62 protein-coding genes, 1 tRNA gene and 1 pseudogene (1 of these 64 running past the window's edge) are annotated in these 56801 nt (G+C 41.9%); 28 read left to right on the plus strand and 36 right to left on the minus strand.

Annotation, left to right across the window (positions count from 1 at the left end; all coding sequences use genetic code 11):
• Positions 1 to 405: 405 nt before the first annotated feature.
• Genes ACFSVN_RS11010 through ACFSVN_RS11030 form a run of 5 tightly spaced genes read right to left on the minus strand, consistent with a single transcriptional unit; the run spans position 406 to position 2372 of the window.
• Positions 406 to 792, minus strand: coding sequence for a DUF302 domain-containing protein (locus ACFSVN_RS11010; RefSeq protein WP_390302475.1), 387 nt, complete (start codon positions 790 to 792; stop codon positions 406 to 408).
• Between the two features lie 50 nt (positions 793 to 842).
• On the minus strand, positions 843 to 1322 hold the full coding sequence (locus ACFSVN_RS11015; protein WP_390302477.1) for a Dps family protein: 480 nt from the start codon (positions 1320 to 1322) through the stop codon (positions 843 to 845).
• Between the two features lie 13 nt (positions 1323 to 1335).
• A complete protein-coding gene (locus ACFSVN_RS11020) occupies positions 1336 to 1788 on the minus strand; it encodes an OsmC family protein (protein ID WP_390302480.1) in 453 nt (150 codons plus the stop codon).
• Positions 1776 to 2111, minus strand: coding sequence for a thioredoxin (gene trxA, locus ACFSVN_RS11025; protein ID WP_390302483.1), 336 nt, complete (start codon positions 2109 to 2111; stop codon positions 1776 to 1778). The genes ACFSVN_RS11020 and trxA overlap by 13 nt, the downstream gene beginning before the upstream one ends.
• A gap of 6 nt (positions 2112 to 2117) precedes the next feature.
• On the minus strand, positions 2118 to 2372 hold the full coding sequence (locus ACFSVN_RS11030) for a hypothetical protein (protein WP_390302485.1): 255 nt from the start codon (positions 2370 to 2372) through the stop codon (positions 2118 to 2120).
• 431 nt (positions 2373 to 2803) lie between these two features.
• Between ACFSVN_RS11030 and ACFSVN_RS11035 the strand changes: the two genes are divergently transcribed.
• A complete protein-coding gene (locus tag ACFSVN_RS11035; RefSeq protein WP_390302488.1) occupies positions 2804 to 3199 on the plus strand; it encodes an endonuclease domain-containing protein in 396 nt (131 codons plus the stop codon).
• 647 nt (positions 3200 to 3846) lie between these two features.
• Here ACFSVN_RS11035 and ACFSVN_RS11040 read toward each other — a convergent pair.
• The 7 genes from ACFSVN_RS11040 to ACFSVN_RS11070 form a co-directional block, all read right to left on the minus strand.
• On the minus strand, positions 3847 to 6063 hold the full coding sequence (locus tag ACFSVN_RS11040) for a TonB-dependent receptor domain-containing protein (RefSeq protein ID WP_390302491.1): 2217 nt from the start codon (positions 6061 to 6063) through the stop codon (positions 3847 to 3849).
• A gap of 134 nt (positions 6064 to 6197) precedes the next feature.
• Complete coding sequence (locus ACFSVN_RS11045) at positions 6198 to 7004, minus strand: FixH family protein (protein ID WP_390302494.1); 807 nt, start codon at positions 7002 to 7004, stop codon at positions 6198 to 6200.
• A 76-nt stretch (positions 7005 to 7080) separates the two neighbouring features.
• Positions 7081 to 7524, minus strand: a complete 444-nt coding sequence (locus ACFSVN_RS11050) for a hypothetical protein (protein ID WP_390302497.1) — start codon at positions 7522 to 7524, stop codon at positions 7081 to 7083.
• Positions 7525 to 8713: 1189 nt separating this feature from the next.
• Positions 8714 to 9718: a lipoate--protein ligase gene (locus ACFSVN_RS11055; RefSeq protein WP_390302500.1), complete on the minus strand. Its 1005-nt coding sequence runs from the start codon at positions 9716 to 9718 to the stop codon at positions 8714 to 8716.
• A 106-nt stretch (positions 9719 to 9824) separates the two neighbouring features.
• A complete protein-coding gene (locus tag ACFSVN_RS11060) occupies positions 9825 to 10304 on the minus strand; it encodes a hypothetical protein (RefSeq protein WP_390302503.1) in 480 nt (159 codons plus the stop codon).
• A gap of 39 nt (positions 10305 to 10343) precedes the next feature.
• Positions 10344 to 10532, minus strand: a complete 189-nt coding sequence (locus ACFSVN_RS11065; protein ID WP_390302506.1) for a DUF3565 domain-containing protein — start codon at positions 10530 to 10532, stop codon at positions 10344 to 10346.
• Between the two features lie 108 nt (positions 10533 to 10640).
• Positions 10641 to 10883 (minus strand): hypothetical protein, encoded by a 243-nt coding sequence (locus tag ACFSVN_RS11070; RefSeq protein WP_390302509.1) that lies wholly within the window; start codon positions 10881 to 10883, stop codon positions 10641 to 10643.
• Positions 10884 to 10976: 93 nt separating this feature from the next.
• Here ACFSVN_RS11070 and ACFSVN_RS11075 point away from each other — a divergent pair, with 93 nt between their 5' ends.
• The 6 genes from ACFSVN_RS11075 (at position 10977) to ACFSVN_RS11100 (ending at position 16252) form a co-directional block, all read left to right on the plus strand.
• Positions 10977 to 12773 (plus strand): hypothetical protein, encoded by a 1797-nt coding sequence (locus tag ACFSVN_RS11075; protein WP_390302512.1) that lies wholly within the window; start codon positions 10977 to 10979, stop codon positions 12771 to 12773.
• Positions 12774 to 13004: 231 nt separating this feature from the next.
• Positions 13005 to 13235: a hypothetical protein gene (locus ACFSVN_RS11080; protein ID WP_390302515.1), complete on the plus strand. Its 231-nt coding sequence runs from the start codon at positions 13005 to 13007 to the stop codon at positions 13233 to 13235.
• A 27-nt stretch (positions 13236 to 13262) separates the two neighbouring features.
• Positions 13263 to 14138 carry a multicopper oxidase domain-containing protein gene (locus tag ACFSVN_RS11085; RefSeq protein WP_390303831.1) on the plus strand — a complete coding sequence of 292 codons (876 nt, stop codon included), beginning with the start codon at positions 13263 to 13265 and terminating at the stop codon, positions 14136 to 14138.
• A 122-nt stretch (positions 14139 to 14260) separates the two neighbouring features.
• Complete coding sequence (locus ACFSVN_RS11090; protein ID WP_390302517.1) at positions 14261 to 15076, plus strand: formylglycine-generating enzyme family protein; 816 nt, start codon at positions 14261 to 14263, stop codon at positions 15074 to 15076.
• The gene (locus tag ACFSVN_RS11095; RefSeq protein WP_390302520.1) at positions 15073 to 15687 is read left to right on the plus strand and encodes an SCO family protein; all 615 of its coding nucleotides are present in this window, start codon (positions 15073 to 15075) and stop codon (positions 15685 to 15687) included. The genes ACFSVN_RS11090 and ACFSVN_RS11095 overlap by 4 nt, the downstream gene beginning before the upstream one ends.
• A 100-nt stretch (positions 15688 to 15787) precedes the next feature.
• Positions 15788 to 16252: a cupredoxin domain-containing protein gene (locus ACFSVN_RS11100; RefSeq protein WP_390302523.1), complete on the plus strand. Its 465-nt coding sequence runs from the start codon at positions 15788 to 15790 to the stop codon at positions 16250 to 16252.
• Positions 16253 to 16496: 244 nt separating this feature from the next.
• Here the strand turns inward: ACFSVN_RS11100 and ACFSVN_RS11105 are convergent, their stop codons facing one another.
• The 3 genes from ACFSVN_RS11105 to ACFSVN_RS11115 are packed head-to-tail and all read right to left on the minus strand — an operon-like array spanning position 16497 to position 17495.
• Positions 16497 to 16850, minus strand: a complete 354-nt coding sequence (locus ACFSVN_RS11105) for a DUF488 domain-containing protein (protein ID WP_390302526.1) — start codon at positions 16848 to 16850, stop codon at positions 16497 to 16499.
• Positions 16843 to 17259 carry a type II toxin-antitoxin system VapC family toxin gene (locus ACFSVN_RS11110; RefSeq protein ID WP_390302529.1) on the minus strand — a complete coding sequence of 139 codons (417 nt, stop codon included), beginning with the start codon at positions 17257 to 17259 and terminating at the stop codon, positions 16843 to 16845. The genes ACFSVN_RS11105 and ACFSVN_RS11110 overlap by 8 nt, the downstream gene beginning before the upstream one ends.
• Positions 17256 to 17495 (minus strand): DUF6364 family protein, encoded by a 240-nt coding sequence (locus ACFSVN_RS11115; RefSeq protein WP_390302532.1) that lies wholly within the window; start codon positions 17493 to 17495, stop codon positions 17256 to 17258. Before ACFSVN_RS11115 ends, ACFSVN_RS11110 begins: the two co-directional genes overlap by 4 nt.
• 177 nt (positions 17496 to 17672) lie before the next feature.
• On the opposite strand from ACFSVN_RS11115, the gene ACFSVN_RS11120 reads away from it, so the two are divergent.
• Positions 17673 to 18704, plus strand: a complete 1032-nt coding sequence (locus ACFSVN_RS11120) for an Atu2307/SP_0267 family LLM class monooxygenase (protein ID WP_390302535.1) — start codon at positions 17673 to 17675, stop codon at positions 18702 to 18704.
• 52 nt (positions 18705 to 18756) lie between these two features.
• Here ACFSVN_RS11120 and ACFSVN_RS11125 read toward each other — a convergent pair.
• The 4 genes and pseudogenes from ACFSVN_RS11125 to ACFSVN_RS11140 form a co-directional block, all read right to left on the minus strand.
• Positions 18757 to 19923 (minus strand): annotated as a pseudogene (locus ACFSVN_RS11125) (DUF3095 domain-containing protein).
• Positions 19924 to 20061: 138 nt separating this feature from the next.
• Positions 20062 to 20337, minus strand: coding sequence for a hypothetical protein (locus ACFSVN_RS11130; RefSeq protein ID WP_390302538.1), 276 nt, complete (start codon positions 20335 to 20337; stop codon positions 20062 to 20064).
• A complete protein-coding gene (locus ACFSVN_RS11135) occupies positions 20288 to 20902 on the minus strand; it encodes a DUF4382 domain-containing protein (protein ID WP_390302541.1) in 615 nt (204 codons plus the stop codon). The genes ACFSVN_RS11130 and ACFSVN_RS11135 overlap by 50 nt, the downstream gene beginning before the upstream one ends.
• Positions 20903 to 21026: 124 nt before the next feature.
• Entirely contained in the window at positions 21027 to 22805 is a 1779-nt protein-coding gene (locus tag ACFSVN_RS11140) for a DUF2207 family protein (RefSeq protein WP_390302544.1), read from the minus strand.
• 108 nt (positions 22806 to 22913) lie between these two features.
• Between ACFSVN_RS11140 and ACFSVN_RS11145 the strand changes: the two genes are divergently transcribed.
• The 3 genes from ACFSVN_RS11145 to ACFSVN_RS11155 all read left to right on the plus strand — a co-directional run bounded on the left by ACFSVN_RS11145 (position 22914) and on the right by ACFSVN_RS11155 (position 25585).
• A complete protein-coding gene (locus ACFSVN_RS11145; RefSeq protein WP_390302547.1) occupies positions 22914 to 23069 on the plus strand; it encodes a hypothetical protein in 156 nt (51 codons plus the stop codon).
• A gap of 73 nt (positions 23070 to 23142) precedes the next feature.
• Positions 23143 to 23523 carry a type II toxin-antitoxin system VapC family toxin gene (locus ACFSVN_RS11150; RefSeq protein WP_390302550.1) on the plus strand — a complete coding sequence of 127 codons (381 nt, stop codon included), beginning with the start codon at positions 23143 to 23145 and terminating at the stop codon, positions 23521 to 23523.
• 466 nt (positions 23524 to 23989) lie between these two features.
• Positions 23990 to 25585: a S10 family peptidase gene (locus ACFSVN_RS11155; RefSeq protein ID WP_390302553.1), complete on the plus strand. Its 1596-nt coding sequence runs from the start codon at positions 23990 to 23992 to the stop codon at positions 25583 to 25585.
• A 112-nt stretch (positions 25586 to 25697) separates the two neighbouring features.
• On the opposite strand, the gene ACFSVN_RS11160 is transcribed toward ACFSVN_RS11155, so the two are convergent.
• Positions 25698 to 26000, minus strand: a complete 303-nt coding sequence (locus tag ACFSVN_RS11160) for a ferredoxin family protein (RefSeq protein WP_390302555.1) — start codon at positions 25998 to 26000, stop codon at positions 25698 to 25700.
• A 114-nt stretch (positions 26001 to 26114) separates the two neighbouring features.
• Between ACFSVN_RS11160 and ACFSVN_RS11165 the strand changes: the two genes are divergently transcribed.
• Positions 26115 to 26459 carry a four helix bundle protein gene (locus ACFSVN_RS11165; protein ID WP_390302558.1) on the plus strand — a complete coding sequence of 115 codons (345 nt, stop codon included), beginning with the start codon at positions 26115 to 26117 and terminating at the stop codon, positions 26457 to 26459.
• Positions 26460 to 26483: 24 nt separating this feature from the next.
• Here the strand turns inward: ACFSVN_RS11165 and ACFSVN_RS11170 are convergent, their stop codons facing one another.
• From ACFSVN_RS11170 to porD, 5 genes are all read right to left on the minus strand, one after another.
• Positions 26484 to 27809: an FAD-dependent oxidoreductase gene (locus ACFSVN_RS11170; RefSeq protein WP_390302561.1), complete on the minus strand. Its 1326-nt coding sequence runs from the start codon at positions 27807 to 27809 to the stop codon at positions 26484 to 26486.
• A 77-nt stretch (positions 27810 to 27886) separates the two neighbouring features.
• Entirely contained in the window at positions 27887 to 28861 is a 975-nt protein-coding gene (locus tag ACFSVN_RS11175; protein ID WP_390302564.1) for an electron transfer flavoprotein subunit alpha/FixB family protein, read from the minus strand.
• 113 nt (positions 28862 to 28974) lie between these two features.
• Entirely contained in the window at positions 28975 to 29745 is a 771-nt protein-coding gene (locus tag ACFSVN_RS11180) for an electron transfer flavoprotein subunit beta/FixA family protein (protein ID WP_390302567.1), read from the minus strand.
• 158 nt (positions 29746 to 29903) lie between these two features.
• Positions 29904 to 30089, minus strand: a complete 186-nt coding sequence (locus ACFSVN_RS11185) for a hypothetical protein (protein ID WP_390302570.1) — start codon at positions 30087 to 30089, stop codon at positions 29904 to 29906.
• Between the two features lie 6 nt (positions 30090 to 30095).
• The gene (porD, locus tag ACFSVN_RS11190) at positions 30096 to 31022 is read right to left on the minus strand and encodes a type IX secretion system protein PorD (RefSeq protein WP_390302573.1); all 927 of its coding nucleotides are present in this window, start codon (positions 31020 to 31022) and stop codon (positions 30096 to 30098) included.
• A gap of 23 nt (positions 31023 to 31045) precedes the next feature.
• Between porD and ACFSVN_RS11195 the strand changes: the two genes are divergently transcribed.
• Entirely contained in the window at positions 31046 to 31870 is an 825-nt protein-coding gene (locus ACFSVN_RS11195) for a hypothetical protein (protein WP_390302576.1), read from the plus strand.
• Positions 31870 to 33933, plus strand: coding sequence for a helix-hairpin-helix domain-containing protein (locus tag ACFSVN_RS11200; protein WP_390302579.1), 2064 nt, complete (start codon positions 31870 to 31872; stop codon positions 33931 to 33933). Before ACFSVN_RS11195 ends, ACFSVN_RS11200 begins: the two co-directional genes overlap by 1 nt.
• A gap of 74 nt (positions 33934 to 34007) precedes the next feature.
• Here the strand turns inward: ACFSVN_RS11200 and ACFSVN_RS11205 are convergent, their stop codons facing one another.
• Complete coding sequence (locus ACFSVN_RS11205; RefSeq protein WP_390302582.1) at positions 34008 to 35174, minus strand: hypothetical protein; 1167 nt, start codon at positions 35172 to 35174, stop codon at positions 34008 to 34010.
• Positions 35175 to 35471: 297 nt separating this feature from the next.
• On the opposite strand from ACFSVN_RS11205, the gene ACFSVN_RS11210 reads away from it, so the two are divergent.
• Positions 35472 to 37124, plus strand: a complete 1653-nt coding sequence (locus ACFSVN_RS11210; protein ID WP_390302585.1) for a M1 family metallopeptidase — start codon at positions 35472 to 35474, stop codon at positions 37122 to 37124.
• A 138-nt stretch (positions 37125 to 37262) separates the two neighbouring features.
• Here the strand turns inward: ACFSVN_RS11210 and ACFSVN_RS11215 are convergent, their stop codons facing one another.
• The 8 genes from ACFSVN_RS11215 to ACFSVN_RS11250 form a co-directional block, all read right to left on the minus strand.
• Complete coding sequence (locus tag ACFSVN_RS11215; protein WP_390302588.1) at positions 37263 to 38162, minus strand: c-type cytochrome; 900 nt, start codon at positions 38160 to 38162, stop codon at positions 37263 to 37265.
• 133 nt (positions 38163 to 38295) lie between these two features.
• The gene (locus ACFSVN_RS11220) at positions 38296 to 38928 is read right to left on the minus strand and encodes a class I SAM-dependent methyltransferase (RefSeq protein WP_390302591.1); all 633 of its coding nucleotides are present in this window, start codon (positions 38926 to 38928) and stop codon (positions 38296 to 38298) included.
• Between the two features lie 50 nt (positions 38929 to 38978).
• A complete protein-coding gene (locus tag ACFSVN_RS11225; protein ID WP_390302593.1) occupies positions 38979 to 39725 on the minus strand; it encodes an MBL fold metallo-hydrolase in 747 nt (248 codons plus the stop codon).
• A gap of 62 nt (positions 39726 to 39787) precedes the next feature.
• Positions 39788 to 40225: a CBS domain-containing protein gene (locus tag ACFSVN_RS11230; RefSeq protein ID WP_390302597.1), complete on the minus strand. Its 438-nt coding sequence runs from the start codon at positions 40223 to 40225 to the stop codon at positions 39788 to 39790.
• 97 nt (positions 40226 to 40322) lie between these two features.
• On the minus strand, positions 40323 to 40646 hold the full coding sequence (locus ACFSVN_RS11235; RefSeq protein WP_390302599.1) for an alpha/beta hydrolase: 324 nt from the start codon (positions 40644 to 40646) through the stop codon (positions 40323 to 40325).
• 27 nt (positions 40647 to 40673) lie between these two features.
• Positions 40674 to 41240, minus strand: a complete 567-nt coding sequence (locus ACFSVN_RS11240; RefSeq protein WP_390302602.1) for an alpha/beta hydrolase — start codon at positions 41238 to 41240, stop codon at positions 40674 to 40676.
• A complete protein-coding gene (locus ACFSVN_RS11245; RefSeq protein ID WP_390302605.1) occupies positions 41237 to 41428 on the minus strand; it encodes a YwbE family protein in 192 nt (63 codons plus the stop codon). The genes ACFSVN_RS11240 and ACFSVN_RS11245 overlap by 4 nt, the downstream gene beginning before the upstream one ends.
• Entirely contained in the window at positions 41428 to 41850 is a 423-nt protein-coding gene (locus ACFSVN_RS11250; protein WP_390302608.1) for a DUF1801 domain-containing protein, read from the minus strand. Before ACFSVN_RS11250 ends, ACFSVN_RS11245 begins: the two co-directional genes overlap by 1 nt.
• Before the next feature lie 69 nt (positions 41851 to 41919).
• On the opposite strand from ACFSVN_RS11250, the gene ACFSVN_RS11255 reads away from it, so the two are divergent.
• The 5 genes from ACFSVN_RS11255 (at position 41920) to ACFSVN_RS11275 (ending at position 47246) form a co-directional block, all read left to right on the plus strand.
• Entirely contained in the window at positions 41920 to 43155 is a 1236-nt protein-coding gene (locus ACFSVN_RS11255; RefSeq protein WP_390302611.1) for an NRAMP family divalent metal transporter, read from the plus strand.
• Positions 43156 to 43157: 2 nt separating this feature from the next.
• A complete protein-coding gene (locus ACFSVN_RS11260) occupies positions 43158 to 43913 on the plus strand; it encodes a LamB/YcsF family protein (RefSeq protein WP_390302614.1) in 756 nt (251 codons plus the stop codon).
• Positions 43888 to 44595: a 5-oxoprolinase subunit PxpB gene (pxpB, locus tag ACFSVN_RS11265; RefSeq protein WP_390302617.1), complete on the plus strand. Its 708-nt coding sequence runs from the start codon at positions 43888 to 43890 to the stop codon at positions 44593 to 44595. Before ACFSVN_RS11260 ends, pxpB begins: the two co-directional genes overlap by 26 nt.
• The gene (locus ACFSVN_RS11270) at positions 44592 to 45527 is read left to right on the plus strand and encodes a 5-oxoprolinase subunit C family protein (protein WP_390302620.1); all 936 of its coding nucleotides are present in this window, start codon (positions 44592 to 44594) and stop codon (positions 45525 to 45527) included. The genes pxpB and ACFSVN_RS11270 overlap by 4 nt, the downstream gene beginning before the upstream one ends.
• Before the next feature lie 66 nt (positions 45528 to 45593).
• Positions 45594 to 47246 carry a T9SS type A sorting domain-containing protein gene (locus ACFSVN_RS11275; protein ID WP_390302623.1) on the plus strand — a complete coding sequence of 551 codons (1653 nt, stop codon included), beginning with the start codon at positions 45594 to 45596 and terminating at the stop codon, positions 47244 to 47246.
• A gap of 227 nt (positions 47247 to 47473) precedes the next feature.
• Here ACFSVN_RS11275 and ACFSVN_RS11280 read toward each other — a convergent pair.
• A tRNA-Leu gene (locus ACFSVN_RS11280) sits at positions 47474 to 47555 on the minus strand.
• A gap of 84 nt (positions 47556 to 47639) precedes the next feature.
• Positions 47640 to 48446 carry a dienelactone hydrolase family protein gene (locus ACFSVN_RS11285; protein WP_390302626.1) on the minus strand — a complete coding sequence of 269 codons (807 nt, stop codon included), beginning with the start codon at positions 48444 to 48446 and terminating at the stop codon, positions 47640 to 47642.
• Positions 48447 to 48674: 228 nt separating this feature from the next.
• On the opposite strand from ACFSVN_RS11285, the gene gatB reads away from it, so the two are divergent.
• From gatB to ACFSVN_RS11325, 8 genes are all read left to right on the plus strand, one after another.
• Entirely contained in the window at positions 48675 to 50123 is a 1449-nt protein-coding gene (gene gatB, locus ACFSVN_RS11290) for an Asp-tRNA(Asn)/Glu-tRNA(Gln) amidotransferase subunit GatB (RefSeq protein WP_390302629.1), read from the plus strand.
• Between the two features lie 18 nt (positions 50124 to 50141).
• Positions 50142 to 51506: a TlpA family protein disulfide reductase gene (locus ACFSVN_RS11295; RefSeq protein WP_390302632.1), complete on the plus strand. Its 1365-nt coding sequence runs from the start codon at positions 50142 to 50144 to the stop codon at positions 51504 to 51506.
• A gap of 27 nt (positions 51507 to 51533) precedes the next feature.
• Positions 51534 to 52301 (plus strand): triose-phosphate isomerase, encoded by a 768-nt coding sequence (gene tpiA / locus ACFSVN_RS11300; RefSeq protein ID WP_390302634.1) that lies wholly within the window; start codon positions 51534 to 51536, stop codon positions 52299 to 52301.
• A 3-nt stretch (positions 52302 to 52304) separates the two neighbouring features.
• Positions 52305 to 53582 carry a phosphoribosylamine--glycine ligase gene (purD, locus tag ACFSVN_RS11305; RefSeq protein ID WP_390302637.1) on the plus strand — a complete coding sequence of 426 codons (1278 nt, stop codon included), beginning with the start codon at positions 52305 to 52307 and terminating at the stop codon, positions 53580 to 53582.
• Between the two features lie 289 nt (positions 53583 to 53871).
• Positions 53872 to 54558, plus strand: coding sequence for an NHL repeat-containing protein (locus ACFSVN_RS11310; protein ID WP_390302640.1), 687 nt, complete (start codon positions 53872 to 53874; stop codon positions 54556 to 54558).
• A complete protein-coding gene (locus tag ACFSVN_RS11315; protein WP_390302643.1) occupies positions 54555 to 55550 on the plus strand; it encodes a LuxE/PaaK family acyltransferase in 996 nt (331 codons plus the stop codon). Before ACFSVN_RS11310 ends, ACFSVN_RS11315 begins: the two co-directional genes overlap by 4 nt.
• Positions 55551 to 55669: 119 nt before the next feature.
• Complete coding sequence (locus ACFSVN_RS11320; protein ID WP_390302645.1) at positions 55670 to 55942, plus strand: hypothetical protein; 273 nt, start codon at positions 55670 to 55672, stop codon at positions 55940 to 55942.
• Positions 55908 to 56801, plus strand: partial view of an NHL repeat-containing protein gene (locus ACFSVN_RS11325; RefSeq protein WP_390302648.1) — the 5' portion only. It continues 162 nt past the right edge of the window; only the first 894 of its 1056 coding nucleotides appear in the window; it begins with the start codon at positions 55908 to 55910; its stop codon lies beyond the right edge, outside the window. Before ACFSVN_RS11320 ends, ACFSVN_RS11325 begins: the two co-directional genes overlap by 35 nt.

Genomic DNA, 56801 nt, shown 5'->3' on the forward strand with positions numbered 1-56801 from the left:
TCCGCGGATAGATACCCTCCTTGGATATTCATTATTCCGTGTTGGATATTGAATATTGAACACCCCACCTTAGGTCGTCATCCTGAACACTTGAAGGATCTTGCATAGCCCGAATCCACAACCCCACCCGACGGCTGACCTCCGGTCCTCCCCGCAAGCAACAGCTGAAGCTGCTCTTGCTGTCCCTCCAAAGGGACACAGGTACTTGGCATTAGCTATTAAGCAGCCAAGATTTATGTTTATTGATCAAGCAAGAACGTATCCCTCTTTGGAGAGGGAAAGCGAAATGAGCTTGCTCATAAAGCGAGGGAGAGGGCCCTTTGGGGCAACCAAGCCGAATCAACACTAAAAAAGCTAAAGCCCCAAAACCTGCCGACTAACACCTTACACCTAAAAAATAACCCCTTACAACCGGTCGATCACCTTCTTAAGCATATTTCGAACATCTTTTGCCACCTGTCCGAGTCCTTCATTGTCGATAGCTTGCATGGAAGCAACGGGATCAACAGCAGAGACTTCCACTGTGCCGCCTTCATGTTCCTGAACGATCACATTGCATGGAAGCATCAACCCAATATGTCCCTCAGCTTGTAAAGCTTTATATGCATTAGGCGGGTTACAAGCTCCCAAAATTCGATAATTTCTAAAATTAACATCCAGCTTTTTCTTCAGCGTTTCTTTGATATCAATTTCGGTGAGAACACCAAAACCTTCTTCCTTCAGGATGTCAGTTGTTTGTTGAATAGCTTCATCAAAACTAAGATCTACGGTTTTACTAAAATGGTAAGACATAGGATTATTGATTTAAAATGGATGATATTTTGATTTACTCAAGACCAATTTTACTGCTTGTGAGCATAGGATGAATACATCCAGACTAGTTTTTCTTGCTCGCTGATATAGTCACTCATCATAGCGTTTGTACCTTCGTCTCCGGCATCGTCAGACAGATCAAGAATTTCACGTTGTAGTGAGATCAGTGCTTTGAAGGCATTCAGAATTTCATCAACGGCTTTTTCTCCATCCGTAACTTTTACGCTTTCTTCAATCAACGATTTTGAAACGTATTCTGAGTACCGATGTTCAGGTGTAAACCCAAGGGTGAGTATGCGTTCAGCTACGTCATCAATTTTAACGAAGAGGTCGTTATATAACTCTTCAAATTTAATGTGGAGCTCAAAAAAGCTTTTTCCCTTAATGTTCCAGTGATATCCTCTTGTATTTTGATAAAAAACAGTGTAGCTGGCCAATAGTTCTCCAAGCTTTTTTGATAGTTTTTCTGATTTTTCTTTATCAAGACCAATATTGTTCAAGTTACTCATAATTTTCTCTCCGCTATTTTATTGCTGCTATGGCAACGATAGGTTCCAGTTTTACTTCTGTTTTGATAGACCGCGTAATGAGACAGGCTTCTTCAGCTTTCTGTAAGATCCGTAGCGCCTTGTCTTTTTGACCCTCATCCATAATAACCAATTCCGGTCGTAAGATAATTTCAGTTATCACAAACTTTCCGGATTCGTTGCTCATAGTTCCGGTCGCAGGAACGCTAAGTTCTTCATAATTCAGCTTCGAATATTCTGCAATGGCTGTGAAGGTGGTCATAAAACAACTGCTCACCGAAGCCACAAACAAATGCTCGGGGCTCCATACCCCTTCCACTCCTCCCGGAAATTCAGGGGGTGTTGCCACTTCAATGGTTTCATCAAGTGTATCTGAGCTCAGTGTTCCCTGACGGCCTTCATTCCAGTTCAGGTCAACATCGTAGGTATGTTTGACTAATTCTCCCATGACTGCTCCAGTTTTTGTTCGATCATCTGCTTGAGCTGTGGCATTTGTACCACACCGGCCTGTTGCCAGATCAAATTTCCCTTATGGAAAAGGATCAGATTTGGAATACCCCGAACCTGGTATTTGATAGCTACATCCGGGTTCCGCTCGGTATCAATTTTAATGATGTTGAGTTTATCACCCATCTCACTTTTCAATTGTTGCAGGATGGGGGTCATCATTTTACAGGGGGCGCACCAGTCGGCATAGAAATCTACCAAAACCGGTGTTTCATCGTTAATTAGTTCGTTGAATGATCTTTTTTTGATTTCTGTACTTTCCATGATCTTCTATTTAACCTCAGTGTAATTTATTTCAGGATCAGTGTCGGGTTGTATCTCATTTCGCTCAGGTATTCCACATGACTGAGCCACCATACATCCGGTATTGGTTACGGCCTGAAATACGAAAAACGCACTCAGTAAACCCGTCAAAATATCCTGATACCACACAGCCATTACCGCAAGGAATATCCCAATGGATAATGCCACCCGGCGCATGGTGTGCCAGTTTGTAAACAGTTTTGCTTTAATGGATGAATTCATAACTATTATATACTCTTTTATTGTGAAGACTATGTTAACAGTATTTACACGATTCGTATTAGTTGTTATAACAGGTTATTACAGCATGGTCAGCCACGGTCCTCCCCGCAAGCAACATGCAAGCTGTTCTTCCTGTCCCTCCAAAGGGACACAGGTACTTGGCGTTAGCTATTAAACAGCCAAGGTTTAAGTTTATTAATCAAGCAAGGAACGTGTCCCTCTTTGGAGAGGGAAAGCGAAATGAGCTTGCTCATACAGCGAGGGAGAGGACCGTTTGGGGCAACCGGATCAGTATTACCTCGACTGCTTGTATTAATCCATCCCGTCGTCATCTCAAGTCAAGAGAGATAGGGCCGTGGCTTACTAATACACAAAATGTTTGAATTGGAAATACACCTTCATTTTTTCTACTATCAAAAAAGGGGGCAAACATGAAAAAAAACATTTCAAACAAACATTACAATAAGCAGTTAAAGCCGGTAGCTAGAGAGCTGAGAAAAAATATGACAAAAGCCGAGGCTGCTCTTTGGAAATATGGGTTAAGAAAGAAAGAACGCCGAGGTTATACTTTTAATCGTCAACGTCCGGTTCTTAATTATGTGGCCGACTTTATGTGTAAAGAACTTGGATTGATTATAGAATTAGATGGAGGTAGTCATGATCATCCCAAAGCGAAGAAGAAGGATGAAGGCCGCCAACTTAATTTGGAAAAAGCAGGATTCAAAATACTTCGTTTTACGAATGAGGATGTGTTAAAAAATATGGAGTCAGTTTGCAGGAAGATTGATGAAGAAATTATTCTTTTGGAATCAACGAAGCAGAAGTAGCCACGGTCCTCCCCGCAAGCAACGAACAAGTTCGTTTTTGCTGTCCCTCCAAAGGGACACAGGTACTTGGCGTTAGCTATTAAACAGCCAAGGTTTAAGTTTATTAATCAAGCAAGAACGTGTCCCTCTTTGGAGAGGGAATGTCCCGAATTTATTCGGGACGAGGGAGAGGAGAGTATGGGGCAACCGACTACGAAAAAGCAAGACTGCTTGTATTAGAAAAAGTCTCCCCTTGCGCTGGCGTCCCGACCATCGGGGAGGGGAGATCAAAAAATTCGGCTGTTCCCGAATTTTTTTCGTGGGGTGTGGTCACCAGGGGATACCGGGGTTAATTACAATTTCATTGCCCTTGGTGACCACACCCTCCGCCTCCCATTCGGTCGGCACCTCCCTCAAGGGAGGACTCTCCGGGGTTGCATTAAAGTATTGATACTTGATCAGCAACTATCTTGTATTGACTAACGAGAAGTCCTCTCCAGGGAGAGGAAGACGATGTAGCGGTATTGGGAATAAGAAAGCTCCCTTACCCTGCGGCGCAACCAAAGCCTGGGAAGTAAGGGAAGCATGCCGGAGGGCAAGGGCGGGGGGATTGGGTCTTATAAGCAGGAACTGAGGAACGAGTTCAAATGGGGGCACCCAAAACGTCATCAAAAATTATAACTCAGTGATAGCATGACGTTTCGTCCGGCTTCGGGAATGTTGCCGATGCTGTTATGGGTATGATAATAGTCATCGAGGATGTTGTTGGCACTGAGAATGGATGAGAGTGTACCATCCATCCAATTCCGTTCCCATGTAGCATTTAAGATGGCATACGGGTCGGTTTTGTCTTCATTGGAAGTACGTTCTGCGATCCTGTTTTGAGATGCAGCCCATTCAACTTCAGCCATCCACTTGTTATCCCGGTGATGGATATGCAACATACTGTTTCCCTTCAATGGAGGGATAAGCGGTAATGGTTCGTTTAAAGTCCGGTTTTGCGCATAAAGATATGAAATGCGATTCTCCAGACTGACCATATGTGAGAAAGAATTCAACATACGAAATTCCCCGCCGGTGATGGTAGCATCACCCACATTGGCATAGCGTTTGAACTGAAAGTCTATATCACTAACATCCTCAACAAGTACACCATCGATGTAGTTAAAGTACTGCTTGTGAAACAAAGACAGTGTGAATGAATGATCACCTGTTTCCCACGTGGAGTTGATATCAGCATTCAAAGAGCGCTCGGTCTCCAGCCAGGGATTCCCGTCGTAGAAATAACCATCCGTATAGTTGTAAATGTAATGCCCGAAAAGCTCCATGTGATTGCCCATCCGTTCGGAATATACCAGGTTCCCGGTCAGGCTTAGCTTCTCATTTAGCATCCATAACGTACTTAATGAGCCGGAAAGAAGTAGTTTTTGCTGAGTCTCAACTTCACGTCCGTAAGTACCTTCAAAAAAGGAAGCATATTGCTCGCTGCCCGTTCCCAGAGTTTTAAAGCTGATACTTTCTTCTGCTTTAAAGAGGACATCTTCTGATAATCTAAACTGATGTTTCAGCCCAATATATACATTTCGGGTATTCACATCATCCAGATTGTAGATAAACATATCTTCGATGGTAGGATCGAGGCTTTGCATGAGCATGTCTCCATAGGCTTCAGAGCTAAAGCTGTGTAGGAACCAGTCAAAAGAATGAGTCAGGAGTTCTGCCTTACCGTTGATACGTATTCCAAAGGTAGTTGTAGTTCCATACATCGGCATATGCATCCCTCGCATTACCGGCCGGTTTGCCACATCCCGGTCGTCATCGTCCATCCAGTGACGTACGGTATTGGCATAAAGTTGAATTTTTTGTAACTGGAAATCCTGATCAGGGGGCGCAAAATTGAATTGCACCTGGCCAATATCGGCAAGGGCTTTAGTAGCATCCATAAGCAGGGCAGGATAGCCGATATCATATGCTTTATCGGTTATATAATTTGCTTCAATTGAGTGCTCAGATTCAAATATGTGCTTGTAGCTCAGGTTCAAATTTAGCTTTTCATACTGTGTGTTATTGATAAGCTGATCATCACCGGCAGTAAAATCATCGGCTTTTTTATAGCTACCTGAAAACCGAACTGCATTACGTTGAGAACGGTCAGAAGTATTTCCGGTCAGGCTGAGTGTTCGGTAATTATCGGGATAACGATAGGATGAATTAACTTCCATTGAAAGAGGAGAAGATTCGGCCCGCTGAGTGATCAAGTTAACCGAGCTGCTACCCGACCCACTTTCGGCTACTCCGGTACCGCTTTTATCAAGGTGTAATTTGGAAAGGTTATTGGTTTCTACATAAGATGTAATGGGATCCATTTTATCTACACAAGCTTTGAAGACCTCCATTCCGTCAATGGTCAGGTTCATCCTTTGATCACTTTGTCCGCGTATAACCGGTTCCCATGCAAAAGCACCGCGTTTATTGGTAGAAAGTCCGTCGATGTTATCCAGGAATTGATCCATACTCTGAGTTGAGGCTGCTTGCTGATACGAATGTACATTTTGCTCACCTTCCTGATTGGCAACTATCATCAACTCAGTCTTATCATGGAAAACCCGTGGGTTTAAATAAATGATCTCTGTTTTCAGATCCAGGTGTACTTCTTTTGATGAAAATCCCACAGCAGAAATGGTTATATGTGGGTGCATTTTCGGGTTGATGGTAAAATAGCCTTCCGGATCAGTGACAGTGATCACTTTATCAGAATGAGTTTTGACATGTGCCTGAACCACGGGTTGCAGTGAAGATCGATCCAAAACCTGAATAGAAACTTCCTGTGCCAGGATCGGTTTAGCCCAAATAAAAAGAAAAATGAAATAGATTAATTTCTTCATAGTCTCAATTTCTTAAAGTAGCAACCTCGCAGCGTCTTTAGACCTGCGAGCGTTGCGAAATTTTATATCAGTAATTAAACAACGAACGCTGGGAGGTCTTTTGAGACGCTTGCAGGTTCTTGTGATTGATATTATTACTCAGCTTGAACGCTGTATTCAAACACTACTTCAGGGAGTGTGTCATTTTCTACGATCAGTTCCACTGAGGTGGTCCATGTACCGCTCATGCTGTAATTGATATCACCGTTATAAAAACCATCTCCGGCCGTCACAGGATTGGTGAAATTCGTTGAATGGCCGCTTCCACCTCCCATATCCATGTACGGATATACTTCCATTTCGAGGTTTTCAACAACCGGGAAATTCATCATCGACTCTCGGGTATGAACCAAAAAAGTGAGATCGTTATTTCCAACCACCGGCTTTTGAGGAGCATACCAGGTGATAAAATAGACGTTATCATTATCATCCTGAACGCTGGTCAGTTTCCAGGAAGAGGCTACATCGATCGGCATTTCTCCTGAGATCACTTCATCGGTTTGAGTCATGATCTCGAAGTTGATGGTCCAGCTTCCCATCATCCCGCCGGGCATAATGAATACCGCCATGTTCTTGAAATAGCGGTCGTCTTCTTCTGCAGTTTCGGGTTGAGTGTATGGAGTGGAATGCATCATATCGCCCATATCCATCATTGGGTTGACAGTGATAGATTGTGGGGTGATGATCTTCCCATCTTGTTCAACTTTCCAGTACAAGTAGTTAGCTCCGGTCTCGATCTCTTTTTCTACTTCAAGCGATACGGTGTAGCCATCCACTGTTACAGAGTTAACAGGAATGAGTTCTAATTCAGGTTCAGAGTTATCGGTGGTGTTACAAGAAATGGCAGCAAATACCAAAGCTACCATGGCCGTAATACGGCCAAATGGTTTTAGTATATTCATGATAATACTTAATTTAGTTTTGTTTATTAGTTAGCAATTGAAGTCTGCACAGCAGACTTCCGGCGGGGAAACAAAACTAAACGCGGGGAGGGCGTAGGAGATCGGGAATTGTTCCCGATAAAAGATGTGCTTGTTGTTCTGCTTGAAATTCGTGGTTATCTAAAGGAATGCTAAGGTTCTCGGAATTCAAATGGAGTGCATTGAATTTAGAAACTACAATCAGTGCTTGAGTTGAGCTGGTATTTGAATCGTGAGGAAGACTAAAATAACACTCTTCGTGTTGATCATGAGTATCAGAGTGTTTGTCTTGAGTTTGCATTTCTTGATGATGGCAGGTGCAAACATCACCGGCTTCTTCAACTTCACAGGTGCAAAAAGTAATCTCACAATAATTCCCATCATGATGTGTGTGTGCATGATTCAGTACAAAACCAAATCCTAACCAACCCACAATATTCCATAGCAATACCATTAAGGTGGCAAAGCCGGTAATTCTGTGATATGTACTATTCAGACTCATTACTTTTTTAAAATTACTTCATTTTTATGAAGAATTCTTGAAAACTAAATTAATCAATTTGTTTTGAGTTATTAGTTTTTTTTACAACAATTAATGCGTCACTTCACTGGAATTTCATGCTATTTTATTATTTAAAAAGAAATTCGATAACAAATGAAGGTAACTACTATGCCATAGATGGTGGATGTCTGGCAAAGTAAGGAAATGATTCTATTGGCTTTTTACTGACTATCTTCCCCGCAAGCAACGAACAAGTTCGTTTTTGCTGTCCCTCCAAAGGGACACAGGTACTTGGCGTTAGCTATTAAACAGCCAAGGTTTATGTTTATTAATCAAGCAAGAACCTGTCCCTCTTTGGAGAGGGAATGTTCCGAACGTGTTCGGGACGAGGGAGAGGACCTTTTGTGGCAACGAAGTTTGATTACAATTTCACTGTCCTTGGACACCCTCCGCATCCCATACGGTCGGCACCTCCCTCAAGGGAGTCCTCCCTGAATATTGAACAGAGGAATATTCAATACCGAATACAGAAGTGATCAACCCACTTCGATATTCTGCAGTCTCCCCTTGAGGGGAGATCAATACAAGCAGCTGTTCCTGCTTGTATTGCGAGGGGTGTGGTCACCAGGGGCTATAGAGTTTGATCCCAACCCCGCAACCATTTGCACCCACCCTCACCTTTGTTTCCTCTCCAGGGAGAGGAAGACGATGTAGCGGTATTGGGAATAAGAAAGCTCCCTTACCCTGCGTTGCCACCAAGGCCCCGGAAGTAAGGGAAGCATGCCGGAGGGCAAGGGCGGGGGGATTGGGTCCTATAAGCAGGAACTTAGGAACGAGTTCAAGATAGAAAAGGAAAATCAAGAGCATCCCTCAATCCCATAGGCCAAGGTTCAGAAGGAAAAAGAATGCGAAAGCTGCCAAGCCCTGAATAGGAGGCAGAGCCTCCGATTGTCATTACACAGCAGAGCGGCGTAACGAGAACAAGACGCTTTGGTGATTTGGGAGATAGTTTTAAAGAAATTACCAGTAGCTGCAATCCCTATTCGACACAACAACCACCTCTAAGAGCTTCCCCGCTTGGGCGGGGATTGAGGGGTGGGTCCAAAGTAGCCAAGGCTTATATAGGTTTTTGGAGTATAACACAATCCCAAAAACGATGGGAACAAATTCAGCTCCGGTAAGTGAGCCATTACTCATCCTCCCCATACACCAAATTCAGAAACTCTTCCCTTTCAATATTCCCGAAATAATCCGTTACATCCACTTTTTCCATGGACGCCGCAATGTCTTCCGGCTCATATCGAATACCCTTCAGCAGCTCTTCCACTTCCTGAACCGATTCCTTGCCAAAGAAATCACCGTAGATCTTTAGGCTTTTAATATGGCCTTTTTGAACATCCAGCCGCAGGTCGATCTCTCCAACAGGGAATCGCTTGGTCCGCTGGATATTGAATTTAGGGGATTTCCCGAAGTTCCAGTCCCAGTTACCGTATTTTTCTTCCTTTAGTTCGTGAACTGATCTCCACTCGTCTTCAGTAAGCTTATAGGTTTCAAAATTTTCACGATCCTGATATAGACCATCCAGAATGCGTTGTTTGAAATCAGCCATTTTCATGTCCTTTTCATCAACGAACTCAATGATATTGGAGACCCTGCTGCGCACTGATTTGTGCCCCTTGGACTGTATCTTACTCATTTTCACATTCAGGGCATTGGCTACTTCCCCCAGATCACTGTTGAAAAGGAGGGTGCCGTGAGAGAACATCCGTTTGCCGGTGGAAAATTGTGCATTCCCGGAAATCTTCTTTTCATTAGCGAGGATGTCATTTCGTCCGCTCATCTCAGCCGGAACGCCCATTTCTTTCAGGATCCGAATAACCGGCTCGTTGAACTTAAGGAAGTTGTTAAGGTTTTCTTGTTTGTATTTGGTGATGAAGCTGAAATTCAGATTCCCATGGTCATGATAGACGGCCCCGCCTCCCGACATTCGTCGTACAATATGAATGCCGTTCTCCCTTACATATTCATCATTGATCTCTTCCAGCGTATTTTGATTTCGCCCGATGATGATAGATGGCTCATTGATGTAGAAGAGCAGGTAATCCTCTGATTCCCCAAAATTACGAAGTGCATATTCCTCCAGCGCCAGGTTGATCTGTGGTTTTGTGATTCCTTCGTTGTCGATAAAGATCATGATGAATATAAATTATGGATTAGGAGAAACATCTTGCCATGTAATGTAGGGACACAAGATTTTGTGTCCCTACTTATGGGGCACAGAAAAGAACAGAAAACAAAAATCAACCATTCACCCCGTCAACGCCGGCAACCTTCAAAGACTGGGTCAGCGCAAGGCCATAAACGACATGCATGAGCAATCCGGCAAAGATCAGTTTACCGGGAACCCAGGTATCCGAATAAAAAATTCCAAACGATTCGCCTGCCGCTATTGAAACTACGGGAGAAACCACCAAACCCGCGATCAATGAAATGATCACCCCGTAAAGAAGACCCTGAACCAGCCAATTACCGGGAATTCGCTTTTGGAGATAAACTACCCAGATCATTGCTAACCCAATGCCAATGATATTGAACGCCAGATTCCCAAAAATGATATGATAGGGCTCAGAATCATAGGCGTGATTAAAACTTTCGGTGAGGATGTGGCCGACATCAATAACTGGCAGTCCAAAAGCTCCTTGTAAAAAGGCGGTCATTGCCATTACAAATGTAGCGATGAACCCACAGATAACGGTTCGTAAGAAAACAGAAGAGCTCATAATACTATCGTTTTGATTAGTGTTTGTGTAGTAATTTACTCAATTTTCGTCACATTTCTTGCAGTTCAACTCCATGCCCAACTTAGATTTACGGCCCTCTTCAGTGATTACCCAGGGGCGTAATTTCCAGGGTGGATCGTGCCGGACATGCTGTGTGTGTCCACATTCAAGGTCAGCCACCCAGTAGCCAACTTCATCTTTATGAAATCCAATAATCGGCTGCTTCATTTTTCTTTAGTGAATGTATCATGGAACACGGATGAAGCTGATTGAGCGGATAGTCGCAGAAATAAATTTAAATCCGTGATGACCTGCCTAATCCGTGTCATCCGCGTTCTATTCCATTATTTCTATAAGCTGTTCAATATCCAGGGATTGCATCGCACTGATGGCGGCCTCCATTGCACCTTCTGTACAAAGTCCACTCATAGATGCGTCCAAAAACCCTTCACGTGCCGCTTTGATACAGGCTTTTCTGATGTGTTCGGCAAGTTCTTTATCGTCCATAATCACCATCTTTAGTCCACACGTTGTTTTGATAGTATAATAATCAGTACTCAATCCAAAGAATAGTTTCATTCGGTCCGATCAAATTTAAAACTTCACATAGTATTCATAAATAAAGACAATTTTATCTTAAATAGGAATAATCTGCTTAAGCATCCAACTCTTATGAATCCAACTCTACACACCTTTTCTATTCCGGTAATGGGAACCGGGCATTCTATCGATTCCCCGATCCGTGTTGCTCCTTTTGGTATTAATTCTGTGATCTCCGTTGTGGATGATCTCCTGGTGGAGAAGATCCGTAAATATTACTGCCAGCAGTTCGGTCTTCCTTATAATAATATTCCCCGTTCTGCTGAAGATGGTCGCGCAAAACGCATTACTGCCTATCTTGATCTGGTGAATGATATTGTCCAAAGGAAGTTTAAGGAAGTGAGGTCACAATCATTTTTTGAGGATAACGAAAAGGCCAAATATTTTCGAATGCTTCCGGATCAAAGCCCGCTTAAAAACACTTATCAAAAAATGTTGGCTGCTGCTGAGAATGAGAAAAGATCACTGGCAATAAAATTGAATGATCTGATGCAGCCGGGCTCCATTGACGTAAACATCATGGCGAAAGTGGATAAGCTCAATTTAACTAAATCCGGCAAGCCCATGAGCGCAGAATTCAGTGACGGGAGTGCCGCTCTTCGTGGATATGCAAATAGTAAACTTTCCTCCAGCCTGATCTTATCTGCAGGCTTCAATCCCAGATTATATAATTACCTGTCTGAATTCAAGGACTTTTACCGGGATGCATCCGGCAATATCAAAAAGAAGATCATTCTTAAAGTGAGTGATTTCCGTTCAGCATTGATACAAGGTAAATATCTTGCAAAAAAAGGATTGGAGGTATTTGAGTATAGAATTGAATCCGGATTGAATTGTGGTGGACATGCATTTGCCACGGATGGTTTGTTACTCCCTGTACTGTTGAAAGAATTCAAAGAGAAGAGGGAGATGTTGAGCTCTGCCATACGTCCGCTTATAGAGAAGTTTTATGAGGATGAACGCGATGGTTTTTCACCGGAGTGGCAGGCAGTGGAGCCTCGAATTACTGTACAAGGTGGAATAGGAACTCATGGAGAAATGCAGCGTTTGCTAAAAGAATATGATATGGATTCAACCGGCTGGGGCAGTCCCTTTTTGTTGGTTCCCGAAGCAACTACTGTAGATCAAACCACAAGAACTTTATTGGAAAATGCGGGAGAAGAGGATCTGTATTTAAGTGGGGTTTCACCGCTGGGTGTCCCATTTAACAACGTCCGGCAGACCGGCTCCCGGCTTTGGCATGAGGGGCGGATCGAGAAAGGGAAGCCCGGTTCTCAATGTCCGAAGGGATTCCTGGAATCAAACACAGAGTTCACTGAGAACCCTATATGTACGGCTTCAACCCAGTATCAGCTGTTGAAGATCGATCAGATCAATCACAGTGAATATACAGATGACAAAAAAGAACGATTGAAAACCAAGGTATTGGATAAGGCTTGCTTGTGCGATCACCTCGGAAACGGTGCACTCATTCAGTTGGGTATCCAGAAGGAAAGCCGGTCGCCACAGGCAATTTGTCCGGGCCCGAATATCGCGTATTTCAATGGTGAGTATTCACTGGAAGAAATGTTGGATCATATCTACGGAAGGGGTGAACCGCTGGTGGATAGCGATCGCCCGCATATGTTCGCCAAAGAAATGAACATGTATGTTGATTATCTGCAAGACCTGATCGATGGATCTGATCTGGATCCGGGCGAAGATCGGAAGCTCAACAGGTTTCGAAATAACCTGGAAGAGGGAATGGATTACTGTCGGGATATCGCAGCATCCGATGGATTCGAAGGCGAGAATCTGGAATCTATAAAGGCTGCCGTTACAGAACAAAAAGCCCGATTAGAGCGCATGTTTTCTGTGGTTGTAGTTTGAGTATGTACTGTATAATTCATTCTCACTGACTGAATCCTAATTTCAGGGAGCACTTCTGCTTGATTTATAAAAGGCTGCCGAATGGTGGCTTTTTCTTTTGAGATCATTTAAGACATCTTCATCTTAAATTCACATTATGGGCATATCATAGAATAGAAAGCAAATCAAACGCTTTAATCTTATTTAAGATAAAATAGTCTTAAAACTAATAACTAACTAAATCACAATAACATGAAACGCGCAATCTCAAAAATCACTTTACTAGTTGGAATGATTTTCTTTGGCATGAGTTCGATATTGACGGCTCAAACAAAAGAATACAAATTGGACGGTATGACTTTCGGCATGCCTGAAGCTCAGGTTTACACCGAAGATTACAACGGTTCCCCTGTAGTAGGTGAATATATCACCCAACTTCCAAATTTGGCTAAGTTAGACTACGAAGGTAACAAACATCACTAAGTACGCATCGATATCATCGTACAGGAAATAGAAGTTGCTGAAGGTGTTCGCTACCAGGCATGGACTTTCGGCGGAACTGTTCCGGGTCCGGTGCTTCACGTAAGAGAAGGTGATAGAATTACCTTTGTTATGAAGAACCGTTCGGACGAAGAGGTAACCATCACCGATCCTGCCAAAGGCGGATCTCCATTCATGAATCAGGTGGCTGAAAATCCATATCAGAAGAACTCCTCAGCCATCATGCCGATGCCTCACTCTATGGACTTCCATGCCGGAACGGTAGCCAAAGATGACAAATGGCGAACTATTGGTCCGGGCGAAACCATCAAATTTGACTGGATAGCAAACTATGCCGGTACTTATATCTATCACTGCGGAACCCCAAGTGTATTGATGCACACAGCAATGGGTCAGCATGGAGTGGTAGTGGTGTCTCCAAAAGACGGATACCCTACTGACTATGAAGTAGATCGTGAGTACGTGATCGCACAGAGTGAGTACTACCTTACCAAAGGAGCCGGAGATCTTTATACCTACGACTTTGAAGCTGCTTCGAATAATAATCCTTCACACGTAGTATTTAATGGACACCAAACAATCCTGCATGACCAACCGCTGAAAGCAAATGCCGGTGAGAGAGTTCGTTTTCACTTTAGCAACAACGGACCAAGCGGAACTTCCAGTTTCCACGTAATTGGCGGGATCTTTGACAGAGTGTGGTTAGAAGGACACCCATTCAACGAAATGCGAGGAATGCAGACCGTACTTGTTGGGGCATCAGGTTCAGCTACTCTGGATATGATCGTTCCTGAAGAAGGCAAGTACATCCTTATCGACCACGAGTTTGTGGATGCAGAGAAAGGTGCTACAGGTACACTGAAAGCAGGCCCTCGTAAAAACTAATGAATAGAACACGGATGCCGCAAATATTGCAGATATCCATTGATTTGAAAATCTGAATAGAAAAAATACCGTAGGGGCGAATCGTATTCGCCCTGAAGGTTTTAAGAAACAATAAAGAAACGATGAGATCCCAAACGAACATATCAACTTTTGCCATTACCATGATGGTTGTGATAGCAGCCTTCATGCCTGAGATTGCGTCTTCACAAACGGCAAGAGTACTTGTTCCGGCGGGATCTTTTCATTCTGTTCTGCCGGAGATTCCGGGTGAACCGGTTCCCGTTGATTCCTTTTATATGGACAACACGGCCGTAACGAATGAGGAATTTGTTGAATTTTTGAAGAACAACCCTGAATGGAAACGTTCAGAGATCCCACCTGTTTTTACCAATGACGGTTACTTAAGAGAGTGGAGATCAGACCTTGATCCGGGCTATGAAAGTCTTGGTATGAACAGACCGGTAACCCGGGTTTCCTGGTATGCAGCTAACGCCTATTGTGCAGCTAAGGATGGGCGCCTGCCAACACTTAATGAATGGGAATATTCGGCTCAATTAATGGAATTCAATTCCGAAGAGGAGATGAATAGGTTCAGCAGCGAATTAATAAACTGGTACTCGGGAATCGATGTAAAAAATCTGTCTGAGGTAGGTTCAAGCGGCATCGAAAATACGGAAGGAATTAAAGACCAATTCGGATTGGTGATGGAGTGGGTAGAAGATTTTAAGCCTATCATTGCCGATGAACTTTCATTGGATTGCGGGACTGTTGGACGTATGAATACGCTTGGAAGTATTTATAGCTATGCGGCTTCCATCCGTTACATCACAAGGATGAGTTTTAATCCAAAAATAACGACCGGGATGGTAGGTTTTCGTTGTGCATATGACACGCCGGCGCCATCAAACCAAACTAATAGTAATGGAGAAACATTATGAAAACGTTGATCACATTTTTAGTGGCTTTTACAGCGATGGTGTCATTTGAAGCTATGGCACAACACAACCATCATGGAAATGCTAAAGAAGCATTGAAAGCCGGTGAAGTTCATGCCGATCATTCATTGTATCATTTGGATTCTAAGTTTCTCGATCACCGAAATGAAGAGGTGCAACTCAGTGACTTTAAAGGTCAGCCGGTGATCGTAGTCCTTTTCTATGGGAACTGTACACAAGTTTGTCCGATCCTGATTCAGGATACATGGCGATTGTTCAAGTTGTTGGATGAGACAACCAAAGCAAAAACAAAAGTGCTCGCGGTTTCTTTCGATACGGAAAATGATACTCCTGAAGTACTCAAAGAATATGCGAAATACGAGCAACTGGATCTTCCCGAATGGCATTTTATCACCGGAAAACATACAGATATTAAAATGCTGGCTACCATGCTTGGAGTAAAATATCAAAAAACCGGCGACGGACATTTTGCACACTCCAATCTGGTTACCGTCCTGGATACCGAAGGCAATATAGCCAAACGCGTGGAGGGCCTGAATCAACCAATGGATGAAGCCGCAGCAGTGATCGAAGCCATGTTAAAGAATTTGTAATTGCTGTAGGGGCGAATCGCATTCGCCCTGGTTAACAACGGAATAGAACTCGGATGACACAGATGTTGCGAATCATCGCTGATTTGGGGTAATTGAAGAAATGAATATTCGATTCTACATATCGTTGGCCGTTCTGATGGGAATTTCAATGCTTGCCACAGCCACACCATCAGACACCCTCACCGTGAAAGTCTTGGGAACGGCTGAAGATGCAAGATTCGAGCCTGTCGTCTTGCAGGTTGAACCGGGTGACGTGATCCGTTTCAAAGTGATTGAGGGACTGCACACAGTGACAGCTTATCACCCAAATAATCGCCGTCCACAACGAATTCCTGATAAAGCAACATCCTTTGATTCCGGAATGCTTACTGCCGGACAAACATGGTATTTAAAATTAGAAGAGAAAGGAGTGTATGATTATTTCTGTCTGCCACACGAAAGGATGGGACATGCCGGCCGGATTTTAGTGGGTGAGGTGAACGAGATCCCAAATTACCCTGCTGGCAGAATACCCGGTTCCATCATAGAAATGCTAAAACATGAAACGGAGAAGGTATTTCCGTAGTTACGAAACTCATTCGGAATGTTTAACAGGCTAAAGGAACACGGATTAGAATGATGTTGAGGATAGTCGCTGATTCTAATTATTGTTGAGATGAAAATGCTCCCTAGGAGCAGCATGTTGATAAAAAAATTAAGTAAACAATAGAACAATTTTTGCCCGTTTGATCTATAGGAATAGTTAGTTTTCCAAAAATTGGGCAATAATGCACATCAGATTCAGTCGAGATGATTGACCCAGTTCAGTATCACCCTTCCAGTAAATCTCCCAGAAACTCCTTCAACAAAACCGTGCTATTATACTCCTCATCTTTAGAAGCATAAACCATCGTAACCGTATCATTTTTCTCGATGATCTCCAGCATCTCATTTACTGCTTCCGAGCCAAATAATTCTTTCCTATAACGCTCCTTGAACTCTTCCCATTTGTCCGGATCGTGGTCAAACCATTTCCTCAGATCGTTACTTGGTGCTATAGATTTCATCCACTGATCCAAAGCGGCCCGCTCTTTGGAAACACCCCGGGGCCAGAGTCGTTCAGTGAGAATGCGGTAGCCGTCCTCTTCAGTGACTTCTTCGTATACCCGCTTTGTTTTAAGCATTTTCGATAAAAGTTTTGGCCCACTCTTTAGGGTGAAAAACGGGAATGGTTGATAATTTGAAATCCTTGGTGTTTCGTGTGATGATCATTTGTGCGTTATGAGAAGAAGCACAATAAAACTGCATAGCATCTTCAAGGTCATTCCAGTTGCTTAAAATTGAACTCATGGATTGATCTGAATCTACTTTAAGGAAATCGACAAATTCTGAAAATTCCCTTAATACTTCTTTGGAATCATACTGCTTGTGATGGCGGTCAATCAAGTAGGCCAAGGTAGGAATTGATATCACGCTCACTCCCATTTCAATATTATTCTGAATATGGAATTGAATGATCTGCTCAACCACACCATTCCAGGGACTTCGTTTCACCAAAAGGTCTAAACAAGCATTAGTGTCTATGAAGGTCATTCCCAGCCGTGTTTTTTGTGAAGGTGATCTCCATAATCTTCCCCGTCTTCTGCAGCAAGATTTGTTGTAATTAACCCGCTAATTTTATTTAGAGCCGTTAACTTTTTCTGCATCTTTTTTTGGGATTGCACAAAATCAGTGAACATTTGCGAAACCGTCGTGTCATTTTCCTTAGCCAATTCTTTGGCTTCCTGAATGACATTGCCTTCTATGGATAGCGTTAATTTTGATTTCATAATAATTTGATCCGTTAAATAACACGTATAAAATATTAAATGATACGTACATTAAAAAGTGAATCGATAAATTTTGATCTTAACGATAAAGTGAATCTATCACTGAGAAAAGGTTTCTCTAACTAAAAATGATTAGTTTAATATTAAATAAAAAGGTTATTCAGAAAACAGAGATTCATGGAATTAGGCATTTATACCTTTGTAGAGAACACACCCATTGAAGGAGAGAGTGAGCTTCAGCATCCATCCAAACGCCTTGAACAGTTGATGGAGGAAATTGAGTTGGCCGATGAATTAGGGCTGGATGTATTTGCGATCGGAGAGCATCATAGGGAAGAGTACGTTTCATCTTCACCTTCTACTTTATTGGCTGCGGCGGCAGCACGAACCCGGAATATCAAGTTGAGTTCAGCTGTAACGGTGCTGGGATCAGAAGATCCTGTCCGAGTGTATCAGCAATTTTCTACGATCGACCTTCTTTCCGGGGGCAGGGCTGAAATTATGGTTGGACGAGGTTCGTTTGTGGAGTCGTTTCCATTGTTTGGGTACGATCTTAAGGATTACGAAGAATTATTCCTTGAGAAGCTTCAGCTGCTTATGAAATTGCGGGAAGATGAAGTGGTAAGCTGGGAAGGAAAATATCGACCTTCAATAAATAACAGAGGAGTTTATCCCCATCCGTATCAGGAAAAATTACCGGTTTGGCGCGCAGTGGGAGGAACCCCAAAATCAGCTTATGAGGCAGGGGCTATGGGAATGCCGATGGCCATCGCCATTATTGGAGGCCAGCCTGCACAGTTTAAACAAATGGTGGATATTCACAAACAAGGAGCGTCAGACTACGATCAGCCTGAACAAAGAGTGAGTATTAACTCCCATGGATTCATAGCTGATACAACCGAGGAAGCTGCAGAAATTGCTTTCCCGGCTTTTAAAACAACGATGGACAAGATCGGAAAAGAGAGGGGATGGTCTCCAATGAGTCGGCAACAGTTTGATGGATCCATCACTTTAAAAGGAGCAAATGCAGTAGGAAATCCACAGGATATTATTGACAAGATAATGTATCAGCATGAGATCTTTGGTCACGATCGGTTTTTACTGCAGATGAGCGTGGGCAGTGTTCCACATGATAAATTGCTTAGATCTATAGAATTGTTTGCGAAAGAAGTGGCTCCGGCGATCAGGAAAAAGTTAGGAAAGGATTAAGTTAGACAGGATTCTTGAACCGGAATAGGTCTCAGAGATCAGTACATCGAATTCAAAGACCGAGTTGTTTCTTTCGGTTCTTGAGTTCCTGAGAGGCTTTGGCATATCCACCTTCGGTACCATCCACAAAGTGAATGTGGTTACTTTGGTAACTGCGTACAAAGCAGGTAACCATAGCAGCGAATGATGTGTGAACTCCATAAGCTAATTTCTTTTGCGAAAATTGATCATCCAGAAATTGAGTAAGAGCCATGCGTTGTTCAATAGTTCCTGAGGCTACAAAGCGGAGTCCGTCCCCAAATTTCTTGTAGTCGGCATGGCGAACAAGATCCGGCTTATAATCACCCCAGTTTGTAGCTGAGGTTTTCTTTTTGAACTTCATGAGATATAATCCGGTGATAAGTTGAAATATCATTGCGAATGCATGTTTCAGCTTTTTGATAAAAGTCGGAGGCTGTGTTTTAAGTCTCCATTCAACACCAAGAAGAAGAGGATTGGCTGTCATTTGAAGATCATTTTCTCTGATGGGATGATACTTATCTTCGCTTCCGTAAATCGCTTCGATCTCCCGGAAACATTTTTCATAGATCTCTACACTTTCATCATCATTTTCACCAAATGCCTGTATGATATAAGCAGCAACTTCATCTTTGTCGCTTGGAACCTGACTCCATCTGCATTCCAACCCGGAAAAATCTGCTTCAATAGGCTTCACCCCTTTGAGCCTATCTTTATTTTTTATAAGATCTTCAGCAAAAGTAACCCCACTTCCCCAAAAGATGGCCTAATCAATAAACTCCGATAATCGCAGTCTTGCAATTTTAATATCATGGCCAAGGTCTCTGAGTTCTTTCATGGAAACAACGCCGACCGCCATTTCCAGTCCATATGCTTCCTTAACTGCCTTTTTACTGAAGGCCATGATACCTTTTACCTTTTCAATGTTTTGGTTTGGCAAAGCCAGCATTGACCCGTCACCGCCAAAGAGATAGGGTAGGAGGTCTTCCTCTTCGAACAGGTTATTCAGCGCGGCAATAATGGAAGCACCGGCCATATTCACTTCTTTATATTTACCAAGCCTGATGGCATCCGTTGAGCCACGAACATCGGCTAAGGCTATGAACCAGTCATCAGGGAGGGGAGTGTATAGCTCATAATTTGAGACATCCCGGAAGGAGGAAAGGATATTGAGGCTTTGATAAAACTTCTCTGTATTCATATTGGGGTTAAATGAGCTGATATTGAACCTTATCAAAATAGAGAAAAAATTGTAGAAGCATGACAGATAGGTTTAGAAATAAAAAAGCCCGTTCTCTATTAAAGAACAGGCTTTTGGTAAGGTAAATAAGAGCTTTACTTAGTTTTGAGTGGAAGCTTCTTCAAGTTGAACATCTTCCTCAAACTGGAATTGTTCTCCTTCTTCCAGCTCAATGCCTTCGACCAGTGAATCAGCGAATGCATTGTTGGTTGGATTGAACCATACATTATAGGTTCCTTCTTCCAGCCCAATGAGTTGGAAATTACCATTATCATCGGGTTGGGTTCCGGTAGTGTCTTCTCCGGCAATGGCGTACACAAAAGGTTCAGCTTCCAGGGGGAAGTACCGTTCCGGAAATACTGGCTTGTTCCTCAAGATCTACAGTTCTAAGCACAGGGTTAAGAATATACATCCCATTTCCTGTAGCAACTATGGATTGAGAAGCGTCGAAGTCGATAACCAGATCATAAACCTGACCTTCTTCAACATCGGCATTCACATTTAGCTTATAGCCTGATTGTTGCGCACTTGGAGTGGTAAGGGCAAATGTTTCCCCGTCAATCACCACTGTGTTATTATCACCTAATATCAGCCTGATCTGATTATACATTCCGGCTTCAAGTTGGGTTTCTCCGAGATCAAGAACGGCTCCGTTCTGATAATCCAGAAGGTTAACGGTGATGGAATCATCCATAATGGAGTACCAACCGTTTTCTTCCTCATCAATATCTTCTTCACCATCATTTTCAGGTTCCTCAGCATCTTCATCCTGATTCACCAAAACCTGCGTAATTTCGATATTCACCTCTTCGTAGTTAGCAGGTGCATCGGTTAATGATACTTTTAGAGTTCCGGTCCCTGGACTACTGTCCGTACTGCATGCTGAAAATGTTATTGCGGTTATAATTAGTGTTGAAAGAGCAAAGATAAGTCGCTTCATGACATTCAATTTCATTGTTTTGGATTGATTCATATTCATGATCTCAAACAAGTGAAATAGTTGAATGTTCCATATGGGATTATTTTTTAATCTTTGTTAAATACCATATATAGTTTCAAATTCATTATCCGGCACCACCGGATGCTCCGCCACCGGGAGAACTTACTGATGCACCTCCACCTGCTACACCTCCTCCGCCGGCGGAAATAGTCCCTGTTGCGGCAAGGTTACTAAAAGAGGATGCCATTGAAGCAGGAGAGTTTGTGCTGCCCGGAAGAATGGTGATCCATGTGATCAAAAGTACTGCATCCGGATTTTGTTCGAACATCTGTTCAAATTCTTGTTTATTTAGTCCAAGTGCGATCCCATAGATGAAATGAAGTCCCAGTTTGTCGTCAGGGATTGAATAATCTTTTGCATTCTTAAGGGCCTTCCGATAACCTTTCCAGGTTATATATATTTCTTCTCCTTTGGGTGTACGCCGGATGATCGCCAAAGAAAGCACGGCACCGATAAAAGCTATTCCCATTGCCACGGCCATGATGGGATGCAGTAAAAATATCAGGGCGATCCCGGTCAACAAAAGAGCCGATTGTATTCCTAAATTCCAGAAGACTCCGGTATAGCTTTTCTTATCAATCCATTCCTGATCTTTGCAGTAAGTGGATAGCTTTTTCTTCCATGCGTAGAACCATTTAGAAACTTCAGTTTCAGAAAATTTGAAGATATCCTCCATCTTGTTTCCTTCTTCCTTTATTCTTTTGGTTATAAAGCTATAAAGGTCTTCCTCCCATTCAGAGATGGTTGAATCGGATTGAATGTCCTTGTCAACAGTTTCAACACTGTAAGTTCCTTTTTCTTCCGTGGAGAGCCAGGAAGATGATTCTTTGTCAGGCTCATTTTCTTCAATCCTAAAATACCCACGCCTTGAAAGGTCGAGTAAGGTTGCGGTAACATGCGCCCCAATGACAGTTTGATTCATTAACAACCAACCTATTGCAGCAGGTTTTTGACGCCCCGGGATCATGATGCTCTTGTTCTGGCTGTAATTCATCTTATGTCTCGCACCATATTTCCGATAGAAAAATACAAAGCATACTATACTGAGTCCGGCCAATACTATCACCGCATTTACCGCAAGATCATAATTACGTGCTTGTTCTGCCGCCAGTTGTCTTTGACTTTCCCGGTACTCACTCTCTTCATTCTCAGCAAAATCTACTGAAAAACCAGGCTCATTTACCTGGATCTGATCTTCAAGAACTGAAGTGGGAAATACAGTTCGAATGATCACTGCTTCGTTTCTATCTATATCAGTTCCTGTAAACTGAAATCCATTGTCGAGTTTTGCAATGTCGAGATCCCAGTCAGGCTCTCTTACCCAGGCATAAAGGTTAGATCGGTCGGTTGTGTCAGGAAGCTGAAGAAGAATGGTAACCTCTTCGGTCGATTTTTCTCTGCCGGCAGCGACGTAGTTCCAGAAAAACTGACTCCATTCCGTGCCTACCGTCAATGCTCCCCGGATGGTATAAGAAATTGAGAATGTTCGCTCTTCATCATTTGCGTCAAAGAACCATTGTACATTAAAGGCTCCTGATGATTCTTCAACTAAAAATGTTTGAGGCTCTTCACTGTTGAGATTCGTAAAATTCTCATCCGCTTCAGAAACTTGAATATTTTCTATGGCTGAAATACCTGACTTTGGGATTCTATAATTGGCCCAGGAATAACTTCCGTCAAAAAAATATGTACGATGTTCGGTTATACGAATGGATCCATCATCATAAATCTGTATTTCGATCTGCAATTCTGGTATAGCATATTCCTTAGCATGAACAGTAGTACTGAAATTGCTCAGCATGGAAATTATAAGTGATAGAATGAAGAATTTCGAAAGTTTCATGGTCAGTAGACAGGTTTTTTTAAAGGATACGGAATCATATTTTTTACTCAAAAAAAAAGACAATGTTATACGTTTACATATAAGCATGAATATGTATAGTTTTAGCTTATGAGAACATCAGTAGATATCCCCGACGATTTAATGAAGAAGGCAAAGATCAAAGCTGTGGAAGAGGAGATCAGTCTTAAAGAGCTGATCATACGTGGACTCAAAAATGACTTGGTGATCTTGAGGAGAAGAACGAAACACCCTGGAAAGATTTAAAGGGGAGAGGCTCAGCTTCCGGGCTTAACCCCGGTGATTCTGGTTTTGAAGGTTCAAAATATTAAGGACTGTTATGATCTTACTTGATACTCATGTTTGGCTTTGGTGGTTACTAGGGGAAGGACCTCTTTCTGAAGAGGAGCGTAAAACACTTGATGAGCATGCTTCCAGAAAAGAGATTGCTATTTCGGCTGCTTCTATTTGGGAGGCTGAGATGTTGCAGAGAAAAGGATTGATTCAGCTGGAACCAAGTTTCAATACCTGGATCTCGCTGGCAACTCAAAATGGAGTATGCACGGTGATTTCGATAGATAAAGAAGTAATACTTGCTCAGGAAAAGTTACCCCAGGATTTTCCTGATGATCCGGCTGACCGACTGATCGTAGCTACTGCTTTGATGAAAGAATATCCACTTGCAACAAAAGATGGGGTACTGCAAGAATTAGGATTTTAAGTACGATGCTGTTACGGTTTGCTGATCATACAACCCTTACCAGATTTACATTTCAACTTTGGAGTGCATAATTTTCTAAATTTCAGGTTACTCCACGATGAGTTTCAGCACCCGTATTTCCTGCGGCAATAATCCAATTATTGAGTCTTTTTCAGTTATCGAATAAAAAGTACTTAACTATGCATTTGGTTACTATTTGAGTAAAGAGGTAAATCTTATCAAAGTTTTGATAAAAGTGTTTTTTACTGGAAACTCTACTTGTAAGTAACTGTATAGTATTGTTATAAATTCAATTAGATAGCCAGTATATACAAATTGGTATAGGGTGTATCTTAATACTGGTTGTAAATTGTTTTAAATAAGTTTACTCAGCTTTGAAATACTGGTTCTAAGTTAGCATTATTTTGTTCATCAGTTACAAAATGTACCTTTCTCTGTATCAATCAAATAACTTATCACTTCAATTATGATTCGCAAATTAACTATCAATAAATACACTTTTAAACTATCCATGGCGCTATGCTTTGGTTTGTTTTTTAGTTTGGCCACAAACACTTTTGCACAAAATAGATCTGGCCAGGAATTAGCTATCGGATTAAATCGGGAACTACCCGCAGATACATCTATCTCAAAAACTCGTAGTGTAAATATAAAAGGTAAAGACATTCCTTACGAGGTAACCGTTGGTACACAACCTGTTTACGGGGAAGACGGCAAACCGGATGCCGCATTGTTTTATACCTATTACCGCAGGACAGATGTTGAAGACACTGAAGATCGTCCTCTCTTGATTTCTTTTAATGGCGGCCCCGGAGCTGCTTCTGTTTGGATGCATTTAGGTTTTACCAGCCCAAAACGTCTGAAACTTACTGATGAAGGCTTTCCTGTACAACCTTATGGTGTTGAAGACAACAATTATTCTGTTATTGATGCCACTGACATTGTATATGTGAACCCTGTTAATACCGGGTTTTCAAGAATATTGAATGACGGTGAACGAGAGCAATTTTTTGGAGTTCAAGAAGATCTGACTTACCTGTCTGATTGGATTGGAAATTTTATTTCCCGACATGACCGTTGGAAGTCTCCAAAGTTCTTGATTGGTGAGAGCTATGGAACTACCCGCGTTGCTGGTTTAGCCGGAAGATTACAAGGAGGACATAATATTTTTGTGAATGGAGTTATCATGCACTCTCAGTGCGGTTTTGGTCAACCAGGGACAGTTACAGGTGTTCAAACTCCTATTACCAATATTAATAAACTTACACATTACACTGCTACAGCTTGGTATTTCAAACAGTTAGCTCCAGATCTTCAAAATAGAAGACTGGAAGATATATTGCCTGAAGTTGAAAAATTTATGATGGAAACCTATTTACCAGCAATTGCAATAGGTGGTACACTTACTGATCAAAAGAGGCAACAAATTGCTAAGCAAATAGCTCGTTATGCGGGTGTCTCAGAAGAGTTTGTTTTAGAGCATAATCTAAGTATCCCAGCTTCTGCATTTTGGAAAGAGCTATTAAGAGATGAAGGCTATACTACTGGTCGGCTAGATTCCCGCTACATTGGCATGGATACTGATAACTCAGGAACACGTCCAGGATATAGCCCTGAATATGATTCATGGAAGCATTCCTTTACTCCTGCAATTAATGAATATTTGCGTGAGGACCTGGGTTTTGCTACAGATCTTGAATATAATATTTCAGGTAATGTACGTCCCTGGAATGATGAGAACGGAAATACTGCAATTATGCTTAGAAGGGCGATGCAACAGAATCCTTCACTAAGAGTACTAAATCAACAGGGTTATTATGATGGTGCTTGCGATCCTTTCGGCGCGAAGTACTCATTATGGCAAATGGATCCATCCGGTCAATTACAAGATCGTATAGATTACAAAGAATACCAGAGTGGACACATGATCTATATAAGAAAAGATATGCTAATTGACTCTAATGATGACGTACGTGAGTTTATACTCAATGCAATTCCTAAAGAAGGAGAAGGCATTAAGTACGATGTGGAAACAGTTGATCTAAGTAGTTATGATCAGTAATGGCATCATTATTTCATTAATCTCTATTGATTAATTATAAAACATCAAAGCCAGTAGAAATAAACTCTGCTGGCTTTTTTATGTCTATGATATTTTTGAAGAGAAGAATTTTCTAGCCAAAATTCCAGGTTACGCCCCGGCCGATCTCAGGATCGGGGAAATTCCAGTCCACGGCCCCCTGATCACAGGCATACATGCACGTTCCACACTCAATGCAGTCTTCTACCTGAAAATGCACTTGATCGTTCTCATCCATGGTATAGCAATTAGCAGGACATACCCAGGTAGTACACTTATGAGGACAAGTTGAATTGCAAATATCCGTATCCACCACAATATGTGGCTTGATCTCTGATTTTGATTGGTTCCGGTAGCTTACAAGTCCGAGGCGTTCGGTTAATTTGAGGTTTTTCATGACGGTTCTAATTGTGAAAAGTGAAAGGGCAAAGGTGAAAAGATTTTTGCCCTTTCACTTTTCAGGTTACAAAATTTTTGGTATTTAATGTGATTAATAAAACAAGGGGGTACCATGATTAAGCTTAATCACAAAGATTTAAACGTTTATAAAAAAAGTATTGAGTTAGTTAGCGAGATCTATCGGTTAACTGAAAGCTTCCCAAAAACTGAAACTTTTGGCTTATCAAGTCAAATGAGACGAGCCGCTGTTTCAATTCCTTCGAATCTTTCAGAAGGTGCATCAAGGAAATCTGATAAAGATCGAAAACGATTTTATCGAATTTCCAGATCTTCACTGGTAGAACTCGATACTCAACTCGAAATTTCAATTAATCTAAATTATCTAAATAACAATAAAACAAAGAAGGTTGAGAGTCTGGCAAACGAAGTATTCGCCATGCTATCAAATATGATTTAAAACTTTTCACTTTTTCCTTTTCACTTATAGTGACTTCCCAGCCTTAAAGCCAAGTTTAGCCAATTCCCAGAAAGAGGCATGTCGCTTAACGGCTCCTTTCAGCATGTCTTTAGACTTCGGTGTTGGTTCATTCTTGATGGAGAAGAACTGTCGGCCGAAATCGCAGATCAAATTCGGTACTTTTTGCTGCATGGTTTCGGTGTGAAGGAGATGTACTGCGTCCTGAAATCCGTTGATGTCCTTCATTACATAACTTTCATCCATCACCTTGCGATACTCTTTCAAGGTAGCCGAGCTGAAGTCGCCTTTTTCTTTGGCTTTTACGATGGTTTCAGCAGCCAGAATTCCGGAGCGCATGGCGTAATCCATTCCCTGAATAGCTTTCCCGGCGTTCATCAATAAGTTGGCAGATTCTCCGGCCAGCAGAATCCCATCTTTGTATAATTCTTTAGGCATAGCTCGCTTATCACCAGAGGAAACCACGTGGGCAGAATACTCCACTACTTCACCATCTTTAATGATATCGGCAATGGCAGGATGGGTTTTAAAGTGGTTCAAAACATCATGCGGACTTTTTTTCTTCTCGCGCATATCTTTGATCCCAAGCACTAATCCAAGAGAAATAGTATCACGGTTGGTATATAGGAACCCACCGCCTTCTATGCCATCTGTTGCCCATCCAACAAATTCGTTACTCATTCCGCTGAGTCCGTTGAGCTGAAATTTCTGCTCCAGCACTTCCTGATCAAACCGGATAATTTCTTTGATACCCGTAAGCATGTGGTCGGCAGGTACGTATTTATCCTGAAGCCCAACCTGACGGGTAAGCAGATTATTGACACCCTCTGCTATGATCACTGAATCGGCATGGAATTCGTCTTCACCGGTTTTGATCCCAACGGCTTTATCGTTTTCCATCAGTACTTCATCTACCTTGATATTCGTAGCGATGAAGGAATCCATGGCATAATCAGAAGCATCAATAGCTTCCTGCACTTTCCCGGAAAGCCAGTTGTCAAATTTCGATCGCAAAACAACAACTCCGTTATATGGAGTTTCATTGAAATGCGAAGATTTAAAGTCGAGGGTAAAAGCAGATTGCTCATCCATAAGGGTAAGCCGGCGATGATTGATGAACCGCTCCCAGCCACCGTCTTCTTCTTCCCAATAATTTGGGACGAGTTTGGCAAGATCACTTCCCCATAAAACACCACCGGAAACATTCTTGGAACCGGCAAATTCGCCTCTCTCGATGAGAAGAAATTTCATGTTGTTCCGTGCCAGAGTCATAGCTGCAGCCAAACCTGCAACTCCGCCACCAATTACTATACAATCAAACTTTTCGTCCATAGGGATAATTTTGAGTTATGAGTCGTGAGTTTTGAGTGGTACACTTAAACTCACCACTCAAAACTCATAGCTCAATACTAATTCTTGATTTTTTTCAATTCTTCAATGAATGGGGGGAGCACTTTATACAAGTCTCCAACAATTCCGTAGTCAGCAATTTCGAAGATTGGGGCATCGGGGTCTTTGTTGATGGCTACAATCACTTTGGAATTTGCCATTCCGGCTACGTGTTGAATAGCACCTGAAATTCCGACTGCAATATAAAGTTGCGGAGAAACCACTTTCCCTGTCTGACCGATCTGTAAACTTGGATCGTAAACACCGGCTTCTGTCAATGCACGGGAAGCTCCGATTCCGGCGCTTAAAACTTCAGCCAGTTCAGAGATCAGCTTTTGGCCTTCTTCGTCTTTTACACCACGACCTGCTGCTATAATAGATTCCGCTTCGTTCAGGTCAATGGTGTCACCTGATGCGGAGATAATTTCTTTAAGGGTTGCCTTCAGCTCACCGTCATCCAAACTGAAATCGATATTTACCACTTCAGCTGAAGTTTCATTTTCAGCCAGATCGTAAGAACCGGAGCGAACAGAAACAAGCACGGTGTCGCCTTTGGCTTCAGTATTGGAAATGATCTTGGCTGCCATAACCGGACGCTTGGCTTTAACGCCACCGTCCATTAATTCAAAAGAAGAGACATCCGGAAGTACGGCAGCATGTTGGTTGGCTGCAAGCGCACCCAAAATATCTTTTGTTCCTTCCGTAGAAGCGAATGCAAAAACAGAAGGATTTGAGGCTTCCATCACTTTTGCCAAAGCCTTTAACAAAGGAGTATTCATGTGATTTTTGAAAATAGGATCTTCCACCACATACACTTTGGAGGCACCATATTTCTGAATGCCTTCCACAAATGAAGAAGCATTGGCATCCACAACAACAGCTTCAACGGAATGCCCGCCTTGGTCTGCCAGTTGCTTGCAATGAGAAAGCACTTCTAAGGATGATCGTTTTATTTTGCCGTCTGCAATGGCGATATGTGTTAAAATTGTGCTCATTCGTTTATTCGTCTTATTTAAAAATTTTTCCTGAAAATAATTTTAAATGTTAACTGCTAAATGTTAAATGGGATTTGGCCATTTAACATTTAAAATTCAAGCATTTAACATTTCTATATTACGTTTGCTTCCGTATCCAGCAGTTGTGCTACTTCACGGGCGATCTCATCAGCTTCGCCTTCAAATTTCTTACCGGCTTCACGTTCGGGTTTTTCTTCATAGCCGAGAACGGTAGTGCTGGCAGTCAGTTCATCTTCACTTAAACCTAGAGATGAAAGCTCAATTTGCTCCATTGGTTTACGCTTGGAAGCCATAATTCCTTTTAAATTTGGAATACGTGGCTCGTTCATATCATTGGAACAGGTAACGGCACAAGGCGTAGGAAGTTCGATCATCTCCTGCCCGGTATCACCCTGACGTTTTACGATGAGTTTGCCTGCCTCGGCTTCAAGTCCAACTGCGTTAGTTGCATAAGGAAGGTTCAGCATTTCAGCGACCATACTTCCGGTCAATCCTGCATCAGTATCCTGAGATTGCTTCCCAAGTGAAAGCACATCGTATTCTTTATCCTCAAAAAACTTGGCAAGGATTCGGGCATAGGAGCCGGAATCAAAATTTGCACTTCCTTCAGTTACAATGTGTGTAGCTTTATCAGCTCCCATGGCCAACGCTTTTCGGATGGTCTCAGATGCTTTTGATGTCCCAATACTGACTACTTCCACTTCACCGCCATGTTTCTCTTTTAAAACGAGGGCTTCTTCAACAGCAGAAGCATCATAGGCGTTGAGGATCTGGCGATCGGCATCTTGAATTAATTTACCGTCTTTGATCTGAAGAGGTGCGTTCACATCAGGCACCATTTTTATACATACGTAGAATTTCATTCGCTAAGATTTTTCGACTTCAAAATTTCAATTATGGAACCGCTTTTTAGGGCGCCTAATATACAAAACCAGCAGATAAATATTTTAGTTCTAAAGATGTTTGGTTGATTTAAATAATGCCCATTATCTATGCATCATATCATATCTATTTGAATATTTTATGAATTGTCAGAATTACGGGACTGCAATTTGCTTAGGGCGTCCCAGGCTATACCAAATAAAATTAGGGTTGAGCCGGCATAAAGGGCATTGAAAGAACTTGTATTAACATAAATATACACCAAATCGATGACAACCATTGCCAACAATAGAGAGATGAGGATCTTTTGAGTTTTAGTTTTCATGGCCTTTCAATTTTGTAGATTTTCGTAATCGGATAAATGTCCCTGATCGGTTTGTCTCAGTACCTCATAAGCTTCAAGCCGAATACCGGTCTCAGCGTTATCAAAAACAGCGGCGATTTCACGGGACTTGGCATCAAAGAAAATATCGAACAAGTAGTTGCTGGTTGAGCGGCGTTTGGCTGTTTGTATTTCTTTCAGTGCATTAAGGATCTCCCGTCGCGCCTCGGTTGGGTCATCTACAAACCGGTCGAGCCCAAGCCGGTGATATTGATAATAGGCAAGCCTCAAAGGGCGGTATCCCGAAGACACCATATCGCTGATAAGCATATTCCGGTTTCTTCTATTATTTGTATTCCGAGACCAACCAACGGCAGAAGTTGTTTGTGCCAGATTCAGAATATTCTGAGCCCTTCCAAAATAATCGGAACCTCCGAATTCAGCGAAAGTGTCAAAATCGTATCCCAGCATAACATAACTGTAGAAATCAATGAACCCCGTCAAGGCATCAAATTGCAATTCATCATGAATCAGGGACTTGCCTTCCGGGTAATTGAATTGCCAGGCGTTGTCACTCAATAAAACAGTCGTTGTTTTTGCTGTTGTGTTATAGACTGGGCGCTGAACCTGAAAAACCACTTCAGCTGAGAAAGTGAAATCAGAGCTTCCACTGGTAAATCCGATCTCAATCTGACAGTTTATTCGTTCTTCCTCATCAAAAACTTCTTCAGTCCAGTTATATTCATTTATATAGCTTTCGAGTGCAGGCTTCAGGTTTTCAATGTAGTTAAAAGAAGAACCTTCAAGTTGCTCAGTATTTAGGTTTACGGTACAATTAAATTCCTGAGCATTTGCAGCGGATATAAAAAGGACAAAAAATATCCCGCAAAAAATAAAGGGCTTTAGTACTTTAACCGAAGTTCTGGGATTTTCCATATCGATGATTATAGTGACTAACAATGATACGAATACAACGGCTTCTTTTTAAAATTTCTTTGATACTTATTTTTGGGGTGATGAGTTTGCCTTCTCATGCACAGCAGATAATGGGAGCAAAGGGATTAGGTATGGGGCAGGCTACTACTGCGCTTCCGGGTTACGACTGGTCACTTTTTTCAAACCCGGCTTTACTAAACAGTAATGATATAGCTGTAGGATTTTATGGGCTGCGGAACTACGGTTTTTCTGAGATCACAGACATGTCTGCAATAGGAAGTTTGCCCACAAAATTTGGGATTGCTGCTTTGGGATTTCATCGGTATGGATATGATCTTTTCAGTGAAACCCGAATCCGGCTTGGATATAAAAACGAATGGCGAATGCTTCACTTTGGCTTGGCTGCAAACTATAATCACATATCTTTTGGGGGTGGTTACGGTTCAGGCGGTGCTTTAGGATTGGATGTGGGTATAGCAGCTGAAATTACGGAAGATCTTTGGGTCGGTGCCCGATCAACGAATGTTAATCGCCCTGAGTATAAATACCAAAGCATGAATGAATATTTATCACGTGATATTTCAATTGGTCTCTCCTATGCCCTGAACGAACTTGCCGTATTTGCTTTCGACATGGTGAAAGACGTACGGTTCCCGGTTTCATATCGGGGAGGGCTTGAAATAAGCGTGATCGAAAACTTAAAAGGTAGAGTGGGGGTCACTACCGAACCTCTGAGTTATTCAATGGGGTTTGGCTATGGCATTGATAGGTGGGATATCAATTTTGCAGTTCAAAAACATGAACTTCTTGGATTTAGTCCGGGTTTTGATTTCATGATCTACTTTTAATGGTTCAACGATTTGTCCGCATATCATTTTTTTTGGCGTTCCTATTGATGGCTTTGATGCCGATCACAAGTTGGGCACAGCAGCAGGATACTACTACGGTTGAAGAACAGCTTGAACGTGCTTTTGAGGAATTAGATCCGGAAGAATCAGGATTGACCGGTGAGCAGCTCACGCAATTCTTGGAAGACCTTTCCTCAAATCCCATCAACATTAACCGAGCTGGACTTGATGATCTTCTTCAGGTACCGGGCATAAACCTAAAAATAGCCCGTGCTATTATAGATTATCGAGGTGGAAAACCATTTGAGACCCGGGAGGAGTTGCTGGAAGTTAGTGGTATTGGTCCGGCAACGTATCGTCGAATGCAGCCATACGTAACTGTAGGAGGAACCGGAGCTCAATTCAGGGATATGTTCACGCGCCCCGAATATTGGCTTTCCGGGCGTAAATTTGACATCTTTTCCCGGTATCAGCAGGATATTGAGCAGAGAGAAGGATACAGGCGTCCGGATTCATTGGGAGGGTACCTTGGTAGCCCGGTAAAATACTATCAGCGGTTAAGGATGACCACAAACCATCTTTCTGTAAACCTAACTCAGGAAAAAGATCCCGGTGAAACCCTGAACGGGATAAATGATTTTGATTACAATTCCGGCCACATTGCTTTGATCGATAATGGAAAATTGAATGACTTAGTGATCGGGGACTATAGCGTTAGCTTCGGTCAGGGATTAGTGTTGTGGTCGGGTGGAGCGTTTGGGAAAGGGCGTGAAGTTACCGGTACTATCAGCAAGAATGAGCGTGGTATAAAGCCGTATTCATCCGCCCAGGAAACAGATTACTTTCAAGGAGTAGCAGCTTCATACGGAGAGAAAATAGAGCTAACGGCGTTTTATTCTGATCGTGCCAGAACGGCTTCTATCATTGAAGGAGATACTACAAGGTTCCCAAGTTCCGCAGGGTTTCATCGTACAGAGAATGAACTTGAACGGAAAGATAATATTAACCAAAAAACCTATGGGGGGCGTGTACGAGTTGATACCCGTTTTGGCCTGATAGGTGCCACCGGATATTATAATTCATTCAGCAGTTACATTGCCCAGGGAACTTCGATCAGTAATAGGTTTGATTTTGAAGGGTCTGACCATTCCGTTTTAGGAATTGACTATCGGGGTTTGATCAGGAATGCTTTTGTATTTGGCGAAGTTGCCAGAAGTGAGAATGGAGGATTAGGAGCAATAGCCGGATTGGAAGCACCTGTTGGTGAGGATACGGAGCTGGCACTTTCATATCGTAATTACCAGCGGGATTTTCAGTCCTTTTTTGCCAGCGGATTCGGTGAGCGTTCTTCAGCACCTCAAAATGAGGAAGGATTTTATATTGGCCTTCGACATGATCTTAATCAAAAAATAACACTCAGTGGCTATTTCGATCAATACCGGTTTGCCTCCCCAACCTTCGGCACTACACAAGCTACCGGTGGTTTTGATATGCTTGGTATGGCGGAAGTGTTTTTCAATTCACGGTTAAATGTTTATTTGTTACTTCGCAATGAGATTCAGGATGAAGAGTATGTGGTAGTGAACGAAATTGGAAAAGAAGAGTTAAGAGTCGGACAGGAAAAAAGGTCAAGTATCCGTGCTAACTTTGAATATTATGTTAGCCCGACAGTACGGTTAAGATCAAGGGTAGAATTTGTGCAAAATCAAGAGGCAGGGGGTGAGAGAGAAGATGGGTTTTTGATCTACCAGGATCTTAGGGTACAACCAACCCCAAAGTTGCGTATAGACGGACGAATCAGCTTGTTTGATACCGACAGCTTTACCACAAGGGTTTATCAATTTGAAAGTGACTTGCTTTATGTGCTTTCCAATACTGTACTATATGACCAAGGCCAGCGTGCCTATATAGCTTTAAAATACGATGCCACAAAATTTGCAGATATTTGGTTCAAGTACGGCATTACCATTTTTGAAGATACCCAATCACTTGGAAGCGGACTTGGAGAAGTACAGGGTAACAAGAGGAGTTCTTTTGGATTACAAGTACGATTTCAGTTTTGATAAGTATCTTAAAAAAGAGGAAAGCACGAGTTAACGCACTTCCCTATAAAACCTTTAGTTATCTATGCTATTCGCTAGAAATAATACCCAATATTAATGTTAAAGCGGGTATTCCAGCGAGCATCGTTCAGGCCTTGCCCAAGTCCCTGTCCAAAGTTTTCAGTTAACCAGGGATGGTTATTCCCGCGAGCTATGTCAAAGTAAGTGTAAACGTCTCCTGCTGAAAGTAAAAACCCAAGCACATGCTGGTGGGCATCATTAAAGCCATCGATGTTTTTTTGGAAATAGGTATAGTCGTTGTAGAAATTCAGGTTTGTGATAGGTCCCCATTCCACATCGTAGCTATAGCTGAGTCCTGCCGAATACATGTTCATTTCCGTTGCAACCGGATAGGGAGATGCGTAGGCACCCATATTCACAAAATCGACGCTTTGTCCATTATCATCCTGCGCATCCATACCATAGTTGGTGAATTGACCTTTGAAGTTCCAGTTACCATAATTGATATCAGTATGGATCGCTAAAGCATATCTGGAAGTGGTTTCATCCAAAACTTGATTCCATATCTGCCCAACCTGACCGCTGGCTCCTACATTTACATTTCCGTTATCAATTTCAAATGTTCGGGTTCCCCGCAGATTCAGTTGGTTACGTTCGTAGTTTGTTTGATTTCCGTCAGGCACGATGTCATATGAATATCTTCCCGATCCCCCAAAACCAAATGATGCTGATCCTGCTGCCGGTCCTGCAGGTTCAGGTTGGAAGAAGTATGCTGCCATTACATCCCAGTTATCAGCTGTATGAGTGTATTTGATTCCCATGTCGTGATCGTCCTCAAGCCCTACATAATATGGCCCCTGAAACCACCAATTGTGAGAATTATATTGCAGATTACCGAACGGCACCTGAGTAACACCAATTTGAATGTTATCCTTTTCATTAAAGTAATAACCTATCCAACCTTGTTTTACAAAATGAGTATTAAAAGTCGGATAGAAACGATATTCAAAGTTTAACTTTACGCCATTATTTTCAGCGTTGACGTTTATTCTCCAGGTATCCCAGGTAAACTGGGCATCATTGTTATCTATTGAACCGTCTTCATAGTCAGTCAGGATTACGTTATAGCGTACTGCACCACCAACCGAAAGTGAGGACTCATCATCCTGCGCAATAGCCTCAAAGGTGTAAGTTGACAGGAGCATTAAAAATGAAGCAACAAAAAATAGTAGGTTTTTCATTATTAGATCCGAAAAGTTAAATTAATTACTATGATTCTTTTTTAAGAAACTCTCCCAATCAGCCAGGGAGCAGAACACCACAAAAAACTGAAGCATAATTATTTCACATGCAGTAGGTGTTTTATTTTATAGTCTTAACTTTAAAATTCGATATATCAATATAATAGATTAAAAGACTTTTTGAAATTGAATGATAGCCTAAATTATTAAAAACAGATACTTAACAGTGTAACAAAGCTTTTCTCAAAAAATGAGATAAGAATTAAATGTACTCCATATTCCTCCACACCAAAGCATATGATATTAAAAACGTTCAGAATAACCCTAATTACTTTATTAACGGTAGCTTTTGGAGGAATAACCTCTATATATGCGCAGCAACAATTCTCAAAGCAGGATACTCTCCGTGGAAGCATAACTGCTGAGCGTGCCTGGTGGGATCTGACGTACTATCACCTTTCGGTTGCAGTTGAAATTTCAGAAAGGAGAATCTCAGGAAGTAATCTCATTCAATACAAAGTCCTCAATTCTCACCAAACCATGCAGATAGACCTGCAGGAGCCATTGAATATTTCCCGGATCACCCAAAATGGCAAAGCTTTAAATTTTACGAGAGAAGGGAGTGCCTTTTTCATAGAGATTGAAGAAGTGCAGAAACGCGGAGATATAAATGAGATAACGGTTCATTATTCAGGTAAACCAGTGGTTGCTGCACGTCCGCCATGGGATGGAGGTTTTACCTGGACTCAGGATAGCAATGGAAAACCATTTGTTGCCACTTCAAATCAGGGAATCGGGGCTAGTATTTGGTGGCCGAATAAAGACCACCCATACGATGAACCGGACAGCATGCTCATCAGTATCACTACACCGGATACACTCATGGATGTTTCCAACGGGCGGTTAAGAGAAGTAAATGAGCCGGGCGACGGGACTAAAACCTGGCATTGGTTTGTCTCCAATCCGATCAATAATTATGGAGTGAATATTAACATTGGAGATTATGTGCATTTCGGGGATACATATGATGGCGAAAAAGGCACACTCGACTTGGACTATTATGTGTTACGCGAAAATGAAGAAAAGGCCAGAGAGCAATTCAAACAGGTAAAGCCGATGATGGATGCCTTTGAATATTGGTTCGGCCCTTATCCTTTTTATGAAGATGGATATAAGCTGGTGGAAGCTCCTTATCTGGGTATGGAACATCAAAGTTCGGTTACCTATGGCAATGGGTATCAAAATGGATATTTGGGGCGTGACCTGAGTGGTTCTGGCTGGGGATTGACTTTCGATTTTATCATCATCCATGAAACGGGACATGAGTGGTTTGCCAACAATATCACCTACGCTGATGTGGCCGATATGTGGGTGCATGAAGGGTTTACTAATTATTCTGAAAGCTTGTATCTGGATTACCATAATGGGGAAACAGCTGCAAATGAATATGTGCAGGGGTTGCGGTTGGGCATTCAAAATGATCGCCCTTTGATCGGCACTTATGGAGTCAATCAGCGTGGCTCAAATGATATGTATAATAAAGGAGGGAACTTGTTGCACACCCTTCGCCAGGTTGTGGCCGATGATGAACTGTGGCGGGAAATACTACGAGGGTTGAACCGGGAATTCTATCATCAGACGGTTACTTCTCGTGAGGTTGAAGAATACATCAGTGAGAAATCAGGAAGAGATCTGACTTCCTTTTTCGATCAATATCTGCGTGATACACGAATTCCAACACTTGAGTATGCTTTTCGGGAAGGCCGGCTTTTTTACCGATGGGCCAATGCGGTGGAAGGTTTTAATATGCCTGTCGATGTAACGATAAATGGGGTTGATCGGCGCATTGAGCCAACAACAACCATGAACAGCACGAATATGGAAGAGTCTGAAAAGTACACACTGGCACTTGACCCGAATTACTATGTGGGAAGCTTTAATTTGCTGTGAAATTAAAACCCCGGCTCAAAAAAGAAAATGAACCGGGATTTAAGGGTAATATTATTTTTTTGCAGGGGTGAAATGAGTGACTAAATTTTCAACGGGATTGACTTCCCTTATATAAGCATAAATTGCCCTCAGCTCTTCTTAGCTCATTTGAGCGTAATTTTTCCAAGGCATTACGGTATTGAATTGACCGGCCGGTACTTCTCTGAATTCAAAGGAGGAATCTGCATAGGCTTTAAAACGATCAACAAACATAGCTTCCGTCCAGCTTCCTATACCCGTATTCAGATCGGGAGTAATATTGGCTGTCCGTACAACACTGCCATCTTCTAAACCAAACTCAAATCCGCCGGCCAATTCCATTCCGGGAATATTAGCTCCTTTTTCCTTTGGAGTATGACAATCCATGCAGCTTGCAGCGGTTACCAAATATTTACCCCATGTAACAGGATCGCTTTTATCCGGTCTGACGCTGGGTTCAGCCTTAGTGGGCATGGTATTGATGATGAAATTCATTGGAAAGAAGGATTCCGATTCCGGAACTTCATGTTCAATTGGATCCAGTGTCCTTAAATAGGCGATCACAGAATAAATATCTTCCTGATCCATCTTTGCATAATTGGGCCAGGGCATGATAGGGAATAACGCCTTTTTCTCTTTATTAACTCCGGCTGTAATGGCCCGGTAGATCTCTCCATCGGTCCAGTCACCCAAGTTAGCAGGGGTTAGATTAGTCGAATAGTAATTGCCCGGCAATCCTTCTTTCTCAACGCCGTATAAATTCCCGCCGGCGCCAAGCATTGTAGGTTTAATTGGATGAGCAAATCTGGTTTTTTCCTTGGGTGTGTGGCAGTGCATACATACCATTACATGATTTGCAAGATGCTTGCCGCGGTCAATCCTTTCCTGAGTAACTTCAACTTCAATATCAGGTGCAGTTCCAACATCAGGCAATGCCGCAGATATATATACCAAGGAAGCTGATACCAACGAAAATAGGATCAACAACACTACTCCCAAAACTATAAACAGTTTCTTCATAGGTCTAATAATTTTAGTTAGAGAAGCTTTTGTAACCCGATAATATTTAATCAAAAGCCCCGATTGTTTCGAGGCTAAATGTGCATAAATAATTTGTAATTATCTACAAAGCAATGGTTTAGATAATAAAATATTACTTTGAAAGGGTGATGTGCCTGTCGTCAATTTCAAGCTTAGTGAATCCGAATTCGGCTTTTAACCACTCAAAAGTTTCGGGATGGTAAAAGAAAACATGTGTTTCATCACTTTTGTAATACCATGCGTGGAAGTCCCGGTCGTCGGTATAAATATCCGTTTTCAGGAAAAGGGAGCCGTTTTCTTTCAACATATCTTTTAGCTGATTGAATTCCTTATACGGTTCATGAAAATGCTCGATGACCTCACAGCTTACGATGTAATCATACTTTAACTGCAGCAGCTCGGGATGATTATCAAAAAACGGATCGAAGACATTCACTTCATATCCCTGGTCGTTTAGCATTTTTGTAATAACCGGTCCTGTACCTGCCCCAAAGTCGAGCCCCAAAGAATCGGTATCGTATGCTGCCGTGATCTTCTCAACCAGAGGAGATACAAAGTCTTGATATCTTGGATCCTCCACATCATTATTGTGGCTTTCATAGCGGTTGATCTCTTCTTCCGGAGTGGGATAATCATCAATATCCATCAACACAGCTTTACAATTCGGACAACGGTTATAGCTCCGGTCTTCCTTTTCGTAGTAGTAGAATGATTCTGTCTCGGAGTTACAAAGCGTACAATTCATTTCCTTTTCGGGGAAAGGTAGCAGTTAAAGCATCAAGATGTAAGGCGTTATCACTGACCTGGATACCAGTCTTTGAGGCGTACATCAATATCTTTTCCTTCCCAATCCACGATCTCTTTGAACCGCTCGATATCCTGTCCACGGTGGTGATATGGATACATTATACCAGGCTCAAAATCGAGAACCGCACTTGCTGCCTGATAAATATCCATGGTGTAAGGAAGGTTCATGCAAACAAAAGCGATGTCAATGCCTTCAAGGTTTCTCATTTCGGGAATATCTTCTGTATCCCCTGAAACATAGATGTTCTTACCGCCCATAGTAAGTACATATCCGTTCCCCCAGCCCTTGGTATGCCGGGCTCCTTCATTAGGGAGATTATACATAGCCACAGCTTGAATGGTGATTCCCTGCTGTTCTATATTTTCGCCATTTCCAAGAATGATGGTTTTATCAGCATATTCCTCAGGCATTGCATCGGCAACAGCCTGGGGGACGATAAAAGTTGTGTTATCAGTTTCAAGACTTCCAAGTGTTTCGGGACTTAAATGGTCGCCATGTGGGTGTGAAATAAGGATAAGGTCAGGAGCTTCTTTACCCTCGTATAAGCCGGCATCTCCCCAGGGATCTACATATATATTCAACCCATTCCATTCAAAGATCACTGAACCATGAAGGATCGGATGGACAGTCAGATCACCGTTCTCAGTTTCAATACGATCGGGATCGTTATTAAGCTGTGCAAAGGCTGAAATTGAGAAAAAGGAAACAATGAGAGTGATCAGAAAATAGCGCATAATCATAGTTTATTTGTGATTTGAATGAATCAACTTCAATTAGCGGAATAGCATTCCCTGAACTAACCGGGATAACCGCCCCCGATGTAATTCCTGAGTGAATCAATTTCCACTTTTTGGTTAGCGATCACCGTTTTGACCACATCACCGATCGAGATCACTCCAACTACTTTCTCACCATCAACTACAGGCAAATGCCGGATCTTTTTATCGGTCATCAGCTGCATACATAAGTTAACGCTGTCTGTTGAAGTAACACGGATCACTTTGTCCGTCATGATCTCTTCAACGGCCGTAGTTTTCGAAGTTCTTCCTTCAAGGATCACTTTATTTCGATAATCGCGCTCAGAAATGATCCCAGCAAGTTTTCCTGCTTCAACAACCAGAAGCGCTCCTATATTAAATTCGGCCATTTTAGCGATGGCATTATAAACAGTGTCTTCCGGTTTAACGGAAAAAATATCTCTTCCTTTTTGATTTAAGATTTCTTTTACCTGCATAACTGTACCTCCCTCTGATACTTGTGTTTGTTACTATGTAATAAAAGCATTTTTAGGTAATTTGCAAGCTTTAAACGAAGAAGGCGAAAGAATTATCCTATTTCAGCCAACTAAAAGTAACATCGAAAGCATATTCCCGGGTCTTCTTGGGAGAAAGGAACACATCATGAACGGCTTCCGGGATCTCAGTAAAAGTCACATCAGGCCCTAGTTTTTCCCCAAATTTTTTAATGTGATCCACGTTGAGCACCATATCGGTTTTAAGCAGGATATCATCCCAATCTGAGGGTTGACTTGATGCATCGGAGTGCAAGATCAGGATGGGGATATCGATGTCAGATACCAAATGGAGTTTTTTTTGAGCACGGTTGATGGCATAGATCCATTTAAAATATGCAGGGAATCCATGGATGGGTTTCAAGTCGGTATTATAGGTCCATTCCCCATGTTATTCTGCAGAAAGGCTGGCTCCGTACAAATGTGAAAAAGGCTTTTTCCGAGCCGAATAAGGGAAGAAAAAGGAGACAATACCTGCCAAAGGCAGTAATAACATACGCTGTAAAAAAGTGATGTTAAATTCTAAAAAGGGGGAGTTAAGGATCAGTCTTTCGATATGGTCTTTATATGTCCCGGTATTCATATATACCCCTGCTATCAATCCACCGGTGGAGTGTCCCATTAAAATAGTGTTATTACGTCCAATGATCTCCAGGCTGCGATCTATCTCTTCAAAATATTCAGTTACAGATCTGCAATAATTCGGGGTTTGATGGGGAAGAAGTGAACGGCCATACTTTCTCAGGTCCAGGGCATAAAAGTTATATCCTTGTTCATGAAAAGCCTCAGCAATGTGAGACTGAAAAAAGTAATCATTGAACCCATGAAGATATAAAACAGGTTGCCGATCGACTTTATTCAACTTAGAAGAGATGAGTGTGGCGATAACTCTGCCTTCATAATCATCTTCGAATTCCAGTGTTTGTTCTGAAAAATCGTCCAGTGTCATGGCAATCATTTAAGTTCTTTTACCCTGCCAATTTGCCCGTCTTTGAGTCTGACTTTTATCCCATGCGGATGGGTAGCACTGTTCGTTAGAATATCCTGTACTACGCCATAGGTAATTCTTCCACTGCGTTGGTCTTTCTTTAACACAATTCCCACTTCCATTCCGGGTTTAATATCTGACCTGACTGTACCCTGCATTATTCCTCTCTGTATTTATGTTGAATATATTCTACGGATGTCTCAATCATTTTTTCTAAGATTTCTTTGTCAATATCATCAAGTTTGTTGATGTATAAACAAGATTTCCCGGTTTTATGTTTACCTAAATTATCCAATAAATCATCATATTCCGAAAATCCCGACATGATGTAAATACTGATACTTTTTTTGCGATTCGCAAAGCCTGCCAAAAACCAATCTCCTTCACGGCCACTTTCATATTTATAGTGATAACTGCCATATCCTACCATACTGTCTCCCCACATACTGCCTTCATGACCGGTAATTCTTTGCATTATTTCATGAATACTGAGGCAGTCTTCCTTGCGCTGAGGATCGTCAATGGCATTCAGGTAATCTTTAACACTCGTATCATTTTCTTTCGTCTTTAGCTCTGCCATAACAACCTTTAATATTTAATGAACCTTTTGTGTTTGGGATTTTAGCTGTTACATACTATATACTCAAACATGAATAATCCACTTAAAAAATACTTTGGCCCAAGTACGCTGGTAGCTGCAGCCTTCATAGGGCCGGGCACGGTCACGGTTTGTACACTTGCAGGCGTAAGATCAGGGTATATGTTGTTATGGGCCTTACTTTTTTCAATAGCAGCAACCGTTATTTTACAGGAGATGACCGGACGTTTAGGCATTATAACCCGTAAAGGTTTTGGGGAGGCCATCCGTGAACAACTGACGAACCCAATAATAAAACTGACCGGGATTATATTGGTTTTTAGTGCCATAGTGATCGGAAACATCGCTTATGAGGGAGGAAATATCTCAGGTGCTGTATTGGGCTGGGAAGAATTTTTTGTAGGGCTGGATGTAACGATAAACGGACTTACTGTTCGGCTGACATCCCTTGTGATTGGAATTATAGCCTTTTGGCTACTTTTTTCCGGTAATTTCAAGCGGATCGTGAATGTTATGACGGTATTGGTCGGGCTGATGAGTATCGTCTTTGTGACAACAGCGGTGGTTATTCAGCCTGATATTGTTGCTATTTTAAAAGGACTTTTCATACCACAGGCTTCACCGGATGAATTCCTTACGGTCATAGCTTTGATAGGGACTACCGTAGTACCATATAACCTGTTTTTGCATGCCTCAACAGTTCAGGAACGATATTCCCATTTTTCACAATTGTCGGATATGAGAGTTGAGAATGCAGTTGGGATCATTTTGGGAGGTATTATTTCAATGTGTGTGGTTATCACAAGTGCAGCGGCAGCGGATGGGAGCCTTGCAGAAGTTCAAAGTGCAGCAGATATGGCAAGGCAGCTTGAGCCATTGCTGGGAAGCTGGGCAAAGACATTCATGGGGGTAGGGTTGTTTGCTGCGGGCATAACATCAGCTGTAACTGCTCCATTGGCAGCAGCTTACGCCGCTAAAGGTTTGTTGGGGTGGAATGATTCACTTAAAGACACCAAGTTCAGAGTTGTCTGGATGTTAGTTCTGTTGGCAGGTGTGTTCTTTTCTGCCACAAGTTTTGATCCGGTGCAGCTCATAGAATTTGCTCAAGTAGCCAATGGAATTACATTGCCGGTGATCGCTGTTTTCTTACTGTACATTATGAATAAGCCCATGTTAATGGGAACTAATAGAAATACAACGAGGCAAAATGTCTTAGGTATTGTTGTGATCATAGTCACACTTTTAGTCGGTTTCAGAAGTCTGAATTCAGTTTTTAACTTTCTTTAATTATGCTTTCGAAAATAGACCTTAATTGTGATCTGGGTGAATTTTACGGCATGTATGATGAAGTACGTGATTCCAGGATCATGCCTTTTATAAGCAGTTGTAATATCGCATGTGGTTTTCATTCCGGAGATCCTGTAGCAATAATGAAAACGGTAAAACTGGCGTTGAGGAATGAAGTAGCTATAGGAGCTCACCCCTCATACCCCGATCTTCAGGGTTTTGGCAGGCGGATCATGAATTTGAGCAGCGAAGAACTTGAAGCCTGCGTGTTATATCAGGTATCAGCATTGAAAGGAATTACGGAGTCATTGGGTGGAAATCTACATCATGTAAAGCCACATGGTGCTTTATACAATCATGCTGCAAAAGATAAAGAAACTGCGATCGGTATCGTTAAAGCACTTGTACAGGTACAAAAAGATATGCTGATCTACGCCCCTGCAAAGTCTGTATTAAGCAGTGTAGCGGAGGATGCCGGACTCAGAGTTAGGAGTGAGGTGTTTGCTGACAGGAGATATGAAGACGATCTGAGTTTACGCTCAAGAAAGCTGAAGGGAGCTGTTCTGGAGCAAAAGGAACATGTTTTAAAACAGCTTGCCGGTTTTTTGGATGGAGTTGTTCACACACATGATGGATTAGAATTGCCTATTGAAGCTGAAACAATATGCCTTCACAGTGATACCGAGGGCGCTGCTGAACTTGCCAAAGAAATCAATGAATTTTTAACCAAACATGATGTCAGGATCACTTCAGATTAATGGGGTAGCATGGACGGTTTCAGTGTTAGGGGAAAGGGCCCTGCTCATAAAACCGAAAGAAAATGACGTCAGACTTTCACTTATCCATCTGAGTACGGAAATTTTAGAAAGAGCAGGGCTTAATCAGGTAACAGATATCATTCCCGCATACAACTCGATCGCGCTTATCTATGAGCGGTTGGTTGAAGATCCGATCAAGGAAATAGGGAGAATTCAAGCAAAACTCAAAGAGTTCTCAGTCTCCGAAATTTCCCCCCAAATGCATAAAGTACCAGTTTGTTATGAGTTGGAACTGGATTGGAAAGACGTTGAAAAGCATACAGGATTGAAGAGAGACTTGATCATTGAAAAGCATACGGCTTCGATCTACACCGTAGCAATGCTGGGCTTTATTCCGGGTTTCCTATACCTGTCAGGTCTTGACGAAAAGATCTCCTGTCCCAGAAAAGCCGAACCCCGAACAAAAATTCCGGCCGGTTCAGTAGGGATCGCAGGAAATCAAACCGGGGTCTATTCGCTGGAAAGCCCCGGCGGATGGCAGATCATTGGGAGAACTCCTATCTCTTTTTTTGATCCAAAGATGGATCCGCCAAGTGAAGTAAGACCCGGTGATAAGGTCGAATTTTATAGTATCTCCGAAACTGAATTCAAGAGATTGAAAACACAAGAGGATCACCAATGAAAGGAGAACTTGAAGTACTTGATGCAGGATTTATGACAACGGTGCAGGATCACGGCAGGTATGGATATCGCAAATACGGCGTTCCGGTTTCGGGGGTGATGGATGAACACAGCTATAGATTAGCCAATTGGTTGGTAGGAAATACTCCAAACACGCCTGTTCTAGAACTAACATTGACGGGAGGGGTGTTTAAATTTCATTCCGATGCCATAGTGGGCATTTCGGGGGGAGAGGCTGAACTAGCGGTGGATGAGAAACCAATTGTCTCAAATAAAACGATCAGGATAACTAAGGGGGAGACCTTAAAGATAGCTCGGGTAACAGCCGGCTGTCGAGTGTATTTGGCCATTGCAGGAGACTGGGATATTGAGCAGGTGATGGGAAGTTATTCGACCTGTTTGGCAGCTAATTTTGGGGGATTCAAGGGCCGGCCTATGAAAAAAGGAGACCGCATTACATGGCAGTGTGATATGGAAAAGAAAGTGGAACGAATGGTTCCTAAAAAATTACTTCCCCATTTTTCAACCCGGCAAACCATTCGAATTATTGAAGGGGTTGAGTGGGATCTTTTGAATGAGAAACAGAAAGTGTTCTTCTTGGAAACTGATTTCAGAATATCCAGCCAAAGTAATAGAATGGGCATTCGGTTAGAGGGTAGATTGATGAGATGTATAAACGATCAAGAAATGGTGTCTTCACCGGTGATTCCGGGAATCATTCAGCTTCCATCAAGCGGTTTGCCAATCATCCTGATGAAAGATGCTCAATCGGTAGGCGGATATCCGCGCACTGCCAAGGTAATTGATGCGGATCTATGGAGGTTAGGACAGGTATGGCGTGGAACCGAAATAAGCTTTAGTTTAATTGACAGAAGAGAGGCCCTTGAATTATTTGATTATTACAGATCATTGAGGGAATCACTCTTAACATAATTCTATTCAACCTATTCATCACACATCATCTGCTTGTAGATTGCTTATGATTTTATCTATTAGATCATGAAAAGACCTTTTGCTACGATTTTATGTTTTTCAATTATGATGTTGGTGGCAGCTATTTCAGTTCATGCTCAAAACCTAACTCCTTCCACTAATTCCGAAACCCTTTTGAGGCTCGCCCCCGAACCAGATCAGATCTGTACCTTTGAACCAACCTATCGTGATGCATTCTATTACAAAGGGGCCGAGGAATTTCGGAGAAAAGGAGATTTTCGCGCTAAGACCGCCACGTTTCAGGTTGAATATGTTGGAAACTGGCCACAGGAAGCACGAAATGCATTTGAGTATGCAATAAATATCTGGGAAAATCACATTAGCTCAAATATTCCTATCAGGATACAAGCAAATTGGGCAGCCTTAGAGGGCAACACATTAGGAAGTGCTGGTCCATTATATATTTATCCAATAAACAATGTTTGGTATCCCATTGCACAAGCAAATGCAATGTTAGGAGTAGATTTGATTTTAGGTCAACCATCTGATGAACGCTATGATATTCTTTTGAATATGAACTCCTCCTTCAGTTTCTGGTACTTCGAAACGGATGCCAATCCTCCGGGTGGATTCATTGATTTTGTTACTGTGGTAATCCACGAGATAGGGCACGGTCTTGGGTTTACAGGATCTATGAGCGGTGATCCGGATATCGAAATAGCGGAATGGGGAGCGGTTGATGAACCGGCTCAGCCTCTTATTTACGACACTTTTATTGAAGATGGATTTAGCCGGTCAGTGCTTGATGAAAATGTTTATCCTAATCCTTCAAATGCGCTTTATGAAGCTGTAACAGGAAATAGCGGCGGTTTGTTCTTTATCGGGAATCAGGCTAATGAAGTATATGATGATTCTCCTGTTCCTATCTACACACCTCCGGTCTGGGAGGGTGGTTCCAGTTTTTCTCATTTGGATCAGACTACGTTTACAAATACAGAAAATGCTCTGATGCGCCCTCAGATCGACAATGCATTTGCCATTCATTCACCGGGGCCGGTTATGTGTGGAATTTTTGCAGACACCGGTTGGCCGCTTGGGGGTGGCTGCTTTGGTATGCTGGGTGAATCCATTGTTCAAGTAGACGATTCAGAGATCGATTTTGGAGTTACAAACGTCAATGACCGTCTTGATACAACTATCGTGATCAGCAATGATATCAATGCAGAAAATCCCCTTGTGGGTCGGGTTGAGTTGTCTTCAGGCAACAGTGCCTTTTCATTGGTCAGCAGCTCTATATTACTGAATATTGATCCGGGTCAAAGTGAGGAAATTGTGGTGAGATATCGACCTCGCTCTGCTCGAAATGATACAGCAAATATCCGTATTAGTCACAACGGCTCCATTAGAGAAAATCCTATTTTGATCAAGCTAAAAGGTGACGCGTTGGAGGAGAACAAAGTAGTGAAGCTGGAACAAAACTATCCAAATCCTTTCAACGCCACAACAAATATACCGTATTCCATTCCACAGGATTCGTATGTCCGGCTTGAAATATTTGATATGTTAGGCAAAAAGGTGCAAACAGTAGTAGACGGTAATCAGCAAAGCGGGAGATATTTAGAGAAAATTAATGCCAACGAATTATCCAGTGGCATCTATATTTATAGAATTATAGTTAATGGAACTTCTGAAATAGGAAAATTGGTATTAGCTAAATAAATGCTTTGATGGTCGACATGAAGTGGTGGTGGATGTTAAAAGTAGAGGAAAATTCATAGAAAAAAAGAGCCCTACAAGAGAATTCTTATAGGGCTGAGTACCCGAGAGAGGACTTGAACCGCGAAGCACTGCTTCGCAATGACAACGTTTGGGAGTATGGAGAAAGGGAAGAATTGCTGAAGGAAAAGCAAAAAAGAGCCCTACAAGAGAATTCTTATAGGGCTGAGTACCCGAGAGAGGACTTGAACCTCCACGTCCGAAGACATACGCACCTGAAGCGCACGCGTCTACCAATTCCGCCACTCGGGCATAAAAAATCCCAAACTATCTCCAGCTCGGGATTTCAAAGGTAGGAAGATTTTAACCTTATTTCATTATCAAAAGCGGAATTATTTATAAGCTTTTCAGCAAAGTAACCAACCGCTCCCACGATTTATTTCTGGCCTGTACATTTGCATCATCCTGTGGTTTGGTTGGGTCATCTCCGCTGCGCATATATGCATGACCTGCACCTTCGTAGATCTCGTATTCGTAGGTTTTTCCAAATTCATTCATGGCCTCTTCCGAATCTTCAATGGTAGAATTTACGCGCTGGTCATTTCCTCCATAAAATCCATATACAGGAACCTGAATATCAGCATATACATCAGCTTCTCCGGGACCTGTTCCATAGAACACAAAAGCTGCATCAATAGCATCTCCGGCATTAGTGGCAAACCGGAAAGACTGAGAACCACCCCAGCAGAATCCAGCTACAGCAAAAGTCCCGTCTCCGGCTTTGATGGTTTGGGCATATTCCAGAACATTCATCAAATCCGTAGTAACATGTGAAGGCTCAAGATCATAAAGTGCTTGTCGGGCGGCATCTGAAGACTCAAAATCGCTTGTTTTTTCAATTCCATCTACAGTATTTGAGATAAGGTCAGGCGCCACAGCAATAAAACCTTTTGCAGCCAGCTGGTCAGCAAAGCTTCGAGCCCAGTCATTCAATCCCCGGTTTTCATGGATAACTATGACTACCGGCGCAGGTTCGGAAGTTTCCGGATATACCACAAAATTATGCAGCGTGCGGTCATTCGAATCAATAGTAATCCATTCGTGATGGCGCGGTGAATTCTCCAGCTGCTCAATGGCATAATCCTGAGCCAAAACAGGAAGCATTAAAAATGCAATGAGGGCTGTAATTAGTGATATTTTCATGACGGTATAAGATTTAATTGGTTATTGTAAAACCTACCTGAACATTAAATCATTTCATTGCCATCAACAAATGGGTATTTGCCCATCCTATTATTAGGGTATAGGGATTTCTATAGCACTTGAACCTTTTTTCTAAAACCTTCTACCTTAGTCAAAGAAAGATTCCAAACTGTCGCCCAACTTTAATATCTTTCAGGCTCTGAAAAATCCTGATAGAAAATTATCTTAATGAGCACTATTGCCCACGAGAAATACGAGGCGGTAATTGGCCTCGAAGTTCATGCCCAGTTACTTACAGAAAGTAAAGCATTTGCCGCAGTTAAACCCGAATATGGCGGAGCCCCGAATTCTCAGGTTACTCCTCTTTGTCTGGGGCATCCCGGGACCCTTCCCGTTGTAAATGAAAACCTGGTGCGATATATCATTAAAATGGGTTTGGCTACGCAATGCAGCGTGGCAGAAAAATCCATATTTGCTCGTAAAAATTACTTTTACCCGGATCTTCCCAAGGGGTATCAGATATCACAATTTGACACTCCCATCTGTTTTGATGGCTTTGTTGATATCTCACTTGAAGATTATGACAAGCGGATCGGTATCACTCGTATCCATATGGAAGAGGATGCAGGGAAGTCTATTCACGACCAGGACCCATATAATACGTTAGTGGATCTGAATCGTGCAGGAACTCCCCTTATAGAAATTGTGTCAGAGCCGGATCTAAGAACACCGGAAGAAGCTTACGCTTATCTTTCGAAGATCAAGCAGATCGTGCAGTACCTTGAGATCTGTGACGGAAATATGGAGGAAGGTAGTTTGCGGTGTGATGCAAATGTCTCGGTGCGTCCTCGCGGACAAGAAAAATTTGGGACCCGAACCGAGTTAAAGAACATGAACTCGTTTCGAAATGTTGAACGTGCCATTCACTATGAAATTTATCGTCAGATCGATCTGATCGAAGATGGTGGAGAAGTAGTTCAGCAAACACGACTTTGGGATACTTCCAAAATGCAAAGTCGGGCAATGCGTTCAAAAGAAGAAGCTCATGATTATCGCTATTTTCCTGAACCTGACCTGCCACCTATCAAGGTGACGGAAGCCATGCTTGATGAAATTCGTGAAGATCTTCCTGAACTTGCTGATGTACGACGAACCCGATTCATTAATGATTATGGAATGAGCGCAGACGATGCTGTTACAATCACAGACAGTAGGTATCTGGCCGATTATTATGAAGAAGTGGTGGAACACCTTGGAGATCCCAAAGCGGCATCCAACATTGTGCTGAGTGAGGTTTTACGTGTTTTAAATGAGCAAAGTATTGACATCAGAGCATTTTCAATTTCAGCAGAAAGAATTTCAGAATTGGTTAAATTGAAAGATGAGGACAAGATCAACTCTTCAGCAATGCAACAGATTTTTAATGCAATGCTCGGGGATGAAAAAGATCCGGAAACTTTGGCAAAAGAAATGAACTTGATACAAGTTTCAGATTCCGGTTTCTTAGAGCCTATTGTTGAAGAAATAATTAGCAACAATCCTGACGAGGTTAAACGTTATAAGGAAGGGAAAAAACAGTTGATCGGGTTTTTTGTAGGACAAGCCATGAAAGCCTCTAAAGGCAAGGCTAACCCTAAGTTGGTAAAAGATCTAATTACAGAAAAATTAAACGACTGAAAACAGTCTTTGGGTAAAATGAAAAACTCTACACTTTTAGTAGTATTAGCAGTATTGATGTTGGCAACTGCATGTTCAAATGAACCTCGTTCACTTCAAACAGTGGTGCAAGGAACCATAACAGTTGCTGATTCTATCGATAGCAGTAATGACTATGCAGGCATAGGAATAACTATTATTGATCAGGATTCAGTAAGCGCCCCTGTTGATACTTTATTGCACATGAAAACCGATGTAAACGGATCTTTTAAAGGAGAGGTATTATTTCCAAAGAAAGGATACTACGACATCATCCTGAATCGGAATAATAATGATCTTGGTGTGATCCGGGTGATCCTGGCAGACAATGATACTCTATCAGTGAATGCCCAACTTCCGGATGTGGGGGAAACACTGACTCTGGAATCACGGGAGCATAAAGCTATGGAAACTTTGCTTAGAGTTGATCGCAACTTCCAAAGAGTGGGAGCTTTTGTGAGAGGTGGTGCAATACCCGATTCTTTGCTTCTTGATGAACTCATAAAATGGACCGATCTGTATTGGCAAGTTTATGAAGCCCACGAAAATACGCTTGCATCCCTTGTAGCTGCCGAAAAAAGTGCAGAATTGTTGGATAGTTGGGATCAGGAAGAGATGCTGGATCGTATAGATGAAGTTCTTCCGGAAGATTATATGTTCTCTGTAGCCATCAATTATGGGAAACCATACATTGCTGAGTCTAAAGGTTTTGGTGCGGCTTCCAACTATCTGGATTCTCTTTCACAGATTTCAACAAATGATGAGATACGTGAATTTATTCATAGAGATAAGATTCAATTATATTATGATAGTTCGAGGGTTAGAGAGGCAAAGGCACTTTTAGATACCTATGAAGAAAATTATTCAGAGAAATCATCTTCAAAAAAATGGGCACGTCGTATTAGATATGATCTGAATTATCTTGCGCCGGGAGTAACAGCACCGGAGTTTTCTTTTGTGACAATGGATGGAGATACCATAAATAATGAAGCCTTAAAGGGCAGTACGTATATTTTAGAGATCTCACCGCTTGCAAATTTTGAATATCAAAACGACTATGATCGCACATTGATCATTAATGAGATATACAAGAATTATGGATTAAAGATATTCACGTTGCCTCTCGACCAAAGTGAAATAACGATCAATGCCTTTTTCGAAGAGCGACGCAAGGCATGGCCGATCGCAAAACTTGGAACTTTTGATGTTCAGCAGATCATACAAAAATTTAATGTTGTTCAAGTTCCAACCCGCATACTTATTGACAAAGAAGGCGTTGTAATTCGAAAATACGAACGTGCTGAATTCAATGATGTGATCCAGGGATTAAACAGTGCATTCAGAGAAGTAAATTCACCAAGTTAATTTCTATTAACTCACACGGCTACCACCATGAGAAGATTATTGATAGCAGGAAACTGGAAAATGAATTGCGGGCCCTATGATGCCGCTGAATTGCTGGAAGGCCTTAAAGCCAGGAAAGCAGAAGTTGATGAGCAGGTGGATGTATTGGTTTGCCCTCCCTTTGTTTCTATCGGAATGGCAGTTAAGTATTTGTATGACACCGATATCCAGGTTGGGGCGCAGAATCTTCATTTCGAAGAGAATGGTGCCTATACCGGAGAGATCAGTGGCAGTATGCTTGCCGAAAGTGGATGTAACTATGTGATCATTGGGCATTCGGAGCGTCGCCAATATTTTGGTGAAACAGATGATAGTGTAAACAAGAGAACTCAGAAAGCACTTGAACATAAATTGGCTCCTATCATATGTGTAGGTGAAAGTCTGAAACAGCGCAAAGCCGGCGATCACTATGATCTGGTTAAAGATCAGGTCAGCGCTGCCCTTGAAGGGATCAGTGAGGAGCAGGTTTTGGATGTTGTAATTGCCTATGAACCTATTTGGGCGATCGGAACCGGAGAAACGGCTTCCCCTGAACAAGCGCAGGAAATGCATGAACACATTCGTAAGATCCTTGCCGACCTATATAATCAGGAAGCTGCTGATTCAATAAATATCTTATATGGCGGAAGTATGAAGCCGGCCAATGCACAAGAGCTACTAAGTCAGCCGGATGTGGATGGCGGACTCATTGGCGGTGCAAGTCTGGATGCTGATAGCTTTTCTGAGATCATAACCATTGCAGAAGATCTGGCTTAAATTATGGCTTACAACGTACTTTTATTGGGAAGTGGCGGTCGTGAACACGCTTTAGCATGGAGTTTAAATAAATCACCTCAGCTGAAGAAATTGTATATCGCTCCGGGAAACCCGGGTACATCCGAAGTTGGAGAAAATGTAAACCTCTCCATTTCAGACTTTGATCAGATCTGGAGTTTCATTCAGGAACATGAGATAGATATTACTGTTGTGGGGCCAGAACAGCCTTTGGTAGATGGTATAGCAAACTTCTTGGAAGCTAAGCTCCATCCGGTTTTTGGGCCAAAATTACAGGCTGCCATGCTTGAGGGCAGTAAGGAATTTGCCAAGGAATTTATGCAAAGACATCAAATTCCAACGGCTTCATATAAAGTCTTTGACCAGGAAGATTTTGATGAAGCTGTGGCGTATATAAAGGAACAGGGCAAATACCCCGTTGTATTGAAAGCAGACGGGCTTGCCGGCGGTAAAGGCGTGTTTATCCCCGAGACGGAAGCCGAAGCCATAAAAATTTTAAAGGATCTGAAGACTAATTCGCCTCTCAAAGAAGCTGCCAGCCGATTGGTGATAGAAGAATTTATGACGGGGGAGGAAGCCTCTGTTTTTGCTATTTCAGATGGTACATCATATAAAGTGATCGGCAATGCACAAGACCATAAACGAATTGGAGATGGTGATACCGGGCTAAATACAGGAGGAATGGGTGCATACTCACCGGCTCCGGTAGTTACCGATGAAATATTGGAAAGAGTTGAAAAGGAGATCATAGAACCTACCATTTCAGGGATGAAGGAAGAAGGTAATCCCTATGTGGGATTTTTATATTGTGGTTTGATGATCACGGAATATGGACCCAAAGTAGTTGAATACAATTGTCGTTTTGGAGATCCTGAATGCCAGGTGATCTTACCAAGATTACAATCAGACTTGCTGGAGATCATGGTTGCAGCAACACAGGTGAAACTGGATGATGTGGACATTCTGTTTGATGACGAAGTTCGATGTTGTGTGGTATTGGCTTCAGGTGGATATCCCGAGTCTTATGAAAAAGGTAAAGAGATCACCGGATTGGATAACATAAAAGATGCCATCGTCTTTCATGCAGGAACTAAGAAAGAGGATGGGAAGATCTTTACAAATGGCGGACGCGTACTCAACATAGTAGGGTCTGGAAAAGAGTTGAAAGATGCCATGGATAGAACATACAGGGAAGTCAAAAAAGTAAACTTTGACAGAGCCTATTACCGCTCCGACATTGGAGCCAAAGGCTTAAAACATTAGACAAAAGTGAATATTGAATATTCAATACAGAATATCGAACATTGAACTTAGATGCTTTCTTAAGAGTATTTGTTGGTTTCGATCACTTCGATATTCATTATCCCATTTCTCCTCTCGGGAGGGGATTAAGGAGTGGGTAAAGGGTGGTATAGCATTCCATATTTTACTCGCTCTATCAATTATTCTTAGCATAATTCCATTCAATAATCTAACAGCTCAGCCTCTCCAGAAAATACACTCCGATCTCGATCATGCAACATCCATATCTGTTACACAGAATTTTATCTATGTGGTTGAGCAAGGTGAAAACAAACTACTCAAATTAGATCACACCGGTAAGCAGATAGAAGCTATTGGAGGTAAAGGTTCCGGGGATTATCAATTCAGCAAACCCGTTGATGTGGACGCCACCAACGGACTCAAGATCTTCATTACCGATTTTAATAATCGAAGAGTACAGGTATTTGACCGGCGTGGACAGTACTTAAGCAGCATTTCCGGTCGTAATTATTTTGGGGTGAATCAAAGATATAATCCTACACAAATAGCCGTAAGTAGTGTGGGAGAGGTTTACTTTGTGGATGAGAATGAAGGGCATATTTATCACTTTGACCTGGATTACAACCTCTTGGATGAGTTCCGGATTCCGGTTGAAATTGAATCTGTTGATGAGATAGCAATTAATTCTACGGAGATTTTAATACTTGATCGGGCATCCCAAACCATTCACCGGTTGGCATTAAATGGCAGTTACCGCGGATTTTATCCGGCTGAGGGTGTACTCGCTATGTCTACCAATGAAAACGGGATATGGAAAGCCTATGCAAAAAAAGCCGTTTTTGAGCCTGAGGCAGGAGAGCCGTTCACGTTAGAATTTGGAGCTGAGGTTCAATCATTGGACATGCATTATCAAAATAACTCCCTGTTTATTTTAACAAGCGATGCATTGCTGAAAATGGCAGTCCCGGAAAGATGAGCACTTCAGATTTTATTTTTGATAACAGCCTGAGTTTTGACGAAAAAGCCCTGCGTGTTTTTGAACTGCAAAGAAATAATAATCCCGTCTATCATCGTTTTTGTAATGCCCTTGGAATTTTAGAACCACTTTCAGGAAATGAAATTCCGCTGCTCCCCATTCAGGCTTTTAAGGAAACCAAAGTTCTTACCACTGCGGAACATTCAACATTCAACATTCAACATTTAGAATTTCGCAGCAGTGGAACTTCAGGGATGGAACGAAGCAAGCACATTATTTCGAATCCTGAGATCTATCAAAAATCCATCGTTCAAGGAATGCAGCATTTCTATGATCTGGATGATTATGTGATATGGGCGTACACTCCGGGTTATAATCAAAACCCTAATTCTTCATTGATCTGGATGCTGAATACGCTGATAGAAAGGGAAAAGTCAGGGCTTAGCAAATTCCTGGAATTGGGGAAGGGGCTGGCGGAATCAGAGCTGGAAAAAGTTCAGAACTCAGGAAAAAGATTAATTCTATTCGGTGCTGCTTTTGGTCTAATGGATCTATTGGAGAGTTATCGGGTTCAACTTCCGGAAGATGCTGTGATCCTCGAAACCGGAGGGATGAAAACACACCGGAGGGAGATCACAAAAGAAGAATTACATCTACAACTGGCAGAAGGATTTGGTCTTTCTCAATCCCAAATTCATTCAGAATACGGCATGACCGAATTACTGTCCCAAGCCTATGCACAGGGCAGTTTATGGTTTGAAGGTGTGCCATGGATGAAGGTTAGTATCCGAGATCCAAAAGCCCCCATGCAGGAAGTGGATCATGGGGAAGAGGGGCTCATTGGTGTTATGGACCTGGCAAACCTGTATTCCTGTTCCTTCATCCTTACCGGCGATAAAGGTGTACAGCGAGAAGATGGGAAATTCCAGGTACTTGGTCGATGGAACCCCAAAAACCTCCGAGGCTGTAATTTCCTCATCGATCGAGATTAAATAAAAAATGCTCTAAATATCTTGATTCAAATTAACAGTTAAATATCGCTTTGAGGGTAATAACTTGTTTTTTTTTAAATTATTATAGTCCTGTTCAATCTTAATTAATCAAAACGATTATGAGGAAAATAATATTCACAATAATGATTTTAGCAATAATTGTAGGATACAATCCTACTTTTAATTTTGATAGTTTTACTTCAATTAATATTGAACAGGCAACCATATCAGCTCAAACTTATGGTGATGATTTTGAATATGCTGTAGAGTGGCCTGAAACATGGGATGCAGGTTGTGTTGTTCTCTGTTATGGGCCTGGATGGGGATGCGAAGATTGGACTGGAACAGGGACTGGTTATGAATACTACAAGCCATGTGGAGAAGTTAATTAGCGATGGAGAAAATAAAATGCTTAGGTTGATAGCAATACTTACTCTCGTAGCCTTAATTGGTTGCGAGGGTAAAAAGAAACCTGTTCAAACAGAATTTACTGATACATTCAAAAAAAATAAAGAGATCGACCTCGAACCTTTTTCTGTATATGAAATACGGTATTTGGATATAAATTCAAACAATGATCTGCTTATTACAAACCGTAGAAGAACAGAGGTTTTTCTATTTGATAGTTTGGGAAAGGTCAAAACTCGACTTTCAGAAGAATTAAGTAAAGAATTTCCCGGAGCAAATTGGAAGCCTTATCAGGCATATTTTACAGCAAATGATGAAATTTTTGTAGCAAATGGTGCACCCTGGGGTATTTGGTTCAATAGAGATGGTTCTTTTAAGAAAATGATGCCTAAAGAATATTGGGGTACACCTGATTTAGCATTTGATAAACAAGACCACATCTATTCTATGAATAAGAATCAACGTGGACTTTTTATCGAAAAGTATGATTCTTCTGGCAGTTTTGTACATAAAATTTCAGAATTGGACTCTACAAATAGAAACATCATGAGGCGGGCAATTATAGGTAATAACATTTTAGTTGCGGATGGAAATTTATTTTTCAAGAACTTATCGAAACCCAACCTTTATGAATATAATTTATCCGGTAAATTACTAAATACTTTTTCAGAAAAACCGGGCTATTACAAAGAACCCGAACAAGATATCAGCTCTTTAGAGCAATCCGGCCAACGGATTCTTTCTCAAAATATATTTGATTTTGCGAGGAAATACACCGCTAATTATTCATTACATCATTTAGACGAAGAATTAATTTTGATACAGTATGTAAATATGGGTGAA

Source organism: Gracilimonas halophila (genome assembly GCF_042684365.1).
Lineage (GTDB): Bacteria > Bacteroidota > Rhodothermia > Balneolales > Balneolaceae > Gracilimonas > Gracilimonas halophila.

Coding starts and splice junctions, on each gene's coding strand:
- ACFSVN_RS11010 (WP_390302475.1), bottom strand. CDS start 792: ATGTCTTACCATTTTAGTAAAACCGTAGATCTTAGTTTTGATGAAGCT.
- ACFSVN_RS11015 (WP_390302477.1), bottom strand. CDS start 1,322: ATGAGTAACTTGAACAATATTGGTCTTGATAAAGAAAAATCAGAAAAA.
- ACFSVN_RS11020 (WP_390302480.1), bottom strand. CDS start 1,788: ATGGGAGAATTAGTCAAACATACCTACGATGTTGACCTGAACTGGAAT.
- trxA (WP_390302483.1), bottom strand. CDS start 2,111: ATGGAAAGTACAGAAATCAAAAAAAGATCATTCAACGAACTAATTAAC.
- ACFSVN_RS11030 (WP_390302485.1), bottom strand. CDS start 2,372: ATGAATTCATCCATTAAAGCAAAACTGTTTACAAACTGGCACACCATG.
- ACFSVN_RS11035 (WP_390302488.1), top strand. CDS start 2,804: ATGAAAAAAAACATTTCAAACAAACATTACAATAAGCAGTTAAAGCCG.
- ACFSVN_RS11040 (WP_390302491.1), bottom strand. CDS start 6,063: ATGAAGAAATTAATCTATTTCATTTTTCTTTTTATTTGGGCTAAACCG.
- ACFSVN_RS11045 (WP_390302494.1), bottom strand. CDS start 7,004: ATGAATATACTAAAACCATTTGGCCGTATTACGGCCATGGTAGCTTTG.
- ACFSVN_RS11050 (WP_390302497.1), bottom strand. CDS start 7,524: ATGAGTCTGAATAGTACATATCACAGAATTACCGGCTTTGCCACCTTA.
- ACFSVN_RS11055 (WP_390302500.1), bottom strand. CDS start 9,718: ATGATCTTTATCGACAACGAAGGAATCACAAAACCACAGATCAACCTG.
- ACFSVN_RS11060 (WP_390302503.1), bottom strand. CDS start 10,304: ATGAGCTCTTCTGTTTTCTTACGAACCGTTATCTGTGGGTTCATCGCT.
- ACFSVN_RS11065 (WP_390302506.1), bottom strand. CDS start 10,532: ATGAAGCAGCCGATTATTGGATTTCATAAAGATGAAGTTGGCTACTGG.
- ACFSVN_RS11070 (WP_390302509.1), bottom strand. CDS start 10,883: ATGAAACTATTCTTTGGATTGAGTACTGATTATTATACTATCAAAACA.
- ACFSVN_RS11075 (WP_390302512.1), top strand. CDS start 10,977: ATGAATCCAACTCTACACACCTTTTCTATTCCGGTAATGGGAACCGGG.
- ACFSVN_RS11080 (WP_390302515.1), top strand. CDS start 13,005: ATGAAACGCGCAATCTCAAAAATCACTTTACTAGTTGGAATGATTTTC.
- ACFSVN_RS11090 (WP_390302517.1), top strand. CDS start 14,261: ATGAGATCCCAAACGAACATATCAACTTTTGCCATTACCATGATGGTT.
- ACFSVN_RS11095 (WP_390302520.1), top strand. CDS start 15,073: ATGAAAACGTTGATCACATTTTTAGTGGCTTTTACAGCGATGGTGTCA.
- ACFSVN_RS11100 (WP_390302523.1), top strand. CDS start 15,788: ATGAATATTCGATTCTACATATCGTTGGCCGTTCTGATGGGAATTTCA.
- ACFSVN_RS11105 (WP_390302526.1), bottom strand. CDS start 16,850: ATGCTTAAAACAAAGCGGGTATACGAAGAAGTCACTGAAGAGGACGGC.
- ACFSVN_RS11110 (WP_390302529.1), bottom strand. CDS start 17,259: ATGACCTTCATAGACACTAATGCTTGTTTAGACCTTTTGGTGAAACGA.
- ACFSVN_RS11115 (WP_390302532.1), bottom strand. CDS start 17,495: ATGAAATCAAAATTAACGCTATCCATAGAAGGCAATGTCATTCAGGAA.
- ACFSVN_RS11120 (WP_390302535.1), top strand. CDS start 17,673: ATGGAATTAGGCATTTATACCTTTGTAGAGAACACACCCATTGAAGGA.
- ACFSVN_RS11135 (WP_390302541.1), bottom strand. CDS start 20,902: ATGAAGCGACTTATCTTTGCTCTTTCAACACTAATTATAACCGCAATA.
- ACFSVN_RS11140 (WP_390302544.1), bottom strand. CDS start 22,805: ATGAAACTTTCGAAATTCTTCATTCTATCACTTATAATTTCCATGCTG.
- ACFSVN_RS11145 (WP_390302547.1), top strand. CDS start 22,914: ATGAGAACATCAGTAGATATCCCCGACGATTTAATGAAGAAGGCAAAG.
- ACFSVN_RS11150 (WP_390302550.1), top strand. CDS start 23,143: ATGATCTTACTTGATACTCATGTTTGGCTTTGGTGGTTACTAGGGGAA.
- ACFSVN_RS11155 (WP_390302553.1), top strand. CDS start 23,990: ATGATTCGCAAATTAACTATCAATAAATACACTTTTAAACTATCCATG.
- ACFSVN_RS11160 (WP_390302555.1), bottom strand. CDS start 26,000: ATGAAAAACCTCAAATTAACCGAACGCCTCGGACTTGTAAGCTACCGG.
- ACFSVN_RS11165 (WP_390302558.1), top strand. CDS start 26,115: ATGATTAAGCTTAATCACAAAGATTTAAACGTTTATAAAAAAAGTATT.
- ACFSVN_RS11170 (WP_390302561.1), bottom strand. CDS start 27,809: ATGGACGAAAAGTTTGATTGTATAGTAATTGGTGGCGGAGTTGCAGGT.
- ACFSVN_RS11175 (WP_390302564.1), bottom strand. CDS start 28,861: ATGAGCACAATTTTAACACATATCGCCATTGCAGACGGCAAAATAAAA.
- ACFSVN_RS11180 (WP_390302567.1), bottom strand. CDS start 29,745: ATGAAATTCTACGTATGTATAAAAATGGTGCCTGATGTGAACGCACCT.
- ACFSVN_RS11185 (WP_390302570.1), bottom strand. CDS start 30,089: ATGAAAACTAAAACTCAAAAGATCCTCATCTCTCTATTGTTGGCAATG.
- porD (WP_390302573.1), bottom strand. CDS start 31,022: ATGGAAAATCCCAGAACTTCGGTTAAAGTACTAAAGCCCTTTATTTTT.
- ACFSVN_RS11195 (WP_390302576.1), top strand. CDS start 31,046: ATGATACGAATACAACGGCTTCTTTTTAAAATTTCTTTGATACTTATT.
- ACFSVN_RS11200 (WP_390302579.1), top strand. CDS start 31,870: ATGGTTCAACGATTTGTCCGCATATCATTTTTTTTGGCGTTCCTATTG.
- ACFSVN_RS11205 (WP_390302582.1), bottom strand. CDS start 35,174: ATGAAAAACCTACTATTTTTTGTTGCTTCATTTTTAATGCTCCTGTCA.
- ACFSVN_RS11210 (WP_390302585.1), top strand. CDS start 35,472: ATGATATTAAAAACGTTCAGAATAACCCTAATTACTTTATTAACGGTA.
- ACFSVN_RS11215 (WP_390302588.1), bottom strand. CDS start 38,162: ATGAAGAAACTGTTTATAGTTTTGGGAGTAGTGTTGTTGATCCTATTT.
- ACFSVN_RS11220 (WP_390302591.1), bottom strand. CDS start 38,928: ATGAATTGTACGCTTTGTAACTCCGAGACAGAATCATTCTACTACTAC.
- ACFSVN_RS11225 (WP_390302593.1), bottom strand. CDS start 39,725: ATGCGCTATTTTCTGATCACTCTCATTGTTTCCTTTTTCTCAATTTCA.
- ACFSVN_RS11230 (WP_390302597.1), bottom strand. CDS start 40,225: ATGCAGGTAAAAGAAATCTTAAATCAAAAAGGAAGAGATATTTTTTCC.
- ACFSVN_RS11240 (WP_390302602.1), bottom strand. CDS start 41,240: ATGATTGCCATGACACTGGACGATTTTTCAGAACAAACACTGGAATTC.
- ACFSVN_RS11245 (WP_390302605.1), bottom strand. CDS start 41,428: ATGCAGGGTACAGTCAGGTCAGATATTAAACCCGGAATGGAAGTGGGA.
- ACFSVN_RS11250 (WP_390302608.1), bottom strand. CDS start 41,850: ATGGCAGAGCTAAAGACGAAAGAAAATGATACGAGTGTTAAAGATTAC.
- ACFSVN_RS11255 (WP_390302611.1), top strand. CDS start 41,920: ATGAATAATCCACTTAAAAAATACTTTGGCCCAAGTACGCTGGTAGCT.
- ACFSVN_RS11260 (WP_390302614.1), top strand. CDS start 43,158: ATGCTTTCGAAAATAGACCTTAATTGTGATCTGGGTGAATTTTACGGC.
- pxpB (WP_390302617.1), top strand. CDS start 43,888: ATGATGTCAGGATCACTTCAGATTAATGGGGTAGCATGGACGGTTTCA.
- ACFSVN_RS11270 (WP_390302620.1), top strand. CDS start 44,592: ATGAAAGGAGAACTTGAAGTACTTGATGCAGGATTTATGACAACGGTG.
- ACFSVN_RS11275 (WP_390302623.1), top strand. CDS start 45,594: ATGAAAAGACCTTTTGCTACGATTTTATGTTTTTCAATTATGATGTTG.
- ACFSVN_RS11285 (WP_390302626.1), bottom strand. CDS start 48,446: ATGAAAATATCACTAATTACAGCCCTCATTGCATTTTTAATGCTTCCT.
- gatB (WP_390302629.1), top strand. CDS start 48,675: ATGAGCACTATTGCCCACGAGAAATACGAGGCGGTAATTGGCCTCGAA.
- ACFSVN_RS11295 (WP_390302632.1), top strand. CDS start 50,142: ATGAAAAACTCTACACTTTTAGTAGTATTAGCAGTATTGATGTTGGCA.
- tpiA (WP_390302634.1), top strand. CDS start 51,534: ATGAGAAGATTATTGATAGCAGGAAACTGGAAAATGAATTGCGGGCCC.
- purD (WP_390302637.1), top strand. CDS start 52,305: ATGGCTTACAACGTACTTTTATTGGGAAGTGGCGGTCGTGAACACGCT.
- ACFSVN_RS11315 (WP_390302643.1), top strand. CDS start 54,555: ATGAGCACTTCAGATTTTATTTTTGATAACAGCCTGAGTTTTGACGAA.
- ACFSVN_RS11320 (WP_390302645.1), top strand. CDS start 55,670: ATGAGGAAAATAATATTCACAATAATGATTTTAGCAATAATTGTAGGA.